Source organism: Flavobacterium sp. BFFFF1 (assembly GCF_002256285.1).
Taxonomy (GTDB): domain Bacteria; phylum Bacteroidota; class Bacteroidia; order Flavobacteriales; family Flavobacteriaceae; genus Flavobacterium.
On the sequence record NZ_NKJE01000001.1, the window covers coordinates 1 to 57671 of the forward strand.

Sequence of the window (57671 nt, forward strand, 5' to 3'; positions counted from 1 at the left end):
TGTTTGGTGTACTGACCGGATTGATTGGTTTCCTCCAACCCGAAAGTATCGGGTGTAGAAAGCACTTCATCCATATCGTGTGCCGTCTTTTCATTCTCAAGCGGATTCACCTTCAGGTAAATTCCCGCTTTATCCAATATGTTCTTATAGGTAAAAATCGGCGCATTAAAACGCAGGGCCAGCGCGATCGCATCAGACGTGCGCGCGTCTATAATTTCTTCAATCTTGTCCCTTTCACAAATGATGCTGGAATAAAAAACACCGTCCACGAGTTTGTGGATAATGACCTGCTTTACGACGATATCAAAACGATCGGCGAAATTACGGAACAAATCATGGGTTAAAGGACGCGGGGGCTTGATTTCCTTTTCCAGCGCAATCGCAATCGACTGTGCCTCAAAAGCACCAATGACTATCGGCAGTTTACGGTCGCCATCCACTTCATTAAGGATTAACGCATAAGCCCCATTTTGTGTCTGGCTGTATGAGATTCCCTTTATGGTTAATTTTACTAAGCTCATAAATGCAAAAATACAATCTATCTTATATAATCCGAAAACAATTTTAGCTAAAAATAAAAAAGGCCGCCTGAATGGTTATCCAGACAGCCTTTGAAGCTGTAATATAATTTCTTTTATGAATTGTGGGCCTTGAAAGCCTTCAGTTTTTCAGTTAGTTTTGGAACGATTTCGAACGCATCGCCTACCACACCATAATCTGCTACTTTAAAGAACGGCGCTTCAGGATCGCTATTGATTACCAATTTTACTTTCGACGAATTGATTCCGGCAATGTGCTGGATCGCTCCTGAAATTCCAATGGCAATATACAGGTTGGTCGCTACCGGCTTACCCGTTTGTCCAACGTGCTCACTGTGCGGTCTCCAACCCAAATCCGAAACAGGTTTGGAACAGGCTGTAGCTGCACCCAAAACGGATGCCATATCTTCCAGAATGCCCCAGTTTTCCGGGCCTTTTAATCCACGGCCTCCGGACACTACGATATCGGCATCAGCAATGGTCACTTTTCCGGATGATTTTTCTGCTGATTCTACTTTCACGCCAAAATCATTATCCCCGATGGTTGGATTAAAATCCTCCTCTGTAAGCGAAGAAGCGCTTTCGACAATACCATATGAGTTTTTCGCAAGACCCAAAACCTTTACATCTGTCGAGATCTCTGTGATATTGAATGCCTTGTTCGAGAAAGCGTTCCTTTTTACCTGGAATGGTGAAGTGCTCACGGGCAACCCAACTACATTTGAGGCATATCCGGCTTTCAAAGCCACCGATACCAATGGCGCCATATAAATACTATCCGTCGTAGAGGAAAGCAAAACCAATTTTACGTTCTCTTTTTCGGCTGCCTGGCGTATTACATCCGAGTACGCCTTCGCATTGAACCCGGACAGTTTATCGTTGTTTACTTTCAGGACTTTGTCTACGCCGTATTTCGATAATTCCGAAACATCTCCGGCGTTTACGGTTACTGCAGTTACGGTTGTTCCTAAATCCCCTGCTACTTTTTTAGCGTATGAAGCCAGCTCAAAAGCGACTTTTTTGAATTTCCCTTCGGCTGATTCCGCGTATATTAATATTGACATCTTAAATTATTTTAAATGTTGGATTTTAAATTTTAATGGTCAGTCTAAAGTCGCAAGCCGAAAGTCTGAAAGATTAGTCGACTCTTCCGCTTTCGACTTTCGCCTTTTCGCTTTCGACTTTATATGACCTTCGCCTCGTTGTGCAATGCGTTCACCAAATCGTCCAACTGATCGACCGTAAACAATTTCACCGCCGATTTCGGGGCCGGTTTTTCGAATTTTACCGCCTTCGTTTCACTTGGAGCAGACACGGGTTCAAGGATTGTAAGCACTTTAGTTCTCGCGGTCATGATGCCACGCATGTTTGGGATGCGCAAATCTTTTTCTTCGACCAATCCTTTTTGTCCTCCTATTATAAGAGGCAACGTAGTCGATACCGTTTCCTTTCCGCCGTCAATCTCACGTGAAGCCTTCACTGTATTGCCATCAACGGTAATACTAATACAAGAATTCAGGAAGTTATATCCTAATAGTCCCGCAATCATACCCGGAACCATCCCGCCATTGTAATCCAATGATTCTTTTCCGGCAATCACCAAATCGTATCCGCCGTTTTTGATTACCTCAGCCAATTGTGTCGCTACGAAAAAACCATCCGTTGGTGTTGCATTCACACGGATTGCCTCGTTGGCACCGATCGCCAAAGCTTTCCTTAAAGTAGGCTCGGTATCAGCACCGCCAACATTTACAACAGTAACATTTGCTCCCTGCTGTTCCTGGAACCAGATGGCGCGCGTCAATCCGAACTCATCGTTTGGGTTGATTACGAATTGCACACCGTTAGTGTCAAACTCGGCATCGCCATTTGTGAAATTGATTTTTGAAGTAGTATCAGGCACATGGCTGATGCAGACTAATATTTTCATCTTGTAAAATTTATTGGATAATTCGAGTCGCGAAAATACTAAATTATTTTATAAAATAAACTATGCGCGCATAATAATTTACAGTATTACAACGATTTCGCGGCACGGTTTTAGCCCTGATTGAGCCGGTATCCTTCCTGCTGCTTCTTTAGCAGCAGGAAGATAAAGGCAAAAGCAGGAACAGCTCCCTAAGAATTAAACCAAAAATAATGCTTTGAGCGGTGAAAAAATTTTTATTTTTGCGTTTCAAATAACAAGACGAAAGCAATTCATAAACATGAAAACGATACAATTTAGAGAGGCGATTGCCGAAGCGATGAGCGAAGAAATGCGCCGTGACGAGTCGGTTTACCTGATGGGTGAAGAAGTGGCGGAGTACAACGGGGCTTACAAAGCTTCGAAAGGCATGCTGGACGAATTTGGCCCGAAACGCGTCATTGACACACCGATTGCGGAGCTTGGTTTTGCGGGAATCGCAGTGGGCTCGGCGATGAATGGCTGCCGCCCGATTGTAGAATACATGACCTTTAACTTCTCATTGGTGGGTATTGACCAAATCATCAACAACGCAGCAAAAATGCGCCAGATGTCTGCCGGACAGTTTCCGATGCCGATGGTTTTCCGTGGACCAACCGCTTCTGCAGGGCAATTGGGCGCTACACACTCGCAGGCTTTTGAGAACTGGTTTGCGAACACACCCGGATTGAAAGTCGTTGTACCTTCAACGGTTTATGATGCAAAAGGATTGCTGAAATCAGCGATTCGCGACAATGATCCCGTCATTTTCATGGAGTCTGAGCAGATGTATGGCGACAAAGGCGAAGTGCCGGAGGGAGAATACACGATTCCGCTTGGCGTTGCCGATATTAAAAGAGAAGGAACCGATGTGACGATTGTCTCATTCGGGAAAATTATAAAAGAGGCACACATTGCCGCTGATGTCTTGCAGAAAGAGGGCATTTCATGCGAAATCATCGATTTGCGCACCGTGCGCCCGATGGACCATGAAACCATTTTAAATTCTGTGAAGAAAACGAACCGATTGGTAGTCCTGGAAGAAGCATGGCCTTTTGCAAGTGTCGCTTCTGAGATTACATACATCGTTCAGGAACGTGCCTTCGATTATCTTGATGCACCAATCCAAAGAATCACCACCGCAGATGCACCAGCTCCTTATTCGCCTACCCTTTTAAAAGAATGGCTTCCGAACTCGGAAGATGTCGTGAAAGCGGTTAAAAAGGTGATGTATAAGAATTAGATAATTTGGGTAATGAGATAATCAGATAATGTCTCGAATCGTACTGAATTACAAACCTTCCATTGTGGGAGGTTTTTTTTTACTTCACCTGACTACACTGGTATGAATATGATTTATGATGCTCTTTCCAATTGTTGAATTATCTCATTTCCCATTTATCTCATTTTCTAATTATCCAATTATCTAATTGATTATATTTGACGCTTCATCGCAAAAACGGTGAAGTTTTTTATGCTCATGAAAAAGAATATTCTTACCCTTTTGCTCCTGATCTTTTCGGTTTTATCATTTGCGCAGACCAAAGTCAGTGGCATCGTCGTCGACGAAAACAATAAACCAATCGCCTATGCCAATGTTGGATTCTTCGGTGCTCCGGAAGGAATTATCACGAATGAGGACGGGCGCTTTTATGTAGAATCGCCCGAAGACCGGAAAGTACTTTCGGTGTCGTTTGTAGGATACACCACTGAAAAAATTACGCTTGAAAAACCGGTGACCTACAACATGCGTGTGGTTTTAAAAGAAGGCCAACAGCTTGCCGAAGTCAAGATTTACTCCGGAAAAACCTCAAAAAAGAACAATCCCGCACTGGACATCCTTCGGAAAATATGGGCCAGGAAACGGAAGAATGGCCTGCGCATGTTCAAACAGTACCAGATGGACAAATACGAGAAGGTAGAGTTTGACATGAATACGATTGACAGTGCCTTTATGAAAAGTAAAATTTTTAAGGGAATGGAGTTCATCTTCAACTCGGTGGACACTTCTAAAGTAACCGGAAAAACCTATCTCCCGATTTTCATCAACGAGGCACTTTCTAACGTGTATGGCGACAATGTCAAAAACAAAGTCAAGGAAATTCTGGTCGCTAACAAGAATTCCGGATTTAACACCAATCAACAGTTGATAGGCTTTATTAAGGATTTGTATACCGACTATGATATTTACGACAATTATCTCAAATTTTTCGACAAGGCATTCACCAGCCCGTTGTCGAGAACGGGAATTGATGTCTACAATTACGTGTTGGCTGACAGCGCCTTTATCGACAAAAAGTGGTGTTACAATATTGTCTATTACCCACGCAGAACGAACGAGCTTACCTTCAAAGGTGATTTCTGGGTGAATGACACGACCTGGGCCATCAAGGACATCAACATGGAGGTGACCCGCAGCGCCAACATCAACTGGGTGAAGGAAATTTACATCGAACAGCAGTTTGACGTTTTGAATGATTCGGTTTTTCTTTTAAAAAGGGATTACATCATGACCGATTTTGCCCTGAATAAGAAAGAAAAATCCAAAGGGGTTTATGGCAAAAGGACGACCCTTTTCCGAAACCACCAGTTCGACATCGAAAAACCCGATAATTTTTATAAGGAAGAGGTCAACTATGCGGACGACGCCATCTATACCCGACCCGATGAGTTCTGGGAAGAAAATCGGTTTGAAAGTCTGAACAAAGACGAAAAAGGTGTCTATAAAATGCTCGACACGCTGAAAACCAATCGAAAATTCAAGCGACTGTACAGCCTTGTCGAGATCATCGGTAGTGGTTATATACAGCGGGGCCATTTCGATTACGGACCGATTTTCTCCACATTCGGATACAATGAGGTGGAAGGGTTGCGGATCCGAACGGGAGGCCGAACCTATTTTGGTCAAAATGACTTGTGGAGACTCCAAGGGTATGTTGCTTACGGATTCAAGGACGATAAATTTAAATACGGATTGTCGGGAAGCTGGCTGCTCGACAAGAAAAACCGGCTGATATTATCAGGTGGAAACCGCCGCGATATTGAACAGATTGGCGCGAGTCTGACCACGACCAATGATATCCTGGGGCGAAGTTTCGCTTCTTCCGCCTTGTTTACCAGCGGAAGCAACGGCAAACTCACGAACATCAATCTCAGTTCTGTGGCTTTGGAAATAGAACCCGTCCGGAATTTAACCCTTCAGGCGGGATTTTCATACCGTACTTTAGAATCGGCGTCGCCTACTTTCAGCCTGGCTTATTATACCGATCTGAGCCAGCAGCGGATTAAAAGCGATATTACGCAATCGGAAGTGAATTTCCAGATTGATTACACGCCTGGCAGGAAAACAACAGGCTATGGTGTTGAAAGACACACGGTGGACAGTCCGTTCCCGAGGATATTCCTAAATTACAGCCAGGGACTTAAAGGGGTAATGAACAGTGATTTTGACTATGAAAAACTCCAGTTGTACTATAAACAGCCCATGAATATTGGTGGATTGGGAAGGCTGGATATTATTACTGAGCTAGGGAAGACCTATAGTTATATCCCATTAGGGTTGATGAGTATTGTTCCCGGAAACCAAACCTATTTTACTATTGAGAACACTTTTAACCTATTGGACTTCTATGAATTTGAAGCCGATACGTACGCGACCATACAATTGCAGCACAATTTTGGAGGCCGTATTTTTTCCAGGATTCCGTTTATGAGGAAATTAAATTGGCGCGAAACCGTCGGATTCAAAGGTGTGTATGGAACCATCAGCGATAAAAACAGGCTGATTAACATCCCGTCGGGACTGGAATACAGGGCTCCTGAGGACTTTTATTGGGAATATAATGCGGGTATCGGAAACATTTTTAAAGTGTTTAAGATTGAGTTTAGCTGGAGGGGAAGCTACATTACGCCGAGTACAAACAACTTTGGTGTTAAAGGTTCCTTCGGATTTTATTTCTAAAACATGAAGGTGGCAGTAATGGCGGAAAACAACTTCCACTGGGTGGAAAACCTAAGGGTAATTGCCATTTTCAGCATCATTTTGTTGCACTTTTCCGGTCCGATTCTTTATTTATATGGACACGTTCCCGAACATATCTGGATTACTGGAAATATTATAGACAGCTGTACGCGTTTTGCCGTTCCTGTTTTTGTCATGATTTCCGGCGCATTACTGCTGCCCAAAAATGAGGAAATCGGATATTATTTATCGCGAAGGCTAAAGCGTATTCTGTTGCCGTTTTTGTTTTGGAGCGTGATTTACATCGCGCTGGTGATTTATAAAAAGTCACGCCTGAAGCCGCTTTCAGCAGCTGACTTAGCCGACAATGTATTCAATCTCCTAAAAAACGGAAGCGCAGAACACTTGTGGTATGTCTATATGCTGATCGGGTTGTACCTGGTTATTCCGGTGCTTCGGCGGTGGATACAACATTGTCCCCAAAAGGAAATACGTTTTTTTCTTATATGCTGGTTTATTACAATTGCCGTAGAACAACCACTGCTTACCGGACTCAAAACCGCGGTGAGCCTTTCTTCTTTTGCAGGATTCATGGGATACCTCGTTTTGGGCTACTACCTTTCCGTAAACCCAGCTTTTTCTTCCCAGAAAGCCAAAACTCTTTCATGGCTAATGATCGTTTCAGGAATAGTTATTACAATATCCGGAACCCATTACCTGACATATACTGATGGCCGCTTTAACGGGTATTTTTATGGCTATTTAAAACCAAACACCCTGCTTGTTGCATCCGGAGTGTTTGTCATGGCGAAAAACATGTTGCATTGCGGAACAACGTTAATGGTGCGATTCATCAGCCGTTATAGTTTCGGGATATACCTTGCGCACATCCTCATCATGAGGGCGCTCGACAAGCTTCACATCAACTATAACTTATTGCATCCGGCTGTTGGAATTCCATTGGCTGCTGGGCTTTGCCTGACGTTGACAGCGGCGGTTGTATTTGTTGTGAATAAGGCGCCTTACGGAAAATACATTTCCGGCTAACTTTAAAGTGCTTTCTATGCAGCAGGCGGTCAATTATTTGGTTTTAAAAGACCCTGTGTTCAGGGAGATAATCGCATTGTACGGCGTTCCCGAAATGCCAAAACGCCCACCCGGTTTTGAAACTTTAGCGTTGTTGATTTTAGAACAGCAGGTTTCCATAGATTCTGCCAGGGCCGTTTTCCAAAAACTAAAATCAAAAGTAAGTGCCTTTACCCCCGACTTTCTGATCGGTTTGCCTGATGAAATTTATCGCGAAGCGGGTGTAAGCCGACAAAAGACAACATACATCAAGGGACTTTCTTCAGCGATATTAAATAACGAAATTGTACTGGACGACCTGCCCTCAAAATCCCCCGACGAAATACGCACTGCGCTGATCAAGCTTAAAGGCATTGGCAATTGGACCATTGATGTGTATCTACTCTTTTGCCTCAGTGCGCCAGACATCATTCCGCTAGGCGATATCGCCATTATCAATACCATAAAAGAACTAATCGATATCCACACAAAAGCTGAAATTGAAAATTATGTCACTAAATGGAGTCCGCACAGATCCACGGCCACTTTTCTACTTTGGCATTATTATCTAACCAAACGAAACCGGGTTTCGGGCTACTAAGACAATTAATAATGAATAGTTAATAATTAATAATGTTGAGCATTCGTGTAAATTGACGTCAGAATTATTAATTATTAATTGTCAATTATTAATTAAGTCGGTTGTTGCATATTGTTAATGTTTTGTTACTTTTGCAGGCGATTAAATTAAGAACAAAATTTATTTTTATGGATTCAATGATGATCTATGTGCCAATTGTAATGGCAGTTATCGGGCTTCTGTTCATGTGGGCCAAAAGAGCCTGGGTTTTAAAGCAGGATGCCGGAGATGGTAAAATGAAAGAGATTTCAGATTATATTTATGAAGGCGCTCTTGCCTTCCTGAAAGCTGAGTATCGATTGCTGGCCATTTTTGTATTGTTGGCGAGTATCGTATTGGCCGGAATTACATTTCTTCCCGGCGCAACTACACACCTTTTAATTGTAATCGCTTTTATTTTCGGAGCCTTTTTCTCTGCATTGGCAGGAAATATGGGTATGAAAATTGCAACAAAAACCAACGTAAGAACGACACAGGCTGCACGTACAAGCCTTCCGCAGGCATTGAAAGTGTCCTTTGGCGGAGGAACCGTAATGGGTCTTGGTGTTGCCGGATTGGCCGTATTGGGATTGACTACATTCTTTATCATATTTTTCCACTTTTTCATGAAAGGTGTGTGGACTTCTACTGCTGACATGACGATGGTTCTGGAAACCCTTGCCGGATTCTCCCTTGGTGCTGAGTCAATTGCATTGTTCGCCCGTGTGGGTGGTGGTATTTACACCAAAGCTGCTGACGTAGGCGCTGACTTGGTTGGTAAAGTAGAAGCCGGAATCCCTGAAGATGATCCACGTAACCCTGCTACCATTGCAGACAACGTGGGTGATAACGTAGGTGACGTGGCTGGTATGGGCGCCGATTTGTTCGGTTCTTATGTGGCGACTGTTTTGGCTGCCATGGTTCTAGGAAACTATGTAATTAAAGATATGGGCGGAAAAATCGTTGATGCTTTCGGCGGAATCGGTCCGATCTTATTGCCGATGGCTATCGCAGGTTTCGGAATTCTTTTCTCCATCATCGGAACGATGTTGGTAAAAATCAGCAGCAACGATGCCAAAGAAAAACAAGTACAGGCCGCTTTAAATATTGGAAACTGGGTTTCTATAGCATTAACAGCGGTAGCCTGTTTCTTCCTGGTAAAATACATGTTGCCTGAAACCATGAAAATGACATTCTTCGGCGAAGGCCTGAAGGATATTTCTTCCATGAGGGTATTTTATGCTACCATTGTCGGATTGATCGTGGGCGGAACCATTTCTTCTGTGACTGAGTATTATACCGGTTTGGGTACGAAGCCCGTTTTGGCCATCGTGCAAAAATCATCAACCGGCGCGGGAACCAACGTAATTGCTGGTTTGGCTACTGGTATGATTTCTACGTTTCCAACCGTACTTTTATTTGCAGGTGCGATCTGGGGATCTTATGCTTTGGCTGGTTTCTACGGAGTCGCTTTAGCTGCTTCTGCGATGATGGCCACTACAGCGATGCAATTGGCGATTGATGCATTCGGACCAATTTCTGATAATGCCGGTGGTATCGCTGAAATGAGCGAATTGCCAAAAGAAGTGCGTACAAGAACAGACATTCTGGATTCCGTTGGAAATACAACCGCCGCAACCGGAAAAGGTTTTGCGATCGCTTCTGCTGCGCTGACTTCATTGGCTTTGTTCGCTGCATACGTAACGTTCACAGGAATTGACGGTATCAATATTTTCAAAGCGCCAGTATTGGCAATGCTTTTTGTAGGGGGAATGATTCCAGTCGTTTTCTCTGCTCTTGCCATGAACTCTGTTGGAAAAGCAGCGATGGATATGGTATACGAAGTAAGAAGGCAGTTCCGCGAAATTCCAGGCATCATGCAGGGAACAGGAAAACCGGAATACGGAAAATGCGTTGAGATTTCTACCAAAGCTGCCCTTCGTGAGATGATGCTTCCTGGAATCTTAACAATCGGTTTCCCGATCGCAATCGTATTGATTGGCAAATTGGTTTATGCCGACAACAACCAATTGATTGCTGAGATGCTTGGTGGTTATATGGCGGGTGTTACCGTTTCAGGGGTACTTTGGGCGGTGTTCCAGAATAATGCCGGAGGTGCTTGGGATAACGCTAAGAAATCTTTCGAAGCTGGCGTAATGATTAATGGCGAAATGACTTATAAAGGTTCTGACGCGCACAAAGCTGCTGTAACAGGAGATACTGTTGGTGATCCATTTAAAGATACTTCAGGACCATCCATGAACATCCTTATCAAATTAACCTGCCTTATCGGTTTGGTTATCGCTCCAATTTTGGGTGAAGGCCACAACACCGTTAAAGATGGCGCGCACATGGCTTCATGCTGTGAAGCATCCGGAAAATGCACTTCGATGACAAAAGAGGAATGTGTGGCAAAAGGTTGCACAAACCCAACCTGCGAACACATGATGGCTGCAGGAACCGAGGTAAAGCACGATGTTAAAAAACAAATTTCAGTAGACAAAAGCAATACCAATGGAACCGTTAGAGCGGTCGTAAGTGTGAGTACGGTTACTGATGGCGGCGCTCCTGTTGAAGAGAAAAAAGAGTTCTCTGGAACGATGGAAGAAGTCGACCAACAAATTGCTGAGTTCAGGAAGGCAAATGAGTAATTCACAACTCAGATAATAAATAAAAAAATGCTCCTCCAAAAGGAGCATTTTTTATTTGTATGCTACTGTATGTTTTGGGTTTCTAACACCCACAGCCTGAACATTGCTGCACCAGATAGATGACTTTTCTGCAAACATGTTTGGCGCGTAGCACCGTCAAATGATTTTGTTTGGATTTGGATACTACTTTCTTTAACTGCTGCACTTACCAGATTTATGTTCAACCTGATTAAAAAAATACAGCGTCTCTCATTTAACTTTAACTTCAGCTTAAATCCCGCTTCGGATGGCCTCAACAGGATCAAGTCTCGACGCGGAGATAGCCGGAAGCAAACCTGAAATTAATCCAATTCCGGCAGCCAGCCCCGCGCCCAGCACTATGTTTCCAAATCCCAGTACAAATTCGAATTCGAGTACTTTTGTCAAGACCAGAAGAAGAAACCAAACCATCAGCATCCCAATGATTCCACCAATAACGCAAAGGATCACCGCTTCGAAAAGAAACTGAAACAGGATAAATTTATTTTTTGCCCCCAGTGATTTCTGTATACCAATGAGGTTGGTACGTTCTTTAACCGAGACGAACATGATATTTGCCACACCAAACCCTCCTACGAGCAATGAAAATATGCTGATAACCCATCCTGCCATGTTCATTTGGCTGATAATGCCATCAATAAAATTGGTAAGACCGGAAAAAACGTTGATAAAGAAGTTGTCGTCATCACCCGCTTTTAATCCACGGAAATTGCGGAGTTTCTGCGTAAGTTCGGCCTTAAAGGCATCCATATCGACGCCTTTCACCGGTTTCACGATGATGACGTTGGTCAGCATTTTGTTGTTTTCGCTATACAGTCGTCTCAGGAAATTTACCGGAATAAATGCTGAAACGTCGTTACTTGGCCCCATACTTTCAGCTGAGCCTTGCTTTTTTAGAACACCGATTACAGTAAAACGCTGTCCATACATCCGAATTCCTTTCCCGATGGGATCAGTCCCTCCAAAGAAATTTTTTGCGATCTCATCACCTATTACCACGACCTGAGTACCTGCATTCGATTCCGATTCATTGTAAAAACGGCCCTCCTGAAATTCAAGTCCCTGTATATCTATGAACTCATAAGAAACGGGGACCACATTAATAGACGACATTGTTTTGGACTCGTACTTCAAAGTCTCTGGCTTGGTAAAGATTTGATAGGCCATTTCGTCGAGGTTACTCATCGCTCCTTTCAGATAAAGATATTCCTCATATTTGACGTTCGGAAACTGATCGCGTTTCCAACTCGGAACATCGGTCGGCGCAAACGAATCTTTAAAAAGATAAATGGTGTTTTTGTCGAGGCTGCTCAGGTCTTTGGTTATTTTCCTATCGAGTGAATCAACCGCGGCGAGCACTGCGATTATCGAAAAAATACCGATCGTCACGCCCAGCAGCGAAAGCAATGTCCGCAACTTGTTGTTGCGAAGCGCATTCATCGCAAAACTGAAACTTTCACCAAGCAGTCTTAAATAAACAATCATCAAATGGCATTTAGAAGTAATGTAAAAATCCTGATTTTTTTGCCAAAAACCTAATGCAAAGATCTTTTCCGGAAAATAAAATTATCTCATTTTCAAATTAGTAAATTTTGACATTAAAAACTACTTTTGCACGTTTAAACACAACTACAAAATGAACACAACAAAAACCATCAAATCAGCACTGATTTCCGTCTTTTCAAAGGACGGACTTGAGCCAATTGTGCGCAAACTTCATGAGCAAAATGTGACCCTGTATTCGACCGGCGGTACAGAAGATTTTATAAAGAATCTGGGTATACCTGTTGTTCCTGTGGAAGACGTTACGTCGTATCCGTCCATTCTGGGAGGCCGTGTAAAGACACTGCACCCAAAAGTTTTTGGAGGGATCCTGAACCGCCAGGACAATGACAGCGATGTACAACAAATGATTGAGTACGGCATTCCGCAGATTGATCTTGTGATTGTTGATTTATATCCGTTCGAAAAAACAGTTGCTTCAGGCGCCTCCGAAGCTGATATTATTGAAAAAATTGATATCGGTGGGATTTCTTTGATTCGCGCCGCCGCTAAAAACTTTAAGGACACCGTTATCATTGCCTCAGTTGAAGAATATTCAAATCTTCTAGCGCTGATTACCAATCAAAATGGCGGAACCACATTGGAAGACCGAAAATTACTGGCCGCCAAAGCTTTCCACGTGTCGTCTCATTACGACAGTGCGATCTTTAACTATTTTAACACCGACGACACGATATTAAAACAAAGCATTTCAGGCGGACAGATTTTGCGCTACGGCGAAAACCCGCATCAGAAGGGCTATTTCTTTGGAGATTTTGACGCAATGTTTAAAAAACTCCACGGAAAAGAACTGTCGTACAACAATTTGCTGGATGTGGATGCAGCGGTGAACTTAATTTTGGAGTTTAAGCATGACGATCCCACCTTTGCTATATTGAAACACAATAATGCCTGTGGCCTGGCCACGCGGGACACAATGAAGGCGGCTTACCTGGACGCATTGGCAGGAGATCCTACTTCAGCATTCGGCGGTGTATTGATCTCGAATGGCCAAATTGACGCAGATACCGCTTCGGAAATTAACAAGCTGTTCTGTGAAGTGGTGATTGCGCCTTCGTATGACGAAGAAGCCATTTCGATCCTTTCAGAAAAGAAAAACAGGATTATTTTGATTCTGAACGACGTTGAATTGCCTCAGCAGCAAGTCCGTACCGCGCTAAATGGCTTATTGGTTCAGGACCGCAATAACATTACAGACAATAAAAACGACTTAAGAACCGTTACTGATACAGCACCCACGGCGCAACAGACCGACGACCTCATTTTTGCTTCAAAAATCTGCAAAAATACCAAATCAAATACCATCGTGTTGGCTAAAAACAGGACTTTAATTGCTTCCGGGACGGGACAAACCTCTCGCGTTGACGCATTGAAGCAGGCGATTGAAAAAGCCCATACATTTGGATTCGACCTCAAAAATTCAGTGATGGCAAGCGATGCATTTTTCCCATTTCCTGACTGTGTGGAAATCGCAAATCACGCCGGCGTAACTGCTGTAATCCAGCCCGGTGGATCCATTAAAGACGACTTAAGTATCAATTACTGTAATGAAAACAAAGTTGCAATGGTATTTACCGGAACCCGTCATTTCAAACATTAATTTGATTAACTTTGTACGCTTAAAAAATATAACCTTTTTAAATTCATAAAAGACCTATGGGATTTTTTGATTTCATGACCGAGGATATCGCGATAGACCTTGGTACCGCAAACACGCTGATCATCCACAACGATAAAGTTGTGATTGACAGCCCTTCTATTGTGGCCCGTGACAGGGTCTCCGGAAAAATAACACATGTTGGCAAGGAAGCCAACCTGATGCAGGGTAAAACACATGAAAACATAAAGACCATTAGGCCATTGAAAGATGGAGTAATCGCCGATTTTGAAGCATCTGAGCAAATGATAAAAATGTTTATCAACAGCATCCCCGCTTTGAAGAAAAGAATGTTCACTCCTGCCCTGCGTATGGTGGTTTGCATTCCCTCCGGAATCACTGAAGTTGAAATGCGTGCCGTAAAAGAATCCTGCGAGCGGGTGAACGGAAAAGAAGTATACCTGATTCATGAGCCGATGGCCGCCGCAATCGGTATCGGCGTTGACATCATGCAGCCAAAAGGAAATATGATTGTTGATATCGGTGGCGGAACAACAGAGATTGCCGTAATCGCGCTGGCAGGGATTGTGTGTGATAAATCGGTAAAAATTGCCGGTGACGTTTTCACAAACGACATCATTTACTACATGCGGACACAGCACAATCTCTTTGTGGGTGAAAGCACGGCAGAAAAAATCAAGATTGAAATTGGCGCTGCTATTGAAGACCTTGAATCCCCTCCGGATGACATGTCCGTACAGGGAAGGGATTTATTGACCGGAAAGCCCAAACAGGTTGAAGTATCCTACCGTGAAATCGCGAAAGCGTTAGACAAGTCAATCCAGCGTATCGAGGATGCCGTAATGGAAACATTGTCGCAAACACCTCCGGAATTGGCAGCGGATATTTACAATACCGGAATCTATCTTGCCGGTGGCGGGTCGATGCTCAGAGGATTGGACAAACGAATTTCCCAAAAGACAGACCTACCCGTTTACATCGCAGAAGACCCTTTGAGGGCTGTGGTTCGCGGCACCGGAATCGCTTTAAAAAACATCGCAAAATTCAGGAGTATCTTAATTAAATAGTTAATAAAACAAATCCCAAGCCCCAATTTATAAAACTAATTTTCATTAGATTTATTGGGGTTTGGGATTTTTTCATACCGCGCTTATTTAACCGATAGAAAATGCAGCAAATATTTAATTTTATATTTAAAAACAGCCATAAGTTGCTGTTTTTGCTGCTTTTGGGAATTTCGTTGTCGCTGACGATCCAATCACATTCCTTTCATAAAAGCAAGGTCATCAGTTCTGCTAATTTTTTGACGGGCGGTGTGTATGAACGGATGAATGCCATCAATGAGTACTTCAACCTAAAGGCCCGGAACGAAGCCCTGGCAATAGAAAATGCAAGGCTGAAGAGTTTGCTTTTCAATGCGAAGGACACCACCAAAACCATCCTTCCTGATACCATCCGGGGCGTGAAAAAGATTAATGTCATTGTGTCAAAAGTCATCCGAAATTCTTTCAATATGCCGGAGAATTACCTCACGATTAATTCGGGGAAAGCAAACGGTGTGGAGAGCGATATGGGCGTGATTAACGATCTTGGAATCATCGGAATTGTAGAAAATACTTCTGAACATTACGCTACGGTACAGAGCATCTTAAACAGGAACTCTAAGATCAATGCCAAGATCAAAAAATCAAACCACTTCGGAACTTTGCAATGGGACGGACGGAGCACTGGATTTGTACAATTGATTGATGTGCCAAGGCTTGCCGCAATTCGAAAAGGAGACACGATTGTGACTGGTGCTGACTCCCAGATCTTTCCGGAAAACATTGGTATTGGTACTATTGATAAAATTTACACCGATGATGAAACGAACTATTTTACGCTTGACGTGAAGTTGTTCAATGACATGACCAACCTGGGACATGTGTATATCATCAAGAGCAAGGAAAAAGAAGAAATACAAAAACTGGAATCTGAATCACAACAATCGTCAAAATGAATACTGCCATATTGTTAAATATTGCCCGATTCGTTTTGCTGCTCGCTGCACAAATTCTCATTTTTAACCAAATGCAGTTTTTAGGGTACATCAGCCCCTATCCGTATATTCTTTTTATCATCCTGTACCCCGTAAATGGCAACCGTTATGGTTTGCTGCTTTCCGCATTCCTGATGGGACTTTTACTGGACAGTTTCCTGAATTGCGGCGGCGTACACACTACGGCCTGTATTACACTTGCCTATCTACGGCCTGCATTCTTTAAGTTTTCTTTTGGCGTAAGTTACGAGTACCAGACAATAAAGATAAACGACCGACTGACCCCTGAGCGTTTTTCGTTCATCGCAATTTCAGTCATCGTACACCACATCATCCTTTTTATCCTTGAGACGTTTAGGTTCACCCTTCTTTTTGAAGTATTGCTGCGTACGATTTGCAGTAGTATTTTTACCATACTGCTTTGCATTATCATTATTTATATTTTTAAGCCGAACAGACGATGAGAAAAGTATTGCTGCCCACCGTGATTATCATAGCCGGTGTATTGATTCTTTTCCGGCTGTTTTACCTGCAGATCATTGACGAAAGCCTGAAGCTTAAGTCAGAAAACATCGCAATCAAAAAAAAATTCGATTATCCGGAACGGGGATATATTTATGACCGTAACGGAAAACTGCTCGTGGCGAACCAACCCTCCTACGACATCATGGTGACGCCTAGAAATGTTAAGGATATTGATACGATTGAGTTTTGTAAATTACTCAATATCAATAAAGTAGACTTTATTAGAATACTCGAAAAAGCGAGAAACTACAGCCCTATGCTTCCTTCGGTATTCCTGCCTCAGTTAAACAAAAAAGAATATGCCGCATTCCAGGAAAAGCAAAGGAAATTTCGTGGATTTGAGATTGTAAAAAGATCGCTGCGAGACTACCAGGTACATGTTGGCGCCAATATCTTTGGGTCGATTACACAGGTTACTCCAAAAATTATCGATAGAAATCCCTATTACAACTCGGGGGATCTTATCGGCATTCAAGGCGTTGAGGAAAGCTACGAATCGATACTTCGTGGTGTAAAGGGTGTCAAATACCGGCAGATGAATAAGTTCAATAAAGACATTGGACCTTATAAAGAGGGCCGTTTTGATACAATTTCCGTCCGCGGCGAAGACATCACGCTGAGTATTGATATTATGCTGCAACAGTATGGAGAAGAATTAATGATTAATAAACGAGGCGGTATTGTGGCTATCGAGCCGAAAACGGGAGAAATTCTGGCGTTGGTTACCGCGCCGTCGTATGATCCTGCGCTGCTTGTTGGCAGACAGCGCTCCAAAAACTACACCACGCTTTTTTACGACTCTATTGCCAAACCGTTGTTTGACCGAGGACTATTGGCACAATATGCTCCCGGCTCTCCTTTTAAAATTATGACCGGGCTCGTGGGGCTTCAGGAAGGCGTCATCGACGAACAGACCACCTTTATGTGCCATCACGGGTTTAGTTATGCCAGGGGACGTTTTATGAAATGCCACGGCTTTGGGCCACACCAGCTGCACAATGGAATTTACAATTCCTGCAACGCTTATTTCGGGAATGTATACCTCCGTATCATCAACAAATATGTGAAACCCGCAGCCGCTGTGGACATCTGGAGTAAACATGTCCGCAGTTTTGGATTGGGGGATTTTATGGGATACGATCTCCCGACGGGGAAACGCGGTCGGGTCCCCACCTCAAAAACATATAAGAAAATGTATCCAAACGGCGGTTGGCGTGCCACGGCCATTGTGTCCAATGCGATTGGACAGGGCGAGGTCGAAGCCACACCGATACAGTTGGCCAATATGATTGCCGCCGTAGCGAATCAGGGATATTATTATACACCCCATATCATCAAGAAAATTAAGGGCGAAAAAATCGACCCTAAGTTTACCAAAAAACACGTTACCACCATTGACAGGAAGTATTTTGCTCCAATGATTTCCGGGCTTTTTGACGTTTATAATTTTGGAACGGCGAGTGCCCTTCGTGTGGATGGCATCAACATATGTGGAAAAACGGGGACAGCGGAAAACTTTACCCGAATTGGCGGAAAGAAAATACAACTCAAAGACCACTCGATTTTTGTTGCTTTTGCCCCAATGGAAAACCCTAAGATTGCCATCGCCGTATTGGTTGAAAACGGTGGTTTTGGCGCAACAATCGCCGGTCCTATCGCCAGTTTGATGATTGAGAAGTACCTTCGGGGTAAAATCACCAGAACGGATTTAGAAAAACGCATTCTTGAAAAAAGCCTGAAAACGGAATATGAAAGGTATACGAAGAAAAATATCGATTCATTGACCAATATAAAACCGGAACCGATTGATTCAACACAAGTTGAAAACTAGACTGTATGAGAAATCAAAGCATAAGGAGTAACATCGACTGGATCACCGTAACAATTTATGCCGTGCTGGTCATTATGGGCTGGCTGAATATCTATTCTTCGTCTTTACCTGAAACGGGGGCCGCCATTTTAGACCCCTCGCAATTTTACGGAAAGCAGCTGATTAACATCATTTTGTCGATTCCGCTGATTATCGTCATCCTCTCTGTAGACGGCAAATTTTACGAAAAGTTTTCAAGCATCATTTATGCGGTAACGGTAATTCTTGTAGCTGGACTATTCGTTTTCGGGAAAGAGATTAAGGGGCAAACCAATTGGTATTCGTTTGGGAGCTTTAGCCTACAGCCCGCTGAATTCGCCAAAGTCGGTGCCTCACTGGCCCTCGCCAAATACCTCAGCGATGTCCAGGTAAACCTGAAAGATGTCAACCGACAGATCCAGGCATTGGCAATCATCTTTCTTCCCGTCTTACTAATCGCTCCGCACGACCCGGGAAGCGCCTTGATTTTTATGGTCTTCTTCTTTGTACTGTATCGCGAGGGCTTGCCCTCATGGTACCTTTGGACCGGGTTTATTGCGATGATCCTGTTTGTCATGAGCCTCGTCATTGCAACGCCGTACATTATTATGATCGCAGCCGCAGTTATTGCGTTCATTTACCTCAGGACAAGAATCGTAAACAGAAATATCATCTTCAGCGGTATCCTGCTGGTTTTGATTTCTGCCTTTACACTTTCCACCAGTTACGTTTTTGATCATGTTTTCCAGCAGCACCACCGCGACCGGTTTAACATCCTTTTGGGCAAGAAAGTCGATGATAAAGGCATCGGATACAACCTCGACCAGTCAAAAATTGCCATTGGATCCGGAGGCTGGGTTGGAAAAGGGTTTTTAGAGGGCACACAAACAAAAGGAGGTTTCGTGCCAGAACAACACACAGATTACATTTTCACCACTGTGGGCGAAGAATGGGGGTTTGCAGGTTCGATGATCGTTGTGCTGCTGTTTATCGGCCTGATCGTCCGCATCATTTACATGGCGGAGCGACAGAAGACAAAGTTTAGCCGGGTCTACGGTTATTGCGTCGCGTCCATATTGTTCATCCACTTCTTTGTCAACATCGCTATGGTTTTGGGAATGTTTCCAACTATTGGCGTGCCGTTGCCCATGTTCTCTTATGGCGGTTCCGGACTTTGGGGATTCACCATCCTGATTTTCATTTTCGTGAAAATGGATGCCAACAAGGTCAACGAATGGTAACTACAGGTTCTTAATTACAAACTCACTCCTTCGGTTCAATTCATGTTGCTCTTCACTGCAGGAATGGTCCGGTACACATTGAATTATAGGCATGGTTTCGCCATATCCTTTCGAATAAATCCTTGAAGCGGGAATGCCCATTTTTAGAAAATAATCCCTCGTGGAGGCAGCTCTTTTTGACGAAAGATTCAAATTGTAGGCGTTGTTTCCCCGAACGTCAGTGTGCGACCCGATTTCGACTACCATATCCGGATATCGCTTCATCAGTTCGATTACACGGTTCAAAATCGGCTTTGATTCCTTTCGGATATACCATAAATCATAATCGAAATAAATCGGCTCTGTCTTGATCAGCAGGCGGTCTTTGTCTCGCACAACATCTTTTTCCTTGTCAAGCAGTGCCTGTTCCTTCTCCTTTTTCCGGGTTACTGCCAGCTGCCGGTCCTTCTCCTTTTGCTGCGCCAGCTTTTCAGCCTGATCCATCTTATCTTTTTCCAGTTGTAATTCCAACTCTTTCTTCGCAACCGCCTCAGACTTCAGTTCCATCGATGCATCATTGCTTTTGCCCCGAATTTTACCCAACGACAGCAAACGCGAATCGCTGCTGTAACCCGTTTTCGAAGCCAGGACAGTATAGTTCCTTTCGCAGTTTACGTCGAAACTAAATTTTCCTTCAGCGTCCGTAAGCAACTTACCAATTTCAGTTTTACTTGCATCCTGCAATACGACCGTTGCTTTTTCCAATGGTAATTTGGAATCAATATCTGAAATAATCCCAGCAATCAGTTGCATACAATCCCGAATCAATAACGGCTTCGTTTCAAGCAATGTATAGATGTCGTCCCCGCCTTTGCCTCCCGGGCGATCAGACGCGAAGAACCCACGTTTTGTATCACTATCAATATTGAACGCAAAATCGTCGTAACCAGAATTGACCGGCAATCCTACATTCAATGGTTCCGCGAATTCCCCATTCTTAAATTCTGAAACAAAAACGTCCATCAAGCCATAGCCGAAGTGCCCATTGGATGAGAAATAAAGCTTTCCATCTTTGGACACGAATGGAAATTGTTCCTTCTTGTCGGTGTTGATTTTTTCGCCGAGATTCTCCGGAATACCGTATTTATTGCCGACAATAAGCACGCTAAAAATATCGAACGAACCCAAAGTACCGGGCATGTCCGATGCAAAATACAATGTCTGCTCATCGGGGCTTAACGCGGGATGCTCTACTGAATAATTCTCATTGTTGAACGGAAGCGAAGTGATGTTTGTCCATTTCCCCTCCAGCAACTCCGCCCTGAAAATCTGCATCACCGACACTTTCTTTCCATTTCGCGCGCGCTTTCCATTCTTAAAATTGTTGCGGGTGAAATAGGCTGTTTTTCCATCTTTCGTGAAAATAACATCCGCTTCGTGCATGTCCGTGTTCAGCTCTGCTGAAAAATTATTGGCCGAAGCAAAATCATCGGAAGGAATCGTCAGCAAGTCGAGGTAGCGCTCGTCATTCCATTTATATTTCTTACCGGATGCCGTTTGGGCCGCAATTCCAGCAAAAACAATTTTATCCCCTAAACTCACTGCGCCAAATTCAGAATTTTCCGTATTTACCGGCAGGCTGACAATGTCAAACCGTTCCCCAATACCGGAAATATTCTCCAGTCGGATGACATCCCGGTCAAATTGTTCCAACTTCTCATTATCCTTTTTAGATACGAGCCGGCTGCGCATGATCTTGTTTGCTTCTTCGTAATCTCCTGTAGCCTTCAACACCTGCTCATAACGGAAATAATATTCCTCATCCATGTTTCGGAAAATATTAAGCAACAGCTGATACCATTTCAGTGCGTTTTCTGGATCATTCGTATAGTAGTAACAATCCGCCAGATTCCGAAGCACTTCCATCGAGCGATTCTCTTTAGCAATGTCCTCATAAAGCGGTATAGCATCACTGTAGTACGTACGCTCAAACAACCGCCTGGCGCGGATTTCCTGAAAATCCTGGGCAAAGCTGCTACTGGCAGACAGCAGGACGAGAATCAGCGCTAGTGTTTTTATCTTTTGCATTTAGAAGAATCTTGGAGATTTATCATACCCTTTACCCAGTAAGTCCAGATCAAATAAAAGGAATATTTCATGGGTTCCTGAATTGAACTGGCCAAGATTAGACAAGGTATAATCATAGGCATAACCAACGCGTATACTTGGACTGACCCCAATTGACATCAACCCGCTGACGGCGTCATCGATACGATAGGCCGCACCGAGTTCAAAACGGCTGTTGTACAATATGTTTACAGAAATATCGGTCGACAATGGCGTACCGGGAACATATTTGGTCATGAACGCCGGTTTCAACCTGCAATCATTTCCGATTTTAAAAACATATCCTGCCGTAAGGAAGGTATGGATGTTCTCTGATCCGAAAGCGTGTATTCCGCTCCGCTCTTCAATATGCTTGTTCGAAAGTAAGTTTGGCGCTGATAACCCAATGTAGTATCGGTTTGAAAAATAATAAATTCCCGCACCGATATTGGGTTTGAAGTTGTTGATGTTCTGCGAAAAGGCTAGGTCTGTGGCGGGATCACCGCTTTCGAGACGAAATCCATTAAAGTCGGTTTGGAATGATGTGAACCCGGCCTTTAAACCAAACGAAATGTTCTGCTTATTCTTCAACCGAATCACATACGCAAAATCCATGTAGAAATTATTCTCCTTTTTTGCACCGTCACCGATGTCATCCGAAATCAGCGAAACACCCAGTTCAACGCTCTTGCTGACGGGAATATGACTGAAGAATGTCAATGTCTTCGGGGCACCGACGGCACCAACCCATTGCGTACGGTACAGCGTACCTATGTTCAGCACCGACTCGGTTCCGGTCGCATAAGCCGGATTCAGGACATTCATATTATACATGTAATGGGTGTATTCGGGATCCTGCTGCGGGTAGAGGCTGTTCAGGAAGAAAAGTAAAATGATGCTATGTAATATTGTTTTCATTTTTATTCTACCTATTGAGATAAAGCCTTCCCTGTCTTGATGAGGCATTGTTCTTGTTGAATTTAATTACATAGAAATACACACCGTTCGGCGCAATCTTTCCGCCGCCCGATTCATTATCCGTGCCATCCCATGCCGGCTTGTTGATATTGCCCCTGAATAAAATATTGCCGTATCGGTTGTAGATCTCATAAGAATAATCGGGATAGAGAAATTCTATATCCGGTATGCGGAATGTATCGTTGACACTATCGCCATTTGGGGAAAAACCATCAGGTATGAAGAAATCGTACTGGGACGGATTCTCATTACAGTCTGTAAGCGAAACCGTAACTTCCAGTACTTCCGAAGACTCACAGCCAACGGACTCCGAAAATTGAACCCCGTAATACGTTTCGCCTTCCTGAAGCAGTAAATCCTGCGCCAACAGATTTCCATCTTGTGGGGCATCGTACCACCTGACCTCATCCGTTGCAGAAACATTTGCTGTCAAATCCAGCAACGTGGGCTTGTCAGCACCGCAAAAAAACGCACCATCAGTATTCAATACCGGTGGCTCAATTGTAGCTATGGATACGGTAACCATTGTCCGTGGGGATTCGCATCCCAGATTGCTCGTCTCGGACACATAATAATTGCCTTCAGTCAGTGCCGTTTCACCTGAAAGTTCGTCGGTATTTGTAGCACTGCCATACCAATGGTATTGATTTCCAAACGGAACCAACATGGAAACCGAAGGCGTTTCCTGACTGCAAAAGATAGCATTCTCAGCAGTTGGCGCTACAGGTCTGGCATTTATTTTAAAACTAGCGCCAACAGTAGTGACATTGGCTCCACACACGGTCTGGCTGTTGAGGATATTTGTGATGCTTAGCGTACTGACGCCGGAGTTTGAAAGTATTGCCGTTGGAATAATAAAAGCAGCAATTCCGGCATTTACCGGAACAATCGCCGTTTGATTTGTGGCTGAATTTGCGCCAGAAAGACTATACGTAATGGATACGGTGCTGAGATTACCAAGACCAGAAACAGAAGCGACCACCTGATCGCCCATACAAGCATCAGCAACACTGGCCGTCAACGTGGTGATGTCGGGTAGTGGATTGATGTTAAAAGACTTTTGTATGTTTCCGGTAGCGCTGCAACCCGTATCGTTGTTGGTTGCATTTATGATGGTGATTATCGTATTTCCTGTATTTGGAACCAACGCCTGCGGGATGACAAAAGTGGCACTTCCGGCGGCGACAGTAACGGTTTGGGTCTGATTGGTGGCCGAATTGATTCCGCTAAGATTGTACGTTAATGTCATGCTGTTCGCAGTTCCCAAATTTGCCAAAAGAACCGCAAGAGGCTCACCTGCGCAGACATTAGGAACAATTACATTAAAATTGCTGACAACTGGAACCGGATTAATTGAAAAGTTAACAGGGATGTTGGTTGGAGCCGGGCAACCCGTTTGTGTATCCGTAAGCGATGTTATTGTAAAAGTAGAGGTACCGGTATTGGCTGCCTGCGCTGCCGGAATATTAAAAACCGCCGCGCCTGAACTCGCAGTGAGCACCGCGCTTTGTCCGGTAAAAGTATTGGCCCCGGAGATCGAATACGCGATCCTAAAAGTCGTGATTCCCCCGAGCCCAGAAAGCAAAACGCTTACCGTCTGCCCCGTGCAAACATTTGGAACAATGGCAGACAATGAAGACACGTCGGGAAGCGGATGGACTATAAAACTGTCAGTGATACTAGCATCTACGGCACAACCAGTAACCAAATCTTTAATACTTAAAATTGTAATCCCGGTTGATCCCGTATTTAGCAAAAAAGAAGCGGGAATCGTAAAACTTCCCTGTCCGGAACTGGCGGTAAAATTGGCGGTTTGGACTGTAGTGACATTGGCGCCGCCAAGTTGGTAAGTAACACCAATGCTGGTCATGGTGTTAAGCCCCGTCAATGATATCAACGCAGATTGACCAATGCAAGCATCGGCTGCATTGATGGTGATTGCAGAAACATTTGGCAATTGATTCACGTTGAAGGCCTTCGACAATGACGCCGTGCTGGCGCAATTGGTCTGGAGGTTTATCACATTCGTGATTAATAACGTCGTACTTCCTGAAACTGCCAATAAAGATGCAGGAATGCTAAAATGGGCGACGCCATTCACTATAGCAGCGGTAATCGTTTCACCGTTAGCAATATTATTTCCCGTCAGGCTGTAAGTAAACTGATAATTCCCATCAGGCAGATAGACCGGGTTTCCGGTGACTACCACATTGGCGTCGAAGCCAAGGCAGGATTGCGTAATACTTAACGTCGCCCCTGTAAGCTTTGGGTTAGGATAGATGTGCAGCTCATCTGAAACGTCTATTATGTTGTCGCAGACGTTGTACGACTTTAGATCAATAATATGATCAATGCTGATTGTGTAAGTTCCAATATCCTGAAATAAGGCGGCATCCAATGGAAAAGTCAGAACATTTCCTGTTGCACCATAAAAAGCATCTTCAACGGTAGCCGTCCCATCAAATGTAGTTGGCCCGGTTACATGATAATCCACTGAATAATCGGAATAGGGCTTGGGCTCATTTCCCGGCGTTAAAACGACGCTATACGACGCGGTTGCAATCTCATCTTCACATATATCAGAATTCACCGTTAACGTGGCTCCCGTGAAATCGAGAATTTCTTCAATGATGATATCTATTGTCGCAGTTTTGCGGGTACAAACGGGATTCTCAGGAAAGACGGTATATTTATATTGGTATTTTCCTGGTCCGTAGGTATTGAAAACTTCCTGAAGGTTTATAACGGAATCAAACGGGCCGGATATTTGCCCTGTGCTTCCGGAATCGCCTTCAGACCACCTGCCATTGGCATCTTCACCAGATAGCTGGTCAAATAAGTTCAGATTGGTGTACAATGAAAAGTCGGCATCTTCACACAATATCAGCGGAACAGGCGTTCCAGGAACAGGCGCCCTGTATACCGTAACGACGGCTGTCACCGGGGCTGGCGCAGGACACGAACCAATTGCAGACATGGTATAAGTGAAAGAATAAGTTCCGACGCCCGGCATCGTTGCGTTAAAAATACCATCGGGTGTCACCGCTCCGGTATTGTCATTGTCAAGCCACACGCCATCAAATTGGGGATTGGGACTACTGCCATCAAAAAACTGAAACAAGTTGACATTGTCGTCGTCGCTGCATGCTGATCCATTGGGACTGGTTACGCCCACGTATCCCGCTACAGTTACCGAAACCTCTGCTGTATTGTCTGGGCATCCGGGCGAAGGCGCTACTGTATACGTAAAAACATAGACGCCGCTGTAATGAATATTCCACGCATTTAACACGCCCGTTGTCTGGTTGAGACCGCCTGAAAACGATGGGTCAGACCAAGTACCGCCTGGAACGGCAGTTGGCCCTAAAAGATCAAAAAGATTTATGCTTTGGTTTGCGGGGTCCCCATAATTGCAAATTTCTATTGCCGCGTCCACGCCCGCGCATTGCGCATGACTATTTCCCGGTGCCAGAAAAAAGAGCGTAAAAAAAGCTGATATTAAAATCCCGAGGGAACTTCTGGGTGGTACTGGCATTCGCGTTTTTGGTTGTACCAATATAACATTTATTCCTGAAAAAACCCTAAAACTTGTTATGAAGATTTTACGTCGAGCGCATCACGCAGCGCATTTCCCGTCATCATAAAGGCCAAAGTAACCAACATAATGGCAACACCCGGAACCATTGCGAGATAAGGTTTCCCCAGAATAATATAGCTGTAATGGTCCTTTATCATCCCCCCCCAACTGGGAATGGGAGGCTGCGCGCCCAGTCCAAGAAAACTTAAGCCACTTTCCACCAAAATAGCAGAGGCGAAGTTTGCCGCCGAAATAACAATCACGGGAGCCATGATATTGGGTAAGATATGGTTAAAAATAATCCTGAAATCTCCAAACCCCAAGGCCCGCGCCGCCGTGACGTATTGCATTTCCTTGACACTGATTACCTGCCCCCGCACCACACGGGCAACTTCAACCCACATCGTTAATCCAACCGCAACAAAAACCTGCCAAAATCCTTTTCCGAGCGCCAGCGTTATGGCAATGACCAGTAACAGCGTAGGGATTGACCAAATGATATTCACAAGCCACATGACGAATGCGTCTGCCTTACCGCCAAAATAGCCCCCGATAGACCCGAAAAATATCCCGACTACAAGTGAAATGAATACAGCCACGAAACCTATTGACAATGAAACCCGTGATCCTACGAGCATACGGCTTAGGACATCACGGCCATACTTGTCTGTACCCAACATAAATTTTTGCGTACTGATATACTTACGCGCTACCTCGTTCACATCCTTACATCCTTTAAACTTGTCAAGGGCAATCGACTTCGTAATCTGCAATGACGGATCTTCAGTGTATTCCCTATAAATAATAACCTTCCCTTTCAGTTGATAACTACTAATTGGCACTTCAGCATCAGTGTCTTTAAAACCAAAAAAATAGCCCACGAAGGGTCTTTCATTTTTTTCACCCGAAGGAATGGAGAGCATTTGAACTTCAAACCCAGGCTTTTTTGAGTGGATCGACAAATGCATTTTATTGGCATTCTCAGAATCGTCCGGCGCGAGTACATAGGCAAACAATGCCAAAAATAGCACTACCAGGATAAATACAAAACTGAAAACGCCCCAGAAATTCTTCCTGAATTTCCGGAGCGCTATTCCTGTAAGTGACTGATTTGTTTCGCTCATCAAAAAAGCTGTTACGACTTAACCAGTTTTTCCTTCTTTTTAAGGTTTACGGTTGGCTTCACACTGCCGTCAGGTTGAAGATCCGCAAGTATGTTCAACGCTTCCTCAATATAGGCGTCTTTTTCCAGACTTTCATGCCATCTTTTTCTCTTCTCCTTCAACACAGGGTCTTTTTCCATCATCGCCAATTCGTATGGCAAAGAAGAAAACTCGAGATTATTTTTGTATTCGTTGATGACTTTATATTTTTTAGTCTGCGCAGTAATACTTTCCTGTTCTTTCCTGAACTTGTCAATGTTCAGGCTGTATTCATTTTCATCTTTGCGCTTTCCAAGCCACTTGGCATTTTCATCAATCAGCTTAAACTGTGGGCTTTGCGTCACGCGTTTTTTACTGTTTGCAACGGCTTTGTCAAAATTTGGCTGCCTGTCCCAAACGTTATATTTCGCTGGTTCAATTTTATCCCATGGCATTGCGTGTTCAGAATCGCGCTCACCGATATCCAGATAAGAATAACGGTCTGGCATTTCCACATCGCTGCTCACGCCTTTTAACTGTGTAGAACCACCACTAATGCGGTAAAACTTTTGCGTGGTCGTTTTTAAAGCGCCGAGATCCCCCGAAGCGCTGTTCCGAACGAATTGGTTCAGGTCGATCACATTTTGAACCGTCCCTTTTCCGTAGGATTGCTTGCTTCCGATGATGACACCTCGCTTATAATCCTGGATGGCTGCTGCAAGAATTTCCGAAGCTGATGCTGAAAAATTGTTGATCATCACGACCAATGGACCATCCCATTGAATTTTATTGTCCGGATCCGGAAGCGGTTCTGCTGCTTTCCCAGTAGATTTAACCTGAACAATCGGTCCCTGATCGATAAACAAGCCTGCAATATCTACCACAGTACGAAGTGAGCCACCACCGTTATCACGCACATCGAACACCAATCCTTCCACGCCTTGTTTCTTAAGACGGTCAATCTCGATTGCAATATCCTTACCTGCGTCTCGACTGTCCTTATTTTCGAAGTCAATATAAAACTTTGGAAGGTATATAATCCCATACAATTTCCCATCTTTCCTCACGACACTTGATTTTGCATAGGTTTCCTCAATTTCTACAACATCGCGGATGATTGAAATCACTTTCATAGAACCATCTACCTTTTTTACGGTAAGTCGTACCTCCGTGCCTTTTGGTCCTTTTATCTTTTTCACGACATCGTCAATCCTCATCCCAACGACATCTACAGGCTCTTCTTTACCCTGTCCCACTTTAAGGATGATATCGCCTGCCTCCAGTTGCTTGCCTCTCCAGGCAGGTCCTCCGGAAATCAGTTCGGTAATTTCAGTAAAATCATTTTTCTTTTGAAGCCTCGCTCCGATTCCATCAAATTTACCCGAAATGCTCACATCGAACTTGTCCTTGTCTTCAGGCGCAAGGTATGACGTATGTGGATCGAAACTTTCGGCGATCGTATTGACAAAAACCGAAAAATAGTCATCTCTTGTCAGGTCCTTCACAAATCCAAAATATTCATTCAGTGACTTCAACGAGTTTTCACGGGTTTCTTTTTCGAGTTGGTCAAAAGATTTCGGGGCTTCATCTTTAGCGGTCTCCTTAGGTTTTGCAATCGGATCGACGGTTTCATCTTCGTCCACTGCGGGTTCCTCTTTGATGCCGTTCGCCTTGTCCTCCTGTAATTTCAGCCGCTCGGTCAAAGATGACAGCGTTGAAAGTTTGATTTGTTTGCGCCACTTTTCTTTAAGCTCGGCGGTATTCTTCGCGTAAGGCATTTTCTCGTAATCGATGTTGAAGCTTTCGTCGACATTGTAATCGAACGGTTTTTCGAGGATGCCTTTGTAATAACTTTTACTTTCCTCCATACGTTGCATCAAACGATTGTAGGTTAGGTCAAAAAACGTCAATTCCTTGTTCCTGATCTGGTCGTCAATCAGCGTTTCATATTTGGAAAATTCATCTATATCCGACTGTAGGAAAAAGCGCTTTGACGGATCGAGCGCGTTCAGGTAATCTTTATAGACCCCTTTGGAAAAATTGTCGTCAATATCTTTCGGCGCGTAGTGCCCTTTGTTAATGACGAAACTTAACAATTCCAACAACAATTTGTCTTTTTCAGGATCGTTTTTATCCGTTCTCGGAATAAAACTCCACAGCGCCACCGACAGGGCAGCGACAACCAGTAGTACTTTATAATTTCTTTTCATAAAATTCATAATTGCATTCATCAATTTCGCGTCTAAAATTACATAAAAACCATGCCAATGATTTTCGGTGCCGCATAATTTTTTGTTAAACATGCTAAAATAGGAAGTTCAGGTCAAAAATGCTTATTTTAGCACAGATTTTTCTCGCCATCAGGACGAAATAAATCAACTGAACTCTGAACCCCAGCCCCGATTGCAGCGGCATCCTTTTTTATCTTAGTCTTCAGACAGATAAAAAAGATACAGCGGAAAGCGGGAAATTGCTCCTCAAAAAAATGACTCAAAGGCCTCTTATTTTAGTAACAAACGACGACGGTATCCTCGCACCGGGAATCAGGATGCTGATTTCCATTATGAAAGAGATTGGCGATGTGGTGGTGGTAGCGCCCGACAAGCCCCAAAGTGCGATGGGACATGCCATCACCATCAACAACACCCTTTACCTGAACAAGATCTCTGCAGAAGGCGATGCGCTTGAATACAGTTGTTCCGGCACTCCGGTAGACTGTGTTAAGTTGGCTGTAAACGAAATTCTGCACCGTAAACCCGACTTGTGTGTTTCGGGTATTAACCATGGATCCAACTCTTCTATCAACGTGATTTACTCCGGGACGATGAGTGCCGCGGTGGAAGCCGGTATTGAAGGCATTCCGGCGATTGGCTTTTCGCTGTTGGACTACGACTGGAATGCGGATTTCGGGCAGGCGGGAAAATTTATCCATAAAATTGCTTCATATGTTCTGGCAAATGGACTTTCGAACGGCACGATCCTGAATGTCAATATTCCGAAGCTACAGGAAGCGGACATCAAGGGAATTAAAATCTGCCGCCAGGCAAAGGCCATCTGGATGGAAAAATTTGACAAGCGGCAAACCCCGCAGGGCAAGGACTACTATTGGCTGACCGGTGAGTTTGTAAACCAAGATAGCGGAGAGGACACAGACGAGTGGGCGCTGGCAAATCATTATATTTCGGTGGTTCCGGTACATTATGACATGACCGCCCATTACGCGATACAGGAACTTAATTCATGGAACATCAATGGGTAAATTGCATTTGGTATACGGCGCGCTGATTGGTATCGCCGCGACGGTTTTAGGCAGTCTTATTTTTACTAAAGTCGCTTTTCCTTCACTGAGTTTTGCTGAAGGCCTTGCGACACTGAAAGCCGGAAACCAATTGGGCAAAGTGATCACGATTGGCGCCGTACTAAATCTCATCGCTTTTTTTACATTGTTAAAACTGAGAAAAGAACAAATGGCCTGGGGTGTGATCTATGGTACGGTTTGTATCGCGATTGCAACCATTTTTGTATGAAAACTATTGGTATGAAATATTACATTATAGCCGGCGAAGCTTCCGGTGATTTACATGGTTCGAACCTGATGAAGGCGCTTTACCGCGAGGATCCTGATGCTGAAATCCGGTTTTGGGGTGGTGATTTGATGCAGGAAGCAGGTGGCACTTTGGTAAAACACTACCGCGAACTCGCATTTATGGGTTTCGCCGAGGTTTTGGCGAACATTAAAACCATTTTTTCCAATATTAAATTCTGCAAGGCCGACATTTCCCAGTTTCAACCTGACGCCCTCATATTCATTGATTACCCTGGTTTTAACATGCGCATTGCGAAATGGGCGAAACCCCTTGGCATAAAAACATGTTACTATATCTCGCCGCAGATCTGGGCGTGGAAAGAAAACCGCATCAAATCAATCCGTCGCGATGTGGATAAACTGTATGTGATCTTACCATTTGAGAAGGAATTTTATGAAACTAAGCATCATTTCCCGGTCACATTCGTAGGGCATCCGTTGATTGATGCGATCCATGACAGGCAGCAAAAACCGTATGCCGATTTTATTTCCGAAAACCATCTTGAGGACGCGCCGATCATTGCGGTCCTTCCCGGCAGCAGAAAGCAGGAAATCACAAAAATGCTCGCGGTGATGCTTAGCATTACAGCTGATTTTCCGGGGTACCAATTTGTGATTGCGGGCGCACCCAGCCAGGACTTTTCGTTTTATCAGCCGTTTCTTCACCACGCCAACATTAAATTCATTTCAAATAAGACATACGACCTTCTGGGCCATGCCACCGCGGCGATGGTTACGTCAGGAACGGCGACACTGGAAACCGCACTATTTAAAGTTCCGGAGGTGGTTTGCTATAAAGGCGGGTGGATTTCTTACCAAATCGCCAAACGGATTATTACGCTTAAATTTATTTCGTTGGTAAACCTTATTATGGACGAGGAAGTGGTTACGGAATTAATTCAGGACGAATGCAACGCTAAAAACCTGCGGAGAGAAATGAAAAAGCTTTTGGATGGAAATTACAGAACCAGGCTGTTAAAGCAGTATGACATCCTTGAAGAAAAGTTGGGAGGCACCGGAGCAAGTGCCAAAACAGCGGAATTAATTGTTAATTTCGTCAGGAAATCGATATAAAAACGACCCCTAATCCAAAACCCTTAATACCAATATTTTAAGATGTAATTTTAAAGCGAAAATTGTCGTTCTTTAAAAGTTACGAACAACTTTAAGTGTTAAAATATAACTTTTTGGGTAAATTTTGATATCTTTGCACCAGAAGCGATACTAAAGCTTCGCCCACAGGCGTTGTCATTATTCTGAATACGCTACGCCAAAAAATTCATACCGAATTTTATTTATAAATCTAAATTGTGAAGGCTTTAATGGCCTTACATGAAAAATAAAAAATAAAATATGTCCGTAACAAAAAACACTGTTTTCCTTTTAACGCTTTTATTGTGTTTCTCATTTGGCCATGCCCAAATCATAACTTCAAAAAAAGAAGCGATAAAAAAGGGTGTTTATGAAAAGCCGGCAGACAAAAAAAATTCCTCGACTACAACTGCGAATACTGATAAGCCAAAGTTGATTGCTTACACTGACACGAAGCCTAAAGAAACCGTAAAAGAAGTAAAAGCTACCAACAAACCTAAAAAAACAACGGCTGTCATCAACGAAACCAATGACGATGACCTCTTTTTTGAACCTTTGGACAATTATCTTGGGATGCAGATGGTCAACAATGCGCTGGCATTTGTTGGGGTTAGATACCACGGCGGAGGAACGACTACTGCGGGAATGGATTGTTCCGGAATGGTGACTGCGGTATTCAATATTTTTGACATTAAATTACCAAGGAGCTCAAACGACATGGCCAAGGTTGGGGAAAAGCTCGACCGGAAAGATGTTCGTACAGGCGACCTGATATTTTTCCGTACTAACGGCAAGAGTGTCATCAATCATGTAGGTATGGTCGTTGAAGTCAAAGATGATGAGATAAAATTTGTACACTCTTCCACACAAAGCGGCGTCATTGTTTCGTCTACCAAAGAGCCCTATTACCAACGAACTTTCGCACAGGTAAACCGCGTAGTCGGAACCCTGTAATCTTCACCACCCGTTTTTTAACATTTTTTCCGAAATCTCCGTAAAGTTAGCACTACGGATGGCAGTACTTTTACATCATGACCTAAAGGCCGGATGTAAATCAACTATATGCCACGTAGTATACAATTAATTATCACTTCTCATGTGCCGGCCTTTTTTGGTTTGTTTGGGTTATCTTGCAGGTTAAGCAGAAGGGGTATTAGGGGCCCCTTCTCTTAATCAGTATGAAAGCGCTTCAATTCCCTCTCTCCCGAATCACCTTATTTTTTGTCGTTGGGATTATTATCAACGCAAACGTCAACTTCTCGTTTCTGACTACAATTTGCCTTACGATAGTTTGTTTGATTATTGCTGTCATGGGGTGGATAACTGCAAAACAACACCTTCGCAGTAACCTTTTCTTCGGAGTAATCATTGCCATTTTATCGGTTTGCTGTGGTGCCTTCACGTTAACCGCTCACAACGACTATCTACATCAAGACCATTATAAATATCTGGTTGGACCAAAAAACCAGATGCATTTACTGCGCGTTACCGTAACTGAAAAATTAAAAACCACTGCGACTAAACAAAGGTACATTGCTAACGTTAATTCTTTTGACGGAAAAAGCTGTATCGGGAAAATACTATTGAATATAGACCGGAAAACCCCAATCATGGGAAAGCTTCCTATCGGTTCTGTGATTATGGTAACCGGCAGGATCACGCCACACGCTCCGACCTATAACCCGGCACAGTTCGACTACGGGAAATACCTCGACAACAAACGGGTTGCCGCCCAGCTGGAGCTCAACGGTGCATCGGTGCACATCATAGGCACGAACAAAAATATGTATTACTATGCCGCTGCGATCAGGGAACGCATTATTTCAAACTTGCAAAAAAGCCATTTCGGGGAGAAAGAACTTGCCGTAATCGCCGCTTTAATTTTGGGACAGCAGCAGGAAATCGCACCTGAAATTATCAAGGATTATCAGTACGCGGGGGCTGTGCATGTGCTTTCTGTTTCAGGCTTGCATGTGGGCTATCTGATGTTGTTCGTCAACTTTGTGCTTTCCAGACTGCCCAAGACCAAAAAGGCGAACTTAATTCGCGTAACAACTGTATTGATTGCGTTATGGACCTTCACATTTATCGCCGGACTTTCGCCGTCGGTTATCAGGTCTGCGACGATGTTTTCATTCGTGGCTGTTGGGATGTACCTGAAACGTGAAACTTATATATTCCACACACTCCTGGCATCGATGCTATCAATACTGATTGTCTCTCCTCATTTTTTATTCGACGTCGGCTTTCAATTAAGCTATACCTCCCTGTTCTATATCTTATGGCTGGAACCATATCTATCAGGATTGTGGAAGCCAAAATCAAGGGCCATAAAATACGTTCGTGATATTATGACCGTTTCCGTCGCAGCACAGATTGGCGCGTTGCCGCTTAGTATCTATTACTTCCACCAGTTTCCTGGCTTGTTCTTTATCACCAATTTGATTATACTTCCAGGACTAGGGGTTATTATGGCGTTCGGTGTGACTACAATGCTATTGGCAGCTGTCGGATTTGTACCACATTTCCCATCGAAAACACTGGAGTGGATGGTATGGGCACTGAACAAGACCATTGGGTGGATTGCGTCTTTTGAAACGTTTATTATCAAAGACATTCCTTTGAACCTACTCATGATGGCCGGGCTGTATTTATTCATTGTATGTCTGTTTTTGTATCTCATGACGCGCGTTTACAACCGGGCCATACTAATGTTAACATCGCTGGTAACTTTACAATGCATTTTCATTGGAACACACTGGCGTATGCAATCTGAACAGGAGCTCACCGTGTTCCGTTGTAGAAAAAGCAGCCTGATTTGCATCCGTAAAGGTGAAACCATCATACCGTTCAGTAATGACAGTACTTTAAAACGAATCGATGAGATCAGAGAATTAAATCCGTACCGAATTTCGAAATTCAGCATTGTTGCTGAAAGGCAGTCCATTCCAAACTTTCTATTCTATAATGGTCGAAAAATTTATATCATGGACAGTTCCGGAATTTACCCGAGCAATTTGAAACCAGAGGTATTGCTATTGACATCTTCTCCAAAGGTCAATTTGGAAAGGATCCTGAGTATCCATAAGCCTCAAATAATCGTTGCAGATGCATCCAACTATAAAAGTTACGTCAAACTGTGGGGACAAACCTGCTATAAACAAAAAATCCCTTTTCATGCCGTGGCTGAAAAGGGATATTTTCAAATTCGATAATGTTATTTTTTAAGAATCACATTGGTTTGCTTGATCCATTCCTGGGCACCACCATAAACATAGCCGATACTGCCTAATCGTTCAAAAGCAAACTGCTCATTGTTTTTAGAAGGCGTTACCAGCCAGACAGTGGGATAGCCGCGAATGGCAAACATTTGTCCCAAGTCATTATTTTGCTTGGCGAGTTCGGGTTCAAGCTGTTTGCGTTTCGGAAAATCGAGCTCCACAAGGATCACATTTTCATTCGCCCATTTTGCGAAATCAGCGGTTTTGAATACTTCTTTCTGTAACTTGTTACACCAGCCGCACCAATCACTACCGGTGAAAAACATCATCAATGGCTTTTTCGTCTTTATTGAAAGCTCTGAGGCCTCTTTAACATCTGTATACCATTTTAAATCCTGGGATCTGGCAGCAAGTGCAAACAGCACCATTACTGTCAGAATAATACTTTTTTTCATTCAAACTAAATTTTAGAGTTCTGGTAATAATTGGGCTGCCGTGCGGAATCCGGTAAATGTATTGGAAACTTCTCCCTGCCCTTCTAAAATCACAATCGTTGGATAGGAATCAATTTTGAGCAGCTTCACGAAATCGTGGGTAGCATTTTTCGCCTTGGCCTTCTTTGTTGCATCAAACTCGGGGTTGGTATATTTTTTCCCCTTATACGTCACTTCAGCATTTGACTCGGCATTGAATTTTACCGCATAATAGTTTTCGGAAATAAACGCCGCGAGCTTCTTATCCTTAAATGTTTTCTTGTCCATCTTTTTACATTCGCCACACCAATTGGTGTACACCTCCATAAAAATTGGTTTTGGATTCGACTTTTGCGCGGTGAGGGCCTCATCGAGTGTCATCCATTTAATATCCTGTGCATTTGCTGAAGCAAAAAGTGCAATTGTAAAAAGAGTTAGCATTAATTTTTTCATAGTTGTATCTATTTAACCCCCTGCATGAGTTTTTTAATTAAAGGAGATATTGCAATCATAACGACGCCCGCAATCAGCGCATAAAGTGCCAATTGTTGGTATCCATCCGCGTATACGATGAGTTTTTGTGCATTAGTTGATTCCTCAGAAGCCTCAGCGATATTAGCACCAAGGATTCCAGCAAAATATTGCCCATAAGCGCTGGCAAGAAACCACATTCCCATAACAACAGCCTGCGTTTTTTGTGGAGATAACTTTGTCATCGCCGACATCCCAATGGGGGAAAGGCAGAGCTCTCCAAAAGTAATCACGAACCATCCAAATGTAAATAGCCCAAGTGAAGTCCGTCCATTTAAATCGGCGAAGAATTTTGTATAATAAAAAATCCAAAATCCTCCAGCAAGGAACAAGAATCCTAATCCAAACTTGACTATAGTGTTGGGCTCAATTTTTCTTTTAGCCATCCATAACCAGACCAATCCTACTAGGGCAGCAAATGCTATTACGAAAAAAGAATTGGCGGCATTATTCACCCCATTAGGGCTTAATGTAATGCCCAATACTTCGTTATTCAAATTATTTGCAGCAAACAAACTCAGTGAACCGCCGCTTTGCTCAAAAAATGCCCAGAAAAAAATGGAAAAAATGATGAATACCAATGCTGCCATCAGTTTCTTATTTTCTACCACGGAAAAGTTACGCATCTCATAAAACAGGTACAAAATTGAAGCAGGGCCAATAATATACATAAACCATTTTGTGTACTCTGTGTTTTCGACCATCATAATGATGGCAGGGACGATAGCCAATGAACCGATGAATGTAAGCATTTCATACAGTTTCTTCTTAGAAGTATCGATATTCAGTAATGGCGACAAACCGATACTTCCGAGACTCTTTTGCGTTTGTGTAAAGGTTAACAAACTGATAATCATTACCACCGCAGCGAAGCCAAAACCGACGTTCCACCTTAAATGTTCCGGAACAAGCGACTTCCACATCGAACCTTCAGCGACCGCAATGCACAGATAACCACCAATCAAAGCACCGAGGTTTACACCCATGTAAAAGAAAGAAAATCCAGCATCCCTCCTCGGATCATTGTCACGATATAGCTGCCCTACCATCGACGAAATATTTGGTTTAAAAAAGCCTGTCCCCACGATGGTAAAGCCAATTCCTATGAAAAAGAAATTCTTCGGATCAATCGACAGTATGATGCTGCCGACAATCATCAAAATTCCGCCCCAAAAAAGTGATTTCCTTAATCCCAGGATCTTATCCGCGAACAATCCTCCAATAAATGTAAAAGCGTAAACCCAAGCTTGGGTGGCTCCGTATTGCAGGTTGGCGACTTTCTCGTCCATACCAAGATGCCCCACCATAAACACAACCAACATCCCGCGCATGCCATAAAAGCAAAAACGCTCCCACATTTCGCTGAAAAATAGGTACCACAACTGCTTAGGGTATTTCCCTTTGAAGCTTTGGATTTCTTCGATATCTGAATAAGGAACCTGCTCCATATTAGCGTACGCCGTGCATCATTTTCTTAAGTACTGGTGTAAGCAGGAAAAGAATCACTGCCGCAAGTCCTGTAAGTGCAACAAACACCATGAAAAATTCAAATAAGTTGTGGATTTCGAAACCGGCAAATACTGGGTTGTGATCACTGATTTGATTGTCTGCCAATAGTTTTGCCTGTTCAGCAGTCAGCGTGATTTTCTTGTCAAGTACATCCTGCAAGTTAATGCCAAGTTCTTTCGCTTTGTTAAATTTATCGCCTGTAGACGGCAAAATCGATCCTAATGTTCCTGCCAGCGCATATCCAGATGCATTTGATAAGAAAAACACACCGTAAAGCAACGAAGAAAATCGTTTTGGAGACAGTTTACCTACCAAAGAAAGTCCAATTGGCGACAGGCATAATTCGGCACATGTTTGAATCAGGTATAATAAAATCAACCATTTGATTGCTAAAAGTCCATCATTCCCTAAATCCTTTACATTGTGGGCAATAATAAAATAACTGATCGCTATTAACGCAAGACCGAATGATTGTTTCATCGGCGAAATAGGCTCTCTTCCTTTACTTCTCAAATAATCCCAAAGCATGCTGAATGGGACCGCAAAAGCAACAACAAAAAGTCCGTTAAAGATTTGAACCATCGACGGTGGCATATTCCACCCAAAGAAGTTACGGTCGGTCTGGTTATCTGCAATAAAGGTGAGTGAAGATCCCGCCTGCTCAAAGGCTGCCCAAAAGAAGATCACGAAAAAGGCTACGATGTAAATTACAAAAATCCGATCACGTTCCACTTTCGTTAGGGAAGTATCTGAAATAATCAAGCCTGCCAGGGTGAGTCCACTCGAGTAAATTAGGGTATAAATCAGGTTTTGGCCGCCAACGAAATGTATCAGTGCACCCAATCCAAGAAAAGCAAACACTGCAATAATTAAAGATTTCTGAGAAAATACCGCTTTTTGTGATTCTCCTTCCTCAAAATCTGATGCATCATTCTTTGATGGCAATCCTCCCAAAGGCCTTCCTTCCGGCGTCACCACATATTTGTTTTTAAGCACATAAAAAACCGCTGTTCCGATCAACATCGCTATCGACGCTGCCAAAAATCCCCATTTGAACGCATGGATGTCACGAATTCCGCCAGCATCTTTTACGTCACCAATAATTGGGCAGATCAATTGGCCAAGAAATGCACCAAGGTTGATTCCCATGTAGAAAATGGTAAACGCGGTATCGAGCTTGCTTTTTTCCTGTTTTGGATACAGGCTACCCACCATACTGGAAATATTTGGTTTGAAAAATCCATTCCCAAAAATGATAATCCCAAGTGCCAACCACATCAGATTGTTGGCGAGCCCAATGTTAGTGCCAAAAATACTGGCGCTTCCAAAAAGCAACAATTGGCCTACAGCCATCATCAAGCCCCCAAGCAGGATACAATTCCTGTTTCCAAAAAAACGATCAGCAATAAAGCCACCCAACATCGGCGTGAGATAGCAAAGACCAAGGAATCCACCATAAATTAATGAGGCATCCTCTTCTTTCATCATCAGAGAATTGACAAGGAATAATGTCAGGATGGCTCTCATTCCATAGAAATTGAACCTTTCCCACATCTCAGTCCCGAATAATACCCAAAGACCTTTTGGATGTCCCGTTTTTACAGCTATTTCACTCATACTTTCTAATTTTTATTTTTGGTTGGTTAAATTATAAATTTTCTTTGATAAAATTCGTCATTTTATTATAAAGCTGGATTCTCGTCATACCGCCATAAATCCCGTGGTTCTTGTCGGGATAGATTGCCCAGTCAAATTGTTTGTTCGCGTTGACGAGCGCCTCAATCATGCGCATCGAGTTTTGGACATGCACATTGTCGTCTGCAGAGCCATGTACCAGAAGAAATTTCCCTTTCAGCAACTTCGCAAAATTAAGCGGGGAATTGTCATCATAACCTCCTGCATTTTCCTGGGGTGTCTGCATATATCGCTCCGTGTAGATGCTGTCATAAAACCTCCAACTCGTAACCGGCGCCACCGCGATGGCCATTTTAAACACATCGCTCCCTTTCAGGATGCAATTTGACGACATAAAACCGCCATAGGACCATCCGAAAATGCCAATCCTCGATTTGTCAACATACGCATAATTACCAAATACTTTTGCTGCATCAATCTGGTCTTCGACTTCATATTTCCCAAGCTGCTTCTGTGTTACTTTCTTAAAATCAGCACCACGGAAACCAGTTCCACGGCCGTCAACACAGGCCACTATATATCCCATTTGTGACAACATCATAAACCAGTAATCGTCCGAAGCATGCCACTCATTGTTTACCTGCTGAGATCCCGGCCCTGAATATTGGTACATAAAAACAGGGTATTTCTTGTTGGCGTCGAAATCTTTCGGCTTAATCATCCACGCGTTGAGTTCGTTGCCTTTCTCCGTTTTAAGCATAAAAAATTCCTTCTGGGGCAGGTCATACTTTTTTAATTTGTCTGACAGCGCATCGTTGTTTACGATCGACTTCAGTTCTTTCCCAGTTTTGGAATCGTTCAGCGTGTACAATGGCGGAATGGTGGCGCTTGAATAGGCATTGATAAAATATTGGAAATTTGGGCTGAAGGTTCCAGCATTGGTGCCTGTTTTTGCCGTTAGCCTCGTTTTATTTTTCCCATCCAGTCCAATCTTATAAACGTCGCGGTTTATAGATCCATTTTCAGTAGATTGGTAATATACCATCTTATTTTTTTCGTCAAGGCCATAATAGCCCGTGATTTCCCAATTGCCTTTTGTGAGTTGGTTAATGAGTTTCCCGCTCTTGTTGTATAAATATATGTGGTTAAACCCATCTTTTTCACTGGTCCATATAAAACTGTTGTCTTTTAGAAATGTCAGGTTGTCCGTGATGTCGATGTAAGCCTTGTCTTTTTCGTTCAGAATTACCTTGGCTTCCGCCGTATTTCCATCCACAAAAATGAGGTCAAGATTATCCTGGTGGCGGTTGATTACCTGCACACTCAGCACATTCGATTCATTGGTCCACTTAATCCTTGGGATATAAAAGTCGCTGTAGTTCCCAAGTTTCACCGTGGTATCCTTGCCGCTATTTCTCAAATCGATAAGGTGCAACGACACCTCTGAGTTCTTCTCTCCAGCTTTCGGATATTTAAACGTTTCGACTGTCGGGTACAATTCCTGGGCATAAACATTCATTGAAAATTCCGGCACCTGGCTTTCGTCAAAACGGATGTAAGCGATTTTACTGCCGTCAGCACTCCAGTCAAACGCGCGTACGAACGCAAATTCTTCTTCATAAACCCAATCGGTGATGCCATTAATGATTGCGTTCTTTTTGCCGTCAAAAGTCAATTGCGTGGTTTTGGCGGAAGAAAGCTCATAAACATAAAGGTTGTTCTGTTTCGCAAAAGCGACTTTGGTCCCATCAGGCGAAAATACGGGTTCCTGAACCTGGTCGGCCAGTTTGGTTATTTTCTTCGCCGTCAAATCATAAATGTAAAAATCTGCCGTAAACGAATGCCTGAAGATCTGGTTCGAATTGTTGGCTATAAGCAGCATTTTCTCGTCTTTGCTAAAAGTATAACTGTCAATTCCGGCTGCGAGTTCGGGAAAATCGCGGCTGTCTACTAAAGTCGACACTTTGGCTAAAGTAGCAAAGTCATACAGATCTACCTGCATACTACGCGTGGCGCGCATGGCATTTAAAATGGTATATTGATTGGTGTTTTGGAGCGATTGCAGTTCATCCATCCCTTTGGGCCTGAAACTGCCCATGTAAATGTCCTCGATGGTAATCTTTTGCTGCGCCGAAACTGATAATGTCGTGAAAACCAGCAGCGCAATAATTTTGTATAATTTCATTAGCTTGACAAGATATAAAAACCGTCAATTTTAGTGAAAAATTTACAATTAATGGCATTTTTTTCTGTTAAATGAAATTTTCCGGATTCAGTTCGCTCGTTTTTCTCAAAACAGACTTAACTGCCCTCCTTTATATTGTTCATACAAATCGAGATTTAGTTCCAGGAAACTTCTGCCGGCAAAAAACTTTTTCCTGGCGATGGCCATTTGTGACCGAATCATTTGCGCAAATTCTCCATCGCCACGCATCCGGTCGCCCCAGCGGCTGTCATTCAGCGTTCCGTTATGGCATGCCTTAATCTGGTTGAGTACTTTATCGGCACGGTCAGGCATCGCCTTATGAATCTAATCGGTGAAAATTTCCCCAATCGCGCCGTTCAGCCTCACTACGGTATGCACGATGGAGACGGCACCCGCGTCGGCTGCAGCTTTCGCCAGGGGCAGGATTTCGTGGCTGTTGATTCCGGGAATAATTGGTGCAAGCATGACATTCACCGGAACCCCGTTATCGGAAAGCAACTTTACCGTTTCAAGCCTTTTCTTTATCGTAGCGGTCCTTGGCTCGAGTAATTGGCGCGTTTTCTCATTTAAAGAAGTGATCGACACGTTCACGCCGATAAGATTGTCCTTTGCCAGTTCACTAATGATATCCATATCCCTTGAAATCAGCGCATTTTTTGTTATGATTGCCACCGGGTGCCTGTATTTCAGAAAGACCTGAAGGCATTCACGCGTAATTTTAAATTGCTTCTCAGCGGGCTGGTAACAGTCGGTATTTCCTGACATCACAATAGTCTGGGCCTTCCAGTTTTTGCTTTTGAGCTTTTCTTCCAATAAAGCAGGTGCATTCTTCTTCACCATAATTTTGCGTTCAAAATCCAATCCGGCACTATAACCCCAATATTCGTGGCTGTTCCGTGCAAAACAATAAATACACCCATGTTCACAGCCCTGATAGGCGTTCATCGAGTATTCCATCCCTACATCAGGACTTTCGACTCTATTTACAATTGTTTTTGGGAACACTTCGAGGTAATGCGTTCGATTGTCGTCGGGTTTGTCTCCTTCTGCTTCACAATAGTTCAGGAAGTCATCCAGCATTTCATAAGATTGGCTGAAGAATCGGTTATCAACATTTTTTTGTGCACCCCTACCCTTGATATATTGACTTTCCTCCTGCATCCGTTTTTTTCTAAAAATACATTTGTAACAAGACACAAAAAAATCGAGGCTGTTAAAAATTAAAGGCTGTTGATAAGTTTGATGTAGCGTTTTTCTTCCATTGGGCATTTAGATAATTCCTCGACACTGCGCCGATTTTTTCTTTGTAACAGTTATCTTTGCATCATAAATCTGATATACATGAATCACGCCGTTTCAGGATTTTCGAAATTGGGAAAAGAAGAAAAAATTCGACTCATTGCACAAACCTATTTTACAGACGCTGAAAAAGCGGAAACATTGGTCAAATCGTATTGGAATTCCGATGAAAAGCTGCAACAGCTGCATGATGAATTCATTGAAAACACCATCACAAACTTTTACCTTCCGCTTGGCATTGCACCGAATTTCCTGATTAACGAAAAATTCTACACCGTTCCAATGGCGGTTGAAGAAAGTTCCGTTGTTGCGGCAGCGGCAAAAGCAGCAAAATTCTGGTCAACCCGCGGTGGCTTTAAGACGACAGTCGTCGGTACCGAAAAAATCGGTCAGGTTCATTTTATGTTTAACGGAAGCCATGCTAAAATACAGGAGTTCTTTAACCTAATAAAACCTGCCTTGTTTTCAGATACTGAAAGCATCACAAAAAATATGCAGCAACGCGGCGGAGGAATTCTGGATATTGAACTGCGTGACAAAACGGACCTGCTGGAAAACTATTTTCAATTGCACGCGACCTTTGAAACCAAAGATTCTATGGGCGCCAATTTCATCAATTCGTGCCTCGAACAGTTTGCATCGACTTTAAAATCGAAAGCACAACAGCATTCGCTTTTTTCGGAACAGGAGAAAGACATAAAAGTAGTGATGAGCATTCTGTCGAATTACGTACCAAACTGCGTCGTAAGAGCGGAAGTTTCTTGTCCGGTTGCCGATTTAAAGGAAAAAAATATTGATGACGGAAAAGTGTTCGCTGAGAATTTTGTCCAGGCCGTCAATATTGCTAAAGTAGAACCTTTTAGGGCGGTAACGCATAACAAAGGCATTATGAACGGGATTGATGCCGTAGTGGTTGCTACCGGAAACGATTTCCGTGCTGTTGAAGCAGGCGTTCATGCTTATGCTGCAAAAGACGGCAGGTACACCAGCCTTTCAGATGCCCGAATTGAGAACGGTATTTTCTATTTTTCTGTAGAAGTCCCGCTGGCGTTAGGAACTGTCGGCGGATTGACGACGCTGCATCCTTTGGTACGTTTTTGCCACGAAGTTCTCGAAAAACCTTCTGCACCAGAACTGATGCAGATTACCGCAGCCGTGGGATTGGCGCAGAACTTTGCAGCCCTGCGATCGTTAACCACTACCGGTATCCAACAAGGCCACATGAAAATGCACCTGAACAATATCATCAACCAGTTTAACGCCGCACCGGCGGAAAGGGAAGCCATCACGGCGCACTTCAAAAAAAATGCCGTATCACATGCTGCGGTAGTCGACTTTATCTCCGAACTGCGTAAGAAATAAACTGTGGAAAAAACATTTTACAGCAACGGAAAACTCCTGCTGACGGGAGAGTATGTTGTCCTGGACGGGGCTTTGGCACTGGCATTGCCTACAAAATATGGGCAGTCGCTTTTTGTTAAAGAGGGAACAGGAAAAAAAATAAGCTGGAAAAGCCACGACGCAGACGGAAGCCTTTGGTACGAAGACACCATTCAATTCAATGAAATTTTAAGCAACTCAAATCACGAAAGTACTGATTCGGTTAGAAAAACACTGCTTGAGATTTTACGGGAAGCTTATTTATTAAATACGGATTTCATTGATAATTCAGACGGCTACTCCGTCACCACTAAGCTTACATTTCCTAAAGAATGGGGGTTGGGTACCTCATCCACACTAATTAACAATATCGCCCAGTGGCTGCATATTGATGCTTTTGCCCTGCTCAAAAATAGTTTTGGCGGCAGTGGTTACGACATCGCCTGTGCACAAAACCACACGCCGATTCTTTACCACATTTCACACAAAATACCGGTGGTTGATCCCGTAGGCTTCGACCCGGCTTTTAAAGACAAGCTTTACTTTGTTTATTTAAACCGAAAACAAAGCAGTAAAGCCGCTATTGAAACCTATAAGAAGGCCCGTAAAGGAACTATTCAAGGATTCGACACGATTTCACAAATTACCCAAAAAGTGCTTCATGCGACAAGCCTCACAGATTTCGAGGCGCTATTGTCAGCGCATGAAACCGCAATGGGTAAGCTCCTGGATATTACTCCCGTGAAGCAGGATTTATTTCCCGACTTTGATGGCTTTGTAAAAAGCCTGGGCGCATGGGGTGGTGATTTTGTACTGGTGGCATCAGATGAAAATCCCACAGACTACTTCAAACAAAAAGGATACCACACCATCATCCCTTATCACGAAATGATCTTATAAAAAAAGCCGCTTCTTTCGAAACGGCTTTTTGTATTTTACCTTTTATTTTAGTAGAACAAACTCCTGTTGTCTTCTATCTCCGCATCCTTCTTTAGAGAGGCAGAAACACCTTCAAGAGATACCGAATTGGCATCCTTGATTTTCGCTACGTACTCTTTGTATGATGGAAAAGCAGGCGCTTTAGTATATGACGTAGTTTTCACGACATAAACACCAAGTGTTCCCTCAATCGGCGCAGAAACCTTATTGGCAGGTGTATTGATTGCTGTAGCCACCACTCTCGGCTCAAAGCCAACTCCTTCAAGGCTCGCATTTTCGATAGTCTTGTCAGTCGCAGTCATTACTTTTGAAGCAGACGCAGCAGCAATAGCTTCTAACGAACTTCCTTTCAATTTTGCTTTGATGATCGCCAGTTTCTTTTGATTTTTAAGTTTTGTTTCAATCATCGGGCGTGCTTCGTCCAAAGGTAAAAGCCCTTCCGCATTTACTTTTTTAAGCCTAACGATTACATTTCCTGTGTTTGGTACTTCGAATCTTTCCACATCACCAACGTTTGTTTTCTTGTTGAACGCCCATTTCACGATTTCCCTTTGTGCTGTTACGCTACCAACATTCTCATCCATTGCTTTAACTTTAACGGATGGATTGATTGTAAGTTTGTTTTCTTTGGCTACCTGGTCGAAAGATTTCGTTTTGGTATCCATCTGGAATTTCAATGCTTTAGTATGGCTTGCGTTGTTTGTTTCCTCAGAGGCCTGAATTTTCTTCGCAATTGTCGCAAGGCGAACACCATCCTGAATGTCTGTTACTTTGATAATATGGTAACCGAATTCCGTTTCAACAATACCTAATTTTCCAATTGGGTTTGAGAACATATAATCAGCAAACTTCTTTGTAAGGTTGTTGCCATCTTTTTTGAAGTATCCTAAATCACCGCCTTGTTGTTTCGAAGAGTCATCAGAATTCGTCATCGCAACCATAAAGAACGTATCTGGTTTTGCATTCAATTGCGCTAAAAGTTCGTTTGCTTTTGCAGCAGCTTCTTCCTTAGACCTGGTTACGTTTGGATTAGCCCTCATAGCACCTTTGTAAGCCAAAAGGACGTGGCTGGCCTTTACGTTAACTCCAGCCTGTCTGCCCATTCCGCGGCTTAGGAAATAACCATCATTCACGGTATATGGACCGAAAACCTCACCTGCCGGCAAATTGTAAAGTTGCTCAGCAAATTGTGCAGGAAGCTTGTCTTTTGCAACATACGTTGAATCAAAAGGCAGCTCAGAATTTTTGTTTACAAATTCAGCGATGTTCGTAGCATTCTTAAACCCAGGAATGGTATCATTTTTACCCGTCGTAGGATTGTAAGCAACGCTAGGAAGTAAAAGGGCATCGATTTGAGATTTTACCGCAGCTTCATCTGCTTTCGATGGCTTATCATCGATAATCACATAGTCAACCTCGCGGTTTTCCTCAGCTTTATATCTTTTCTCGTCTTTCCTCATGTAGGCAATAATCTCGTCATCAGAAACTTTTACGTCACTGTCTTTTACGGTAGAGTATAGCACGGATACATAATCGAAACTGACTTTATCCGCTTCCATTTTGTATTTCAGTTTTCCTTCCAACTCCGTAGTATAAGAACCTGCTTTCAAAAGCGTCCTGTAAATTTGTTTACGGGCATTTTCACCAGCTTCCTTTTTTGTTTCCACTACGAATTTCTTTTCATCCGGACCTTTAGAAGCCAATGCATCGAATTTCAAAATATCAAATGCGCCGGCTGCATTAAAAAACATTTGGTTTTGACCAATATTTGGATTTTGCTTCAGAACATCAACAACCTGCTCGTCACCAACCTGAATTCCAGCCTTATCCAACTGTTCGTCAAGCAGGGCATTACTTACTTCATATTCCCAAAGGTAATTGACCGCCTGGCTTGTAGAAGCGCCCGGAGAATTTTTCTGAACGTTCTCCACTTTAGTCCTGAAATCGGCCATAGCAATATCATGCCCGTTTACGCTTCCAATATTATTGGTGCTTTTTCCGAATAGGTCGCTATGAACAAGGTCGGTAAGTATAAATGCGAATAGACAAAAGCCGATAACTACTATAAGTAAAATCGAACGTTGCCTGATTTTTGATAAAACTGCCATTTTGTATATCTGTTAATTTTAAATTCAGTTTGCGAAAATACAATTATCTGTCAAATAATTGTACTTAACACCTATATTTTCAAAAAAAAATTCGGTTTTTTTTTCGCTTACTCGCGCACAGTCAGCTTTACAAGCTCAATTTTCTTGTCTGTAGAGGCTTCAATATAAAAATGGAACGAATCTATCCCAATGTTTTCGCCCTGTTGCGGAATTTCCTTCGTGTGGTTTACAATAAATCCGCCGAGCGTACTGTACGAATCGCTTTCGGGAATATGCAGTTTATAATTTTCATTGATGTATTCCACGTCAAGCCTGGCTGAAAACATGTAGACATTGGGCTCAAGCTCATTTTCAATCAGGCTGTCATCGGCATCATGTTCGTCTTCAATCTCCCCGAACAGTTCCTCGACGATATCCTCAATCGTGATCATTCCGGAAGTACCGCCATATTCGTCAAGCACAATGGCTACATTTTTGCGTTTCTTCGTCAACAGGTTCATCACATCTTTGATCAGCATGGTTTCCGGAACAAATTCCACAGGAATCATGACGGATTTGATGGTCTTTGGTTTTTTAAATAATTCAAAAGAGTGCACATAGCCAATAATGTCGTCAAGCGAATTTTGGTAAACCAGAATTTTCGAATAGCCGGTTTCGATGAACAACTGTTTTAAATCATGGACAGAATCGTGAATTTCGACTGCAGCGATTTCCGTTCGCGGATTCATAATGTCGCGGGCTTTCACGCCTGAGAATTCAAGCGCATTCTGGAAAATCTGGATTTCTGAATCCACCTCGGCATCGTCTTCGACGGCGTTCATTTGTTCGGTAATGTAATTCCCCAACTCGATTTTACTAAAAAAAACCTGCTCCTGGTCGCCATCAGATTTAAAAACCTTACGGAGGATAAAATCTGAAATCCACATAATGAAGCCCGATATGAAATAAAAAAGCTGGTAAAAAAAATAGGCCGGAACTGCAAAAATCTTAATCAGGCTGTTGGCATACACCTGAAAAAAAACTTTAGGAAGAAACTCCGACGTAATTAATATTATGAATGTCGATATTACGGTCTGGATCAATAGCGCAGTGAATCCCACAGCAACCAGGTTGAGTTCCTTCATCCAGCGGACGATCATTTCACCCATAACGAAACCGTATACCACGAGCGCGATATTGTTTCCAATTAGCATCGACGCAATAAATTTTGACGGTTTTTCGGTGAGTTTGGTTAGAATTTTTGAAATAAACGTATCCTGCATTTTTTCAATACCCAGATACACTTTATTGGAGGAAATGAAGGCAATCTCCATGCCTGAAAAAAAAGCGGAAAGTATTAAACACGATATGATAATACCTACTTCCATAAATTATTGTCTCCGGTTCCGTTCCTCAATCCTCGCCATAAAACGCCTGCGGAAGAAAAACATGAAAAGACATGATACAGCCAGCACAAGGAAGAGCCATCGTTGGTCAGAACCGGTATCCCAGACCTCGATACACTTGTAAATACTAAATGCACAGATGACTAAATAAAGGTAAGTAGTGTATTTTAGAATGCCCATAATTTATATTTTAGTTTTTGCAGATTCATTCAGTAGTCCTTTCACTTTCTGGAAGTTTACCCGCGTAAAGTCTTTATTAAAATCAATCCCTTCTCCAGTAGTTGACCCACTTTTGGGATCCGTAAACTTAAAGTTTTTTTCAGTAAAAAACCATTCGTTCTTTTGGTCAAAATACAATTGTTCCGTGGTCAGTTGCTGTCCATTTTCTGAACTGATCCGGACATTGCCCCGTAAATCAATGATATCCGTTCCTTTAAAGCTGACGGCATAATCCGATTTCACGAAGGTCCGCTTTGCATTTTTATCGTAAAGCGTAAGGTCGATACCTTTCGGGAATTCTGTGAAAGGAAATTTAACGCCGCTGTAATCCAGCATTCTCGGACTCATTAATACTGCTGTGATTTTCCCGGAATCAGTGTACTTCAGGTTAATCGTATCCGCTTCACCCGTCGGCATAAACTCAGAAAAATAAAACTTCTGCACATCCTTAAAGTTACTTTCACAACTCCAGAAAAACGGAATTATGAAAAAGGACAACAACACCATCTTTATTTTCAATTTATGATTCATAGGTTCCTCAGGGGAATTGTCGTTTAATCGTATCTTCTCTTCACAAACCACTTGTCGTTTAGCGAAAGACTTAAGGTAAAGTTAGCATAATTTTCGCGTATCAGGCCTGCGGCTTTCGTGCCCCTTCTTCCCAATTCCACCCCAAGGTTAACATTTGAGAAAGAGCCGTTCCCTACGGGCAATCCCAATCCAAAAGTGGCTGCCATATCTTCAATCGATTTTCCGGCAATCACCATTCCTGTATTCTCGTAACGCAGACCGGCACGGTAAGTCACGCGTTTAAGGTAACCGCTGTATGCATTAAAATTCGGGATAAAATAGCCTCCTAACGAATATTTCTGTGAGTTTTCATAACTTACGTTTGTGATGTCGTTGAACCTGCTGCCGAGATTTCCGGATTGGCGGAATGTGATTTCCGTACCCAACAACCATTTTCTTACAACGCCAAAACCAGCACCGAAAGAGAATTTTGACGGTAGGTTCACAATTGTATTCGGAACATCGACGTCAATTTTATCAGTGCCTGCCGAAATGGCGCTGGTCACCGTCGAAATGGTACGCGCATTCGTAAGGGTTAGTCTGGTTTGTGGTGTAAACGTCGCACTTCCGAAGAAATCAAATTTTTTGTTGACTTTCGACTGGAACATCACGCCCGTATTTAAGGTAACACCTCTGATTTCCGAAATATTATCTTCCCTGGAACCCAACTGGACTTCCGGAAGGAATTCATAACTGATTGTTGAAATTTCCCCGAAATTGTATTCTGCATTCAGTCCGACATTCCACTTTGAATTCAACCGATACGCCGCTCCGGCAAAAGCTTTGTTCAATCCGCCTTTCCCTTCGAAACGTCGGCTGGAATCGTTACTGCCGATTTCAGCGAGGGTCTGTGTGCGATAACCTACCGAAGAGTAAGGCAGTAATCCAGCGGAAAATGCCATTTTGCCTATCGGTATAGCCAGTGCAACATAGTCAAGCGACGTTCTCGACGCCTTACTTTCCTGGGTATTTGAAATCAGTTTTGTACGGCTGTTTGTTGCACCCAGAGTAAATGTAGTTAACCTTAATCCGGCAACAGACGCGGGATTTTGTAAGTTTAAATGTATACTGTCCGAAAAGACACTGACACCTCCCATAAAACGGTTTTCGGCGGCACCTTTAAAAGTGATATCACCAATACCGTAAAAAGAATAAGGAGAAGCAGTTCCTGATTGTGCACTCATTGCAAGGGAAAAAAGCAATACAATGCTTACTAAGAATTTTTTAATCATTTTGATTTGTATAATGAAAGATATGGTTCAGACTTTCGAGTAGAAAATTTGAATTGGCAAATATGGTATTTTTTAATTGCTTAGCCAAAAATTCTGCATCGCCGCCCGTTAAAATTATTGTAAATTTTGGGCATTGCGCCTGATATTGCGCTATAAAGCCATCGATTTCATGAAGGACACCATTTATGACTCCGGAGTGAATCGCTTCGTTTGTGGATTTTCCGATAAAATTCTCAGGATCCTGTCGCTCAAGCAGCGGAAGTTTTGCAGTAAATTGATGCAGCCCTTTATAGCGCAGCCTGATGCCCGGCGAAATTGCCCCGCCCAGGTATTCGTCCTGGTCATTTACAAAATCGTACGTAATGCATGTTCCGGCGTCAATGACGAGTCTATTGTCTCCTGGATAAGCAAGTACAGCGCCCGCAGCAAGCACCATTCTGTCAATCCCAAGTGTTAATGGAGTCTCATAAAGGTTTTTAAATGGGAACACATCTTGATGCGAAATCGTCCTGACATTCACCCTCTCGCTGAAAATCAAAAACTCTTCAAAGGCCGCTTTACCTACCGAAGCAATAACAATATCGGTGATGTTTCCATTTTCATTTAAAATTTTTAAAATTTTTTCCTGAAGCGTTTCGGTTTCGAAAAGAAAAGTGTCTACCAAAGTATGTTGTTCAAAGACAGCGCCTTTGATTCTTGTATTCCCTGCATCGATGGTTAAAATCATGTCTGGCCTTTTGAGGGAGCGAAGTTACGAATTGATTTTTTTTAATATTTGTTTTGGATAAATTAAAAATCGTTCTATATTTGCCCCCGCTAACGCAAGGTACCTTAGCTCAGATGGTAGAGCAATGGACTGAAAATCCATGTGTCCCTGGTTCGATCCCTGGAGGTACCACTTAAACCCTGACATTTGTCGGGGTTTTTTGTTTTTAGAAACTTACCATGCATTATTTGTATATTGTATATTCAAAATCTGCTGACAAATACTATGTCGGGGAAACTTATGATGTCGCTGAAAGGTTATTAAAACAAAATAACCACCTTTATGACAACGCCTTCACCAAAATCGCTCACGACTGGAGAGTGGTACTTGAATATGAGTGTCTGAACGAAAGCCACGCCGCGTATCTAGAACGTTTTATCAAGAAAATGAAAAGCAGAACTTTTATTTTGAAAATCATCAATTCCCCTGAGATCCTCAACGATATCTCTTTAAAGCGAAAATAACCATGTGTCCCGGTTCCCCCGAAGCTTCGGGGCTGGAGGTACCACTTAAACCCTGACATTTGTCGGGGTTTTTTGTTTTTTGCAGTTGTTTGTCTTTCAATATGGACTGCTCCGCTTTAGCTATGCCACGGTTTCCATACTTAATCCAAAAAACTTCCGTTATTCTTTCGGACGTATGGTTCGAAAAATTAAATTTTAATTATTTTTGTCGGGAGCCGTTTTTGGCCCGTACTAATTCACTCCTTAAAACAACGACTTTTATGATGTTCCTAAATTTCCTGCTGCAAGACAATACGGTTAAAGACACGATTGCCAATGCAGCAAACGCAGCAACAACTGACGCAACGGTAACCGAAAAAATTTCCTACCTGTCTTTTGTACTGAAAGGCGGGGTGATGATCATCCCAATCATCGTGTTGCTGTTCTTCTGTATTTATGTGATTATTGAACGCTATCTGTCCATCAAAAAAGTCACGAAACAGGACGTCATGATGATTAACGACATCAGGATGAACCTAAAAATGGGTAAAATTGACAATGCGCTCATGGTCTGCACCAGGCAGCCATCGGCTTCAGGAAATATTTTGCGGAGCGGCATCGCGCTTATCGGGCGCCCCATTAGCGAAATTGAGTCCGTTATGGATAAAACCGCAGATGTCGAAATTGCACAAATGGAAAAGGGACTGAGTTACCTGGGCCTTATTTCGGGTATCGCACCGATTCTTGGATTTATCGGCACCATTTCAGGGGTAATCAAGATCTTTTACAGCATCTCCAACTCAGGAAATTTAAACATCCAGACGATTTCAGGCGGACTTTACGAAAAAATGATCAGTTCCGGAGCAGGTCTTGTGGTGGGTGTCATTGCGTATGCAGGGTACCATTTGTTTAATATGATGATTGATAATTTCACGCTTAAAGTACAAAAACAAACGCTGGAGCTTATCAACATAATACACGAACCACAAAATGGGAATTAAGAGAAACAAACGCTTCCATCCGGAAATACCGACGTCCTCACTGAGCGACATCATGTTCTTCCTGTTTTTGTTTTTCCTGATTATCTCGACTTTGGCGAATCCGAATGTGATCAAGCTGACGCTGCCGAAAGCAAAATCAAACGAAACAACGAACAAAGATCACATCACGTTATCGGTAACAGAAAACAAACAATATTTTGTAAACCAGGAAGAGATTCCGTTTGACCAGCTTGAAAGCACATTGGCACAGCGCACGTCGGCGGCTAATGATAAAGTGGTCGTAGTACGCGTCCCAGCCGACAATAAGGTTCAGGATTTGGTAGACATTATGCAGATTGGCGTGAAACTCAAACTGAATTTCGTTATTGCCACCTCGAAATAACTTCTAATATTTAAAACAACAAACCGGATTCAGTCCGGTTTTTTTATGGCGTAAAGGCAAATTTTGTAAGAAACGTTTATACAAAGCATAAAACACAACCCTTTTAATGTCTGTACATTAGCAGGATGCATATATTCAAAAAAATCCTGATTGGTGTTGCCATCCTTGCTTTGCTACTGCTCCTGCTTAACAAAGGTGTTAATATATGGGTCAACAATAAATTGCCTGAATTACTGTCTGAGAAAAACATGTCGGGTTATCACATCGCTTATGACAGCCTGAAAATCGATGTCTGGGAAGGCCACATCGTGATCAAGGGCATCCGCGTTACGCCAAAGAACGCGCTGAAGGACACCGCAAATAAAGCCGGTATCTATGCACGCATCGAATCAATAGAAATCAAGGACTTTAAAAGCATGGCGGTGCTTTTCAGCAATAAGATTAAGGCGCGCAGTATTACCGTAAATACGCCAAAAATCGTGTTCTACAAGAAGACCGATAACGCCCTGAACAACAGCAGGAGCATCGGATCAGAAGTGGTAAAACCGTTTGAATCCATTGTGCAGGTTTCTGACGTGTACCTGCATCACGGCGACGTGAAGATTATTTATGTCAAGAACAACAAACCAGTACTGAATGCGGCGAATATCGACGTTAAACTTGAAGGCATTACCGTCAACGACGACATTCTGAAACGCACAATCCCATTCGATTACAAGACCTATGCTTTCCAATGCGACAGCCTTTACTTTAAGAAAAATGCGGTGTACTACATCAAAGCAAAAAATATACAAACGGAAAACGAAGGCCTGAGCCTAACCAATTTTGAAATGGTTCCCGAGATGACACGCCGGCAATTTGTCGCTCAAACGCCCATCGAGAAAGACCTGTATACGCTAAAAGCCGCGTCACTTGACATTCGTAAAATGGCTTGGGGATTTAAGGACGAACAGTTGTTCTTCAGCGCTGACGCGTTGGTACTTGACAAAATCAAAGCGAATATTTACCGCAGCAAAGAGCCGGTAGATCGGCCTACGAAAACGAAACTCTACAACCGAATGCTGCGGGATATCAAATTCCCACTTCGTATCGATACGGTGAAAATTACCAATTCGGAAATTGTATATGAAGAGGAAAAAAGCTTTGAGAAAGGTCCGGGAAAAATCAGCTTTAGTAAATTTAACATGACGGCGTTGCACATTAAAGGAGCCAAAGGACATACCCGAATGGCAGACGTAACGATTGGCATCAACTGTCTTTTTATGAACGTATCTCCCATGAAAGTCGACTGGAAATTCAATGTCATGGATAAAAATGACGGCTTTAACATCAAAGGAAGCATCCTGAATTTCAATACAAAAAACCTGGTTTCGTTTACAAAAAATTACAGTAATATGAAGCAGGAAGGCATATTTGACGAAGTATATTTTAACATCACTGGCAATGACGTCGATTCAAAAGGCGACTTTGCGCTAAAATACCATGACCTGAAAGTTTCATTGTATAAAAAGAACGATCCCAGTAAGAAAAGCAAGATCAAAAGTGCAATTGCCAACCTGATTGTAAAAAATGATTCCCATGACAAGACTAAGAACGTAGCAGTATCCGTCAAACGAAACCCGAAAACCTCCTTTTTTAACTTCTTCTGGCGTAATATCGAGGAAGGACTGAAAAAGATCCTGATCTGATTATTTTGTTTTCTTAACAGAATCGCTTTTCAGGGCATCTATTTTTTCCCACCGCTGTCATTCTCAAGGTCGCTTTTCAGTGCTTTATTTGGTACAATCATACCGCCTTTGTAATCCGTCGATTCTGTTTCCTCCGTCTTTTTGCTGAAAATTTTGATCTTTGGATTGTCCTGTGTTCCTGTAATGGTGAACGGAATTCCGATGACGCCAAATGGCGGTAACCCGAGCCGCATCTTCAAATTCAGCTGCCCATCAAAATTGGTTTTCCCTTCAAATCGCAGCCTGAACAAGGCAACACCCATTCGGGTACGGTGTACGTAAATCACGTTGTCCTTTATTGACGTCCTGATGTCAACGCGTGTTAAATCCGGATTATCGACGCCGTCGGAGCCGGTTTTTTTGCTGATTACAGTAAACATCCTGAGCCCCTTAATCTTCACTTTACGCAACGACAGCGTTCCTTCGCCAAGCAAAGAAGGATAAATTGGCGACATATTGCCATCAAGCGTCCCATTTAGCCGATAGTCCAAAGATATGATCCCTTCCGCTTTGTCCGCAGCGGTTACGAGGTCGTGAAAAAGCTGTATTTCATTGTAGGCGCGCTTTACATCAAAGTCGCGTGCTCTCAGGCGCACATCAAATCCGGCTTTAACAGGACTCACGTCATCATAGGTCGCATCGATTGCAACCCGGCACCCAATCAGTTCAAAACCAGCGTTTTTCATTGTAAACTTGCCCTTACTGATTCCCACAGTTCCGTTTAAATCCTGAATATTTAATTTGTCATAAACCACTTGTTTGGCGTTTGCGGTAAGCGACACATCGAGGTTTTCAGGCAACAAAACCACTCCGGATTGGGTGGGATTTTTCGCTTCCGCAGATTTTACGCTGGGATCCGTCTGCGCTTTTTCGGCTGGTGCAAGCGCCATAAAATCATTGACGTTTACGAGGTTTGATTTCACACTGAAATTACCGTGCAGTGTTGCATTCTTTGCAAAAAAGTAATTGATCGCATTGATAAGATGCCCGTTAACATTGAAATCGGATTGGCCGTAATTTGCGAGAAATTTATCGAAGTTCATTTTCTCCCGAGTGAAGGTAAACGCTCCCTCACTGATTCGGAACGGCTTTGGGAATTGGTCTGAAGTGGCCTTTATATTCCGGATTAACAAGGTGCCGCTATTGTCAAGTTTCGCGTATTGGCCATTTGTGGCGTAACTCTGTTTTCCTTTAAGGTGTAAATCCGCCTTGATAAATCCGGTGACATCGATGCCCTGCTGGGAAAAAACTTTGTAAATACGTCCGACATCGATGGTGCCTTTGGCCTTGATATCATACGCTACATCATTGAAATCGGTAAAAGATGCGTCTACACTAAACGGCTTCCCTTCAAAAGTGAATGCAGCGGGCTTAATAGAAACAGTAGTACTTTGGTAACTGCCAGTTGTGTTCAGCGCATTCAGATCCAGGTTGATATCCGTAATCGGATTTGGATAATAAGACGTTTTTAAGTAACCGTTGCGCAACAATACCTTCCCTTTAGTGACGGGAAATGTTTTTTTATCCGGATCATAAACGCCGTTAGAAACCACATCGGCATCCAGCCTTCCTTTTAGATCGATCGTCGAAAGCCCCAAAGCCTGGTCCAGTTTTTCAAGATCCATGCCCGCTTTGACAGATGCCTTGATTCTGGGCTTGCTTAAGCCACTGATGTCGACATAAGCATGAAGCGCGTCTTTGCCCAAATTGAAATGGAGCGAATCCAATCTCACACGCAGCCGGTCTGTATCCATCGAAGGAAGAACGGCGAGGAAATTCATCCTGATATCCGAAGCCGGAAAAGGCGCTTTATTGTATTGAATGTACCCTTCATCAATCTTCATCCCAAAAGATAAGGTAGGATTTTGATTCGCAGCCGCATTGTAATTCCCCTTGAAGGCGAGTTTTAGGTCAATTTTACCCTTTACATCTGTCTTATCCAACCAGGCGACATATTCCGGGGGCAACGCCGTAAACAAATCCCGAAGGTTGCTGTTGATTGAATTGGCTTCAAAGTCAATCGCATAACCGCTTTTCAGGATGTTCAACTTCCCTTTGAACTTGATGGGAAGTTTATTCACGACGAGATCATTTTTCTGGAACTGAAAGGCCAGCGAATTGGTGTTGATACTGGTAATAAGGTCGGCAGTGATTTTCTTTCGAAGCAGATATGATTTGTTGTCGTATACAAAATCGATTGAATCAATTTCGGCCTCACTTTTTAAATCAAATATTGATTTACTCAGGTCGCCTTTTCCGAGGTAGTTGAACCCGTTGGCATTGACAAGCATCTTCAACGATTTGTCTTCGTACCGCAGATGGCAGTTGCTGATATCAATCTTTTCAAGTTTCACCGACGTATTTGAAATCGTATCTGGTGCTTTTTTTGAATCGCTGATGTATACATTGTAATTGGCCTGCCCTTTTTCATTGATTTTTACGTTTACAAAAGACTCCGAGAGGAAAATCTTATCGATGCGCACCTCATTATCAAAAATGAGCCTTTTGAGGTTAATGCCAAATGCAACTTCC

The 57671-nt window shown here is 43.0% G+C and carries 43 protein-coding genes, 1 tRNA gene and 1 pseudogene (1 of these 45 running past the window's edge); 23 read left to right on the top strand and 22 right to left on the bottom strand.

The window, feature by feature from the left end; genetic code table 11:
• From CFE23_RS00005 to CFE23_RS00015, 3 genes are all read right to left on the bottom strand, one after another.
• Nucleotides 1-521: bifunctional nuclease family protein (locus CFE23_RS00005; protein WP_291082147.1), on the bottom strand; the 521-nt coding region annotated here is incomplete at its 3' end.
• Nucleotides 522-634: 113 nt separating this feature from the next.
• On the bottom strand, nucleotides 635-1603 hold the full coding sequence (locus CFE23_RS00010) for an electron transfer flavoprotein subunit alpha/FixB family protein (RefSeq protein WP_291082152.1): 969 nt from the start codon (nucleotides 1601-1603) through the stop codon (nucleotides 635-637).
• Between the two features lie 119 nt (nucleotides 1604-1722).
• Nucleotides 1723-2469: an electron transfer flavoprotein subunit beta/FixA family protein gene (locus tag CFE23_RS00015; protein ID WP_291082155.1), complete on the bottom strand. Its 747-nt coding sequence runs from the start codon at nucleotides 2467-2469 to the stop codon at nucleotides 1723-1725.
• Between the two features lie 271 nt (nucleotides 2470-2740).
• Here CFE23_RS00015 and CFE23_RS00020 point away from each other — a divergent pair, with 271 nt between their 5' ends.
• The 5 genes from CFE23_RS00020 to CFE23_RS00040 all read left to right on the top strand — a co-directional run bounded on the left by CFE23_RS00020 (nucleotide 2741) and on the right by CFE23_RS00040 (nucleotide 10780).
• Nucleotides 2741-3727: a pyruvate dehydrogenase complex E1 component subunit beta gene (locus tag CFE23_RS00020; protein WP_291082757.1), complete on the top strand. Its 987-nt coding sequence runs from the start codon at nucleotides 2741-2743 to the stop codon at nucleotides 3725-3727.
• A 237-nt stretch (nucleotides 3728-3964) separates the two neighbouring features.
• Nucleotides 3965-6445 carry a DUF5686 family protein gene (locus tag CFE23_RS00025; RefSeq protein WP_291082158.1) on the top strand — a complete coding sequence of 827 codons (2481 nt, stop codon included), beginning with the start codon at nucleotides 3965-3967 and terminating at the stop codon, nucleotides 6443-6445.
• Nucleotides 6446-6448: 3 nt separating this feature from the next.
• A complete protein-coding gene (locus CFE23_RS00030; RefSeq protein ID WP_291082161.1) occupies nucleotides 6449-7492 on the top strand; it encodes an acyltransferase family protein in 1044 nt (347 codons plus the stop codon).
• 16 nt (nucleotides 7493-7508) lie between these two features.
• Nucleotides 7509-8111 (top strand): DNA-3-methyladenine glycosylase 2 family protein, encoded by a 603-nt coding sequence (locus CFE23_RS00035; RefSeq protein ID WP_291082164.1) that lies wholly within the window; start codon nucleotides 7509-7511, stop codon nucleotides 8109-8111.
• 167 nt (nucleotides 8112-8278) lie between these two features.
• Nucleotides 8279-10780: a sodium-translocating pyrophosphatase gene (locus CFE23_RS00040; protein ID WP_291082167.1), complete on the top strand. Its 2502-nt coding sequence runs from the start codon at nucleotides 8279-8281 to the stop codon at nucleotides 10778-10780.
• A gap of 270 nt (nucleotides 10781-11050) precedes the next feature.
• Here CFE23_RS00040 and CFE23_RS00045 read toward each other — a convergent pair whose 3' ends face one another.
• Entirely contained in the window at nucleotides 11051-12304 is a 1254-nt protein-coding gene (locus CFE23_RS00045) for an ABC transporter permease (RefSeq protein ID WP_291082170.1), read from the bottom strand.
• Nucleotides 12305-12455: 151 nt separating this feature from the next.
• On the opposite strand from CFE23_RS00045, the gene purH reads away from it, so the two are divergent.
• The 6 genes from purH to rodA all read left to right on the top strand — a co-directional run bounded on the left by purH (nucleotide 12456) and on the right by rodA (nucleotide 19653).
• Complete coding sequence (gene purH, locus CFE23_RS00050) at nucleotides 12456-13982, top strand: bifunctional phosphoribosylaminoimidazolecarboxamide formyltransferase/IMP cyclohydrolase (RefSeq protein ID WP_291082173.1); 1527 nt, start codon at nucleotides 12456-12458, stop codon at nucleotides 13980-13982.
• Between the two features lie 56 nt (nucleotides 13983-14038).
• Nucleotides 14039-15067, top strand: a complete 1029-nt coding sequence (locus CFE23_RS00055; RefSeq protein WP_291082177.1) for a rod shape-determining protein — start codon at nucleotides 14039-14041, stop codon at nucleotides 15065-15067.
• A 101-nt stretch (nucleotides 15068-15168) separates the two neighbouring features.
• Nucleotides 15169-15999 carry a rod shape-determining protein MreC gene (mreC, locus tag CFE23_RS00060; protein ID WP_291082180.1) on the top strand — a complete coding sequence of 277 codons (831 nt, stop codon included), beginning with the start codon at nucleotides 15169-15171 and terminating at the stop codon, nucleotides 15997-15999.
• A complete protein-coding gene (locus CFE23_RS00065; protein ID WP_291082182.1) occupies nucleotides 15996-16502 on the top strand; it encodes a rod shape-determining protein MreD in 507 nt (168 codons plus the stop codon). Before mreC ends, CFE23_RS00065 begins: the two co-directional genes overlap by 4 nt.
• Nucleotides 16499-18394, top strand: coding sequence for a penicillin-binding transpeptidase domain-containing protein (locus tag CFE23_RS00070; protein WP_291082184.1), 1896 nt, complete (start codon nucleotides 16499-16501; stop codon nucleotides 18392-18394). Before CFE23_RS00065 ends, CFE23_RS00070 begins: the two co-directional genes overlap by 4 nt.
• Nucleotides 18395-18399: 5 nt before the next feature.
• A complete protein-coding gene (gene rodA / locus CFE23_RS00075) occupies nucleotides 18400-19653 on the top strand; it encodes a rod shape-determining protein RodA (RefSeq protein ID WP_291082187.1) in 1254 nt (417 codons plus the stop codon).
• Here the strand turns inward: rodA and CFE23_RS00080 are convergent, their stop codons facing one another.
• Genes CFE23_RS00080 through CFE23_RS00100 form a run of 5 tightly spaced genes read right to left on the bottom strand, consistent with a single transcriptional unit; the run spans nucleotide 19654 to nucleotide 29666 of the window.
• On the bottom strand, nucleotides 19654-21720 hold the full coding sequence (locus tag CFE23_RS00080) for an OmpA family protein (protein ID WP_291082190.1): 2067 nt from the start codon (nucleotides 21718-21720) through the stop codon (nucleotides 19654-19656).
• Complete coding sequence (locus CFE23_RS00085; RefSeq protein ID WP_291082193.1) at nucleotides 21721-22656, bottom strand: type IX secretion system membrane protein PorP/SprF; 936 nt, start codon at nucleotides 22654-22656, stop codon at nucleotides 21721-21723.
• A 7-nt stretch (nucleotides 22657-22663) separates the two neighbouring features.
• The gene (locus CFE23_RS00090; protein WP_291082196.1) at nucleotides 22664-26251 is read right to left on the bottom strand and encodes a gliding motility-associated C-terminal domain-containing protein; all 3588 of its coding nucleotides are present in this window, start codon (nucleotides 26249-26251) and stop codon (nucleotides 22664-22666) included.
• Between the two features lie 56 nt (nucleotides 26252-26307).
• Nucleotides 26308-27417: an ABC transporter permease gene (locus CFE23_RS00095; protein ID WP_291082199.1), complete on the bottom strand. Its 1110-nt coding sequence runs from the start codon at nucleotides 27415-27417 to the stop codon at nucleotides 26308-26310.
• An 11-nt stretch (nucleotides 27418-27428) separates the two neighbouring features.
• Nucleotides 27429-29666 carry a carboxy terminal-processing peptidase gene (locus tag CFE23_RS00100; RefSeq protein WP_291082201.1) on the bottom strand — a complete coding sequence of 746 codons (2238 nt, stop codon included), beginning with the start codon at nucleotides 29664-29666 and terminating at the stop codon, nucleotides 27429-27431.
• A gap of 254 nt (nucleotides 29667-29920) precedes the next feature.
• On the opposite strand from CFE23_RS00100, the gene surE reads away from it, so the two are divergent.
• From surE to CFE23_RS00125, 5 genes are all read left to right on the top strand, one after another.
• Nucleotides 29921-30694, top strand: a complete 774-nt coding sequence (gene surE / locus CFE23_RS00105) for a 5'/3'-nucleotidase SurE (RefSeq protein ID WP_291082204.1) — start codon at nucleotides 29921-29923, stop codon at nucleotides 30692-30694.
• Nucleotides 30687-30962, top strand: coding sequence for a hypothetical protein (locus tag CFE23_RS00110; protein ID WP_291082207.1), 276 nt, complete (start codon nucleotides 30687-30689; stop codon nucleotides 30960-30962). The genes surE and CFE23_RS00110 overlap by 8 nt, the downstream gene beginning before the upstream one ends.
• A gap of 11 nt (nucleotides 30963-30973) precedes the next feature.
• Entirely contained in the window at nucleotides 30974-32095 is a 1122-nt protein-coding gene (lpxB, locus tag CFE23_RS00115; protein WP_291082210.1) for a lipid-A-disaccharide synthase, read from the top strand.
• Between the two features lie 279 nt (nucleotides 32096-32374).
• The gene (locus CFE23_RS00120) at nucleotides 32375-33067 is read left to right on the top strand and encodes a C40 family peptidase (RefSeq protein ID WP_291082213.1); all 693 of its coding nucleotides are present in this window, start codon (nucleotides 32375-32377) and stop codon (nucleotides 33065-33067) included.
• A 224-nt stretch (nucleotides 33068-33291) separates the two neighbouring features.
• On the top strand, nucleotides 33292-35328 hold the full coding sequence (locus CFE23_RS00125) for a ComEC/Rec2 family competence protein (RefSeq protein WP_291082216.1): 2037 nt from the start codon (nucleotides 33292-33294) through the stop codon (nucleotides 35326-35328).
• Nucleotides 35329-35330: 2 nt separating this feature from the next.
• Here the strand turns inward: CFE23_RS00125 and CFE23_RS00130 are convergent, their stop codons facing one another.
• From CFE23_RS00130 to CFE23_RS00155, 6 genes and pseudogenes are all read right to left on the bottom strand, one after another.
• Nucleotides 35331-35789: a thioredoxin family protein gene (locus tag CFE23_RS00130; protein WP_291082219.1), complete on the bottom strand. Its 459-nt coding sequence runs from the start codon at nucleotides 35787-35789 to the stop codon at nucleotides 35331-35333.
• Between the two features lie 12 nt (nucleotides 35790-35801).
• Nucleotides 35802-36260 carry a thioredoxin family protein gene (locus CFE23_RS00135; RefSeq protein WP_291082222.1) on the bottom strand — a complete coding sequence of 153 codons (459 nt, stop codon included), beginning with the start codon at nucleotides 36258-36260 and terminating at the stop codon, nucleotides 35802-35804.
• 8 nt (nucleotides 36261-36268) lie between these two features.
• A complete protein-coding gene (locus CFE23_RS00140) occupies nucleotides 36269-37786 on the bottom strand; it encodes a peptide MFS transporter (RefSeq protein ID WP_291082225.1) in 1518 nt (505 codons plus the stop codon).
• Nucleotide 37787: 1 nt separating this feature from the next.
• Nucleotides 37788-39464, bottom strand: coding sequence for a peptide MFS transporter (locus CFE23_RS00145; RefSeq protein WP_291082228.1), 1677 nt, complete (start codon nucleotides 39462-39464; stop codon nucleotides 37788-37790).
• A 31-nt stretch (nucleotides 39465-39495) separates the two neighbouring features.
• The gene (locus CFE23_RS00150) at nucleotides 39496-41667 is read right to left on the bottom strand and encodes a S9 family peptidase (RefSeq protein WP_291082231.1); all 2172 of its coding nucleotides are present in this window, start codon (nucleotides 41665-41667) and stop codon (nucleotides 39496-39498) included.
• A gap of 105 nt (nucleotides 41668-41772) precedes the next feature.
• Nucleotides 41773-42849, bottom strand: a pseudogene (locus CFE23_RS00155) (PA0069 family radical SAM protein).
• Nucleotides 42850-43029: 180 nt separating this feature from the next.
• Here CFE23_RS00155 and CFE23_RS00160 point away from each other — a divergent pair.
• Together CFE23_RS00160 and CFE23_RS00165 are read left to right on the top strand one after the other, a co-directional pair.
• Entirely contained in the window at nucleotides 43030-44349 is a 1320-nt protein-coding gene (locus tag CFE23_RS00160; RefSeq protein ID WP_291082234.1) for a hydroxymethylglutaryl-CoA reductase, degradative, read from the top strand.
• A 3-nt stretch (nucleotides 44350-44352) separates the two neighbouring features.
• A complete protein-coding gene (locus CFE23_RS00165; protein ID WP_291082237.1) occupies nucleotides 44353-45267 on the top strand; it encodes a GYDIA family GHMP kinase in 915 nt (304 codons plus the stop codon).
• Between the two features lie 47 nt (nucleotides 45268-45314).
• On the opposite strand, the gene CFE23_RS00170 is transcribed toward CFE23_RS00165, so the two are convergent.
• The 6 genes from CFE23_RS00170 to CFE23_RS00195 form a co-directional block, all read right to left on the bottom strand.
• Nucleotides 45315-47414: a peptidylprolyl isomerase gene (locus CFE23_RS00170; RefSeq protein WP_291082240.1), complete on the bottom strand. Its 2100-nt coding sequence runs from the start codon at nucleotides 47412-47414 to the stop codon at nucleotides 45315-45317.
• A gap of 107 nt (nucleotides 47415-47521) precedes the next feature.
• On the bottom strand, nucleotides 47522-48781 hold the full coding sequence (locus tag CFE23_RS00175; RefSeq protein WP_291082243.1) for a hemolysin family protein: 1260 nt from the start codon (nucleotides 48779-48781) through the stop codon (nucleotides 47522-47524).
• Nucleotides 48782-48784: 3 nt separating this feature from the next.
• Complete coding sequence (locus tag CFE23_RS00180) at nucleotides 48785-48979, bottom strand: hypothetical protein (protein WP_291082246.1); 195 nt, start codon at nucleotides 48977-48979, stop codon at nucleotides 48785-48787.
• Nucleotides 48980-48982: 3 nt separating this feature from the next.
• A complete protein-coding gene (gene lptC, locus CFE23_RS00185) occupies nucleotides 48983-49549 on the bottom strand; it encodes an LPS export ABC transporter periplasmic protein LptC (RefSeq protein ID WP_291082249.1) in 567 nt (188 codons plus the stop codon).
• A gap of 23 nt (nucleotides 49550-49572) precedes the next feature.
• A complete protein-coding gene (locus CFE23_RS00190; RefSeq protein ID WP_291082253.1) occupies nucleotides 49573-50820 on the bottom strand; it encodes a hypothetical protein in 1248 nt (415 codons plus the stop codon).
• Nucleotides 50813-51547, bottom strand: a complete 735-nt coding sequence (locus CFE23_RS00195) for a type III pantothenate kinase (protein ID WP_291082257.1) — start codon at nucleotides 51545-51547, stop codon at nucleotides 50813-50815. Before CFE23_RS00195 ends, CFE23_RS00190 begins: the two co-directional genes overlap by 8 nt.
• A 98-nt stretch (nucleotides 51548-51645) precedes the next feature.
• Between CFE23_RS00195 and CFE23_RS00200 the strand changes: the two genes are divergently transcribed.
• The 5 genes from CFE23_RS00200 (at nucleotide 51646) to CFE23_RS00220 (ending at nucleotide 55100) form a co-directional block, all read left to right on the top strand.
• A tRNA-Phe gene (locus tag CFE23_RS00200) sits at nucleotides 51646-51718 on the top strand.
• Nucleotides 51719-51765: 47 nt separating this feature from the next.
• Nucleotides 51766-52050: a GIY-YIG nuclease family protein gene (locus CFE23_RS00205; protein ID WP_291082260.1), complete on the top strand. Its 285-nt coding sequence runs from the start codon at nucleotides 51766-51768 to the stop codon at nucleotides 52048-52050.
• 260 nt (nucleotides 52051-52310) lie between these two features.
• A complete protein-coding gene (locus CFE23_RS00210) occupies nucleotides 52311-53030 on the top strand; it encodes a MotA/TolQ/ExbB proton channel family protein (protein WP_291082263.1) in 720 nt (239 codons plus the stop codon).
• Nucleotides 53020-53412, top strand: a complete 393-nt coding sequence (locus CFE23_RS00215; protein ID WP_291082266.1) for a biopolymer transporter ExbD — start codon at nucleotides 53020-53022, stop codon at nucleotides 53410-53412. Before CFE23_RS00210 ends, CFE23_RS00215 begins: the two co-directional genes overlap by 11 nt.
• Nucleotides 53413-53537: 125 nt before the next feature.
• A complete protein-coding gene (locus CFE23_RS00220) occupies nucleotides 53538-55100 on the top strand; it encodes a hypothetical protein (RefSeq protein WP_291082269.1) in 1563 nt (520 codons plus the stop codon).
• 38 nt (nucleotides 55101-55138) lie between these two features.
• Here the strand turns inward: CFE23_RS00220 and CFE23_RS00225 are convergent, their stop codons facing one another.
• Nucleotides 55139-57671, bottom strand: the 3' portion of a protein-coding gene (locus CFE23_RS00225; RefSeq protein ID WP_291082272.1) for an AsmA-like C-terminal region-containing protein. Its footprint extends 281 nt past the window's final position; 2533 of the gene's 2814 nt are visible here — the last part of the coding sequence; its start codon lies beyond the right edge, outside the window; the stop codon is at nucleotides 55139-55141.

Excerpts from the sequence above, each read along its gene's own strand:
- CFE23_RS00010 (WP_291082152.1), bottom strand. The coding sequence starts at position 1,603 with ATGTCAATATTAATATACGCGGAATCAGCCGAAGGGAAATTCAAAAAA.
- CFE23_RS00015 (WP_291082155.1), bottom strand. The coding sequence starts at position 2,469 with ATGAAAATATTAGTCTGCATCAGCCATGTGCCTGATACTACTTCAAAA.
- CFE23_RS00025 (WP_291082158.1), top strand. The coding sequence starts at position 3,965 with ATGAAAAAGAATATTCTTACCCTTTTGCTCCTGATCTTTTCGGTTTTA.
- CFE23_RS00030 (WP_291082161.1), top strand. The coding sequence starts at position 6,449 with ATGAAGGTGGCAGTAATGGCGGAAAACAACTTCCACTGGGTGGAAAAC.
- CFE23_RS00035 (WP_291082164.1), top strand. The coding sequence starts at position 7,509 with ATGCAGCAGGCGGTCAATTATTTGGTTTTAAAAGACCCTGTGTTCAGG.
- CFE23_RS00040 (WP_291082167.1), top strand. The coding sequence starts at position 8,279 with ATGGATTCAATGATGATCTATGTGCCAATTGTAATGGCAGTTATCGGG.
- CFE23_RS00045 (WP_291082170.1), bottom strand. The coding sequence starts at position 12,304 with ATGATTGTTTATTTAAGACTGCTTGGTGAAAGTTTCAGTTTTGCGATG.
- purH (WP_291082173.1), top strand. The coding sequence starts at position 12,456 with ATGAACACAACAAAAACCATCAAATCAGCACTGATTTCCGTCTTTTCA.
- CFE23_RS00055 (WP_291082177.1), top strand. The coding sequence starts at position 14,039 with ATGGGATTTTTTGATTTCATGACCGAGGATATCGCGATAGACCTTGGT.
- mreC (WP_291082180.1), top strand. The coding sequence starts at position 15,169 with ATGCAGCAAATATTTAATTTTATATTTAAAAACAGCCATAAGTTGCTG.
- CFE23_RS00065 (WP_291082182.1), top strand. The coding sequence starts at position 15,996 with ATGAATACTGCCATATTGTTAAATATTGCCCGATTCGTTTTGCTGCTC.
- CFE23_RS00070 (WP_291082184.1), top strand. The coding sequence starts at position 16,499 with ATGAGAAAAGTATTGCTGCCCACCGTGATTATCATAGCCGGTGTATTG.
- rodA (WP_291082187.1), top strand. The coding sequence starts at position 18,400 with ATGAGAAATCAAAGCATAAGGAGTAACATCGACTGGATCACCGTAACA.
- CFE23_RS00080 (WP_291082190.1), bottom strand. The coding sequence starts at position 21,720 with ATGCAAAAGATAAAAACACTAGCGCTGATTCTCGTCCTGCTGTCTGCC.
- CFE23_RS00085 (WP_291082193.1), bottom strand. The coding sequence starts at position 22,656 with ATGAAAACAATATTACATAGCATCATTTTACTTTTCTTCCTGAACAGC.
- CFE23_RS00090 (WP_291082196.1), bottom strand. The coding sequence starts at position 26,251 with ATGCCAGTACCACCCAGAAGTTCCCTCGGGATTTTAATATCAGCTTTT.
- CFE23_RS00095 (WP_291082199.1), bottom strand. The coding sequence starts at position 27,417 with ATGAGCGAAACAAATCAGTCACTTACAGGAATAGCGCTCCGGAAATTC.
- CFE23_RS00100 (WP_291082201.1), bottom strand. The coding sequence starts at position 29,666 with ATGAATGCAATTATGAATTTTATGAAAAGAAATTATAAAGTACTACTG.
- surE (WP_291082204.1), top strand. The coding sequence starts at position 29,921 with ATGACTCAAAGGCCTCTTATTTTAGTAACAAACGACGACGGTATCCTC.
- CFE23_RS00110 (WP_291082207.1), top strand. The coding sequence starts at position 30,687 with ATGGGTAAATTGCATTTGGTATACGGCGCGCTGATTGGTATCGCCGCG.
- lpxB (WP_291082210.1), top strand. The coding sequence starts at position 30,974 with ATGAAATATTACATTATAGCCGGCGAAGCTTCCGGTGATTTACATGGT.
- CFE23_RS00120 (WP_291082213.1), top strand. The coding sequence starts at position 32,375 with ATGTCCGTAACAAAAAACACTGTTTTCCTTTTAACGCTTTTATTGTGT.
- CFE23_RS00125 (WP_291082216.1), top strand. The coding sequence starts at position 33,292 with ATGAAAGCGCTTCAATTCCCTCTCTCCCGAATCACCTTATTTTTTGTC.
- CFE23_RS00130 (WP_291082219.1), bottom strand. The coding sequence starts at position 35,789 with ATGAAAAAAAGTATTATTCTGACAGTAATGGTGCTGTTTGCACTTGCT.
- CFE23_RS00135 (WP_291082222.1), bottom strand. The coding sequence starts at position 36,260 with ATGAAAAAATTAATGCTAACTCTTTTTACAATTGCACTTTTTGCTTCA.
- CFE23_RS00140 (WP_291082225.1), bottom strand. The coding sequence starts at position 37,786 with ATGGAGCAGGTTCCTTATTCAGATATCGAAGAAATCCAAAGCTTCAAA.
- CFE23_RS00145 (WP_291082228.1), bottom strand. The coding sequence starts at position 39,464 with ATGAGTGAAATAGCTGTAAAAACGGGACATCCAAAAGGTCTTTGGGTA.
- CFE23_RS00150 (WP_291082231.1), bottom strand. The coding sequence starts at position 41,667 with ATGAAATTATACAAAATTATTGCGCTGCTGGTTTTCACGACATTATCA.
- CFE23_RS00160 (WP_291082234.1), top strand. The coding sequence starts at position 43,030 with ATGAATCACGCCGTTTCAGGATTTTCGAAATTGGGAAAAGAAGAAAAA.
- CFE23_RS00170 (WP_291082240.1), bottom strand. The coding sequence starts at position 47,414 with ATGGCAGTTTTATCAAAAATCAGGCAACGTTCGATTTTACTTATAGTA.
- CFE23_RS00175 (WP_291082243.1), bottom strand. The coding sequence starts at position 48,781 with ATGGAAGTAGGTATTATCATATCGTGTTTAATACTTTCCGCTTTTTTT.
- CFE23_RS00180 (WP_291082246.1), bottom strand. The coding sequence starts at position 48,979 with ATGGGCATTCTAAAATACACTACTTACCTTTATTTAGTCATCTGTGCA.
- lptC (WP_291082249.1), bottom strand. The coding sequence starts at position 49,549 with ATGAATCATAAATTGAAAATAAAGATGGTGTTGTTGTCCTTTTTCATA.
- CFE23_RS00190 (WP_291082253.1), bottom strand. The coding sequence starts at position 50,820 with ATGATTAAAAAATTCTTAGTAAGCATTGTATTGCTTTTTTCCCTTGCA.
- CFE23_RS00195 (WP_291082257.1), bottom strand. The coding sequence starts at position 51,547 with ATGATTTTAACCATCGATGCAGGGAATACAAGAATCAAAGGCGCTGTC.
- CFE23_RS00205 (WP_291082260.1), top strand. The coding sequence starts at position 51,766 with ATGCATTATTTGTATATTGTATATTCAAAATCTGCTGACAAATACTAT.
- CFE23_RS00210 (WP_291082263.1), top strand. The coding sequence starts at position 52,311 with ATGATGTTCCTAAATTTCCTGCTGCAAGACAATACGGTTAAAGACACG.
- CFE23_RS00215 (WP_291082266.1), top strand. The coding sequence starts at position 53,020 with ATGGGAATTAAGAGAAACAAACGCTTCCATCCGGAAATACCGACGTCC.
- CFE23_RS00220 (WP_291082269.1), top strand. The coding sequence starts at position 53,538 with ATGCATATATTCAAAAAAATCCTGATTGGTGTTGCCATCCTTGCTTTG.